This window comes from Companilactobacillus nuruki (genome assembly GCF_002872255.1).
Taxonomy (GTDB): domain Bacteria; phylum Bacillota; class Bacilli; order Lactobacillales; family Lactobacillaceae; genus Companilactobacillus; species Companilactobacillus nuruki.
Map to the genome: position 1 here is coordinate 1 of NZ_NIPR01000064.1, position 57671 is coordinate 57671.

Consider the following 57671-nt stretch of genomic DNA (forward strand, 5'->3'; position numbering starts at 1 on the left):
CCTTAGGGACATTGACCTTCACGATTTCAGGTTGATTTTCCATAAAAAAATACCTCACCAATATGTTTGATGAGATAATCATAATTCGAATTCCGCCTAAATCATAGACGGTCGGTTATTAGGTGCTTACATTTTACCAGAAATATAATCAACTACAAAAAGGTGCCTAGGGCATAAACAAAAAAATAGTCTGTATTGATACCAAACTATGTTCTTTCTCGAACATAATTGATAATCAATGCAGACTATTATTTCAATCAGCTAAAACCATTCTAATTACAGAACATACAACAGTTAACTAGCCTCAAACAAAAATATATTACTAATTTTCTTTTTCTTCATCTTTAATACTTACATTAACGGCTTGTGGACCCTTATAGCCAGGAGCAATTTCAAAAGTAACTTGTAATCCATCTTTAATGAAGTACTCATCACGATTGAGAATTGAATCTGCAAAGAAGAATATATCATCTTCATCATTGTTAATAAATCCAAATCCACGAACCTTATTAAATCTTACAATTTTTCCAGTGAACATTATTCGCCCATCCTATTCATCAAAACCATCTGTCATTGTTTCTGGGTATTCCTCAGTCACAATTTTAGCACATCTTGCACAGAATGTTGGATAATGTGTGTCGCTGCCAACATCAGTCTTAGTCATACGACACCTTTGACAAACATCGCCCTCAGCCTTTTGAACTAATACATTAGCTAATTCATATTTATCACCATCAATTGATTCATCAGTCAATTCAAACTGTGAAACAATCAATAATTGACCAAAATTACTATCAATTTTATCTAGTACAGCCTTTAATTCTGCACTGGGTTGAACTGTTAATTTTGCTTCAAGCGATTTACCGATTAATTTGTCAGCACGAGCAACCTCAAGTGACTTCAAAACGTCATCTCTAAAGTCCATGAAAATCGACCAATCATTTTTGATTTCATTTTCATCAGCTAAATCTTCAACCTTAGGCATTTCTGCTAATTGAACATATTCTTCAGGCTCTTTGAGATATTCCCAAACTTGTTCCATGGTATGTGGCAAAATTGGTGTCAATAACTTAGCTAATTTAACAACTACATCATAGATAACTGTTTGCATTGAGCGACGAGCATGGGAATCTTCAGCATCAATATAGACAACATCTTTGGCAAAGTCCAGATAGAATGTTGACATTTCATTGACAATAAAGCTAACAACCGACTTAGCTACATCAGCAAAATCATATTTATCATAATCAGCTAACACTGATTTTACAAGATCGTTCAATTTAACAGTTACATACTTATCCTCTGGACGAAGATCTGCATAAGCAACTGCATTTGTCTTAGGATCAAAATCGGTAGTGTTTGCCAACATAAATCTGATAGTATTTCTGATCTTACGATATGTTTCTGAGACCTGTTTGAATGAGTCAACAGATACTGAAACATCAGAACTGGAATCAACTGAAGCGACCCATAGACGAATAATTTCAGCACCAAATTGTCTCTCAATATCAGCAGGTGCAATAACATTACCAAGCGATTTACTCATTTTAACGCCATTCTTATCTAGAGTGAAACCTTGTGAAAGAATTGCCTTATAAGGAGCAACACCATATGCTGCAACTGAAGTTACTAACATTGAATTAAACCAACCACGATACTGATCTGAACCTTCGAGAATCAAATCGGCTGGAAATACTAAATTATCGCGTGTTCTAGCAACTCCAGAATGAACTGTTCCTGAGTCAAACCAAACATCTAAGATATCAGTTTCCTTAGTAAATTTACCATTTGGACTACCAGGATAAGTGAATCCTTCAGGTAGAAGATCCTTGGCATCCCTTTCGGCCCAAACATTTGATCCATACTTACCAAACAAATCGGCTACATGATCAATTGTTTCTTTAGTCATAATTGGATCGCCATTTTCAGCATAAAAAATTGGTAATGGAACGCCCCAAGCACGCTGTCTTGAAATTACCCAATCTCCACGATCACGAATCATATTATAAAGACGAGTTTTACCCCAATCTGGTAGAAAATCGATCTTTTCAATTTCATCTAAAATTTGTTGTCTAAACTTATCAATTGAAGCAAACCATTGAGGTGTAGCACGGAAAATAACTGGTTTCTTAGTACGCCAATCGTGTGGATAACTGTGAGTGAAGAAACTTAGTTTTAATAATGAACCGTTCTCCTTCATACGATCAGCAATCAATTTATTGGCATCATCATAGAAAACACCTTCGTATTCAGGCACTTCGTCAGTAAATCTACCTTGAGCATCAATTGGTGAGAATACAGGCAATTTATACTTCATACCAACAACAAAGTCATCGGCACCAAAACCAGGAGCTGTATGCACCAAACCAGTACCATCATCCAAAGTAACGTGATTACCAAGAATAAGTGGTGATTTACGATCATAGAACGGATGTGTTGCTTCAACACCTTCTAGCTCCTTACCTTGGAACGTCTTCAAAATTTCAACATTTTCCCAGCCTAATTGTTCTTGAACATATGAGATTCTTTCCTGAGCAACAACATACTTCTTACCATCAGCATTAACTTCAGCATAGATAAATTTAGGATTTACACAGATGGCCATGTTTGAAGGCATTGTCCAAGGAGTAGTTGTCCAAATAATAAATGAAGCATCAGAATCAACTAATCCTTTACCATCACGAACCTTAAAGGCAACGAAAATTGATGGTGATTTAACATCCTTATATTCAACTTCAGCTTCAGCCAATGTTGACTCTGAAGATGGTGACCAATAAACGGGTTTTTTACCACGATAGATATAACCCTTATCAACCATTTCACCAAAAACTTCAACCTCAGCCTTTTCAAATTCAGGTTGATATGTAATATATGGATGATCCCAATCAGCAGAGATTCCTAGACGCTTGAATCCAGCCATTTGTTTCTTGATTTCACCTTGAGCAAACTCAAGACACAACTTACGATAGTCTGACAAACTCATTTCCTTACGTTTGACACCTTTTTTAGCAAGTTGTTGTTCGATCGGCAAACCGTGAGTATCCCAGCCTGGTACATATGGTGCACGATAACCATCCATTGATTTATAACGTACAATAATATCCTTTGAAATTTTATTCAAAGCATGTCCCATATGAATGTCACCATTAGCAAATGGAGGTCCATCCAAAAGTTCAAAAGTTGGTTTACCCTCATTCAATTTTTGACGTTGTTCATAAAGTTTATTATCTTCCCAAGCCTTTTGCCACTCCGCTTCCTTGTTTGGCAAGTTTCCACGCATTGGAAATTTAGTTTTACCTAAATTTAAAGTATCTTTTACTCGCATTCTTTCACCCTTTCTGAAATTAAAAAGAACCCATCCAATCTAGGACGAGTTCTCGTTATACCACCTATTGGTAATTCAAATAAATTGTTTAAGAGTTGATATACTTGGAGGAATCTTTACTAGCCTCACACCATACGCTAGTTCGCTGAAAAGATTTTACTTTGAGCACTTGTTCTCTTAATTATTTTTAGGATTCTTGTCATCATCTTGAAAATTAAACGTAGGTTCATTTTGTTGATGATTAATCGTATACGATTCGTCTGACTGATCATCCTGAATATTGTTATTATAGTTCATTTGATCCGAATTGAAAACTGTATCTTGATTATTTTCATAATCTTGTGAATTGGATTGATACTTTGCTGATGGAATATCGTCAGTTTGATCGCCAACTTCTTGTTTAAGCTTATCAGTAGATGTACTGTCATTAAGTTTGGACCACTCAGGACTATCCACCATTTCCAATTGTTGTTTTAACATTCCTTGTAAACCTTTACGGAAAGAATTTACACTCCGCTTCAGATTATCTGTTTCAATCGTAACTTGTCTAGCTCGATCCGATGCATCTTGCAAAATTTGATTAGACTTTTCAGTTGATTGATTCAATAAATCTCGTGCCTTTTTCTGCGACTCCTCAACAATGATTTGAGCTTCTTGCTCAGATTCATTCTTAACCTTTTCAGCAGCCTCTTGAGCAACCAAGATTGATTGATTCAAGGCATCTTTCATATCAGTAAAGTATTTCAACTGCTCTGATGTATCCTTGAGTTCTTTTTCTAATTGTGCACTTTTTTGCAATGCTAAATTATAATCCTGGGCTACCTGTTTTAAAAAGCTGTCAACTTGGTCGCGGTCATAGCCTCGAAATTTATTGTCAAATTCTTTATCATGTATTTCTACTGGTGATAATACCATAACGTCACGCCCCTATTATTTCTTAATGATATTAACTGAAAGAAGATACTTCTGATTTCTTGATCGGCCCATTATATCATTAATTCTAATTCGACCAAAACCTCTGACACTAAGCGTATCAGTAATTGTAATAAATGAACTAGCATTTTTATTTACAACCCAGTTAATTTGAACTTTACCGTGATCCACAAGTGCCTTTGCATTTTGTCGAGATAGATCATAGACATCAGCAATAATCGTATCCAATCGTAATGATTGAACACTGATTGTTTCATCAGTTGATTCATCTTTAGGTAAAAGTAAATCCTTAAAATCCTTTTTCATCAAATGAATTTTATAAGGTCCAATTTTTTTAACTTGGCCTTCAACATATTCACTCATTGAATCAAATACGAAGAATTGCCAGCTCTCACCATCAGTTATAATATCTCCAAAACGATCACGTTCAATACCTGATCCTGTTAAAGAACCCAAGATCTGCCCATGATGTAAATTAGCAAATTTTTCTGGATATCGAATTTCATACATTGCTATATCATAATCAGATTCTTTTGGCACAAAATAGTCAGGAGCAATAATTCCCCTGACCCTTTCTGCATTATTGTAACCACCAAAATAGTGAACATACAGATCATCATATTTATTGATCAAGTTATTTAGAATTGTTTGTTCACGCAGATTCAAAAAATCAGTCGCCTGTGGAGTATACATCGATTGTGCTTTTAGTAAAATATCGCTTATTTTATCAATGAATACTTTTTCCTCTGGACGGAAAAAACCTCCACCGATAATCGTCTTTTTATCATCCATAATTAGATTATTAAAAATACCACTCTTTCCAATAATTGAAGTATTATTATGGCAATTATTGGAGAAAAATCAAGCATCCCAATCGTAGTAGGAATTACCCTTCGAATGAGATTTAAGAACGGATCAACCATTGCGACAACAAATCTTCCAATCGGATTATTATACAGACTTGGCACGAAGGACATGAGACAAAAAACAAACAAAATGAACTCATATACATTAAAAGCCGTACTGATCACAAATGGTAATCCACTTAAAATTTGATTCATATCTTTCCTCGACTTTATTCGTTTATATCTGGTATGCTTCCATCAATTTCAAACTTTGGTGGTGTGCAAAGAAAGATCTTTTCTCCAACACGTTTGATTTCACCATTCAAAGCATAGATAGTACCCGTCAAAAAGTCCACGATTCTCTTAGATTGATCATCATTGACATTATTAAAATTAACGATTACAGCTTTGTTATTCAAGAGTTGCTTAGCAATAACTTTTGCATCTGAATAAACCCTTGGTTGATAAATAGCAATCTTACTATTTGCTTTAGTTCTATCACTAGCTGTACTCATTGATACTACCTTTTCATTATTTGAATAATTTGTTTTAGGTTGTTCAGTTTTAGTTGTGACATCTTTTTCTTCAAAATCGTCATCGTCATTAATACCAAAAAAACTTCCTAATTTTTCAAATGCCATAAGAAAATCTCCTTTTATTTATTATTACGACGTTTAAAAATTGGAGGAGTAGAATCATCATCGTCATCACTTAAATCAATTGTTTCGGGTTTCTTATAAATATCAAACTCACCTTTTTCACCAGAAACATTCTTTGACTTAGATGCCTCACGATTGATATCCCAGTCTGCCAATGGATCACTAGCCGATGGTTCTGCAGCTTTTTGCTGTGTATTATCATCAGTCTTATTTTTATTATTATCTAGTGTAGCACGTGGATTATTCAATGGACGTCTTGAAGGTTCTCTCTTCTTATCTTCACTTTCAACGCCTGTCGCAATAACTGTAACCTTAACTTGATCACCAAGCGTGTCATCGATAGATGTACCGAAGATGATATTAACATCTGAGGTAGCCTGTTCTGAAACAATCTGCGCTGCATCTTGTGCTTCAAACAATGATAAGTCTGGGCCACCAGTAATATTAAGAAGAACTTGTTTAGCACCATCAATTGAAACTTCGAGCAATGGTGAATTAATAGCTTTCTTTGTGGCTTCAGTAATTCTATTTTCACCATTAGCTTGGCCAATACCCATTAGAGCGGAACCTTGATCTGACATAACAGTCTTAACATCAGCAAAATCCAAGTTAACAAAACCAGGCGATGTAATAAGATCTGAAATACTTTGAACACCTTGACGCAAAACATCATCAGCAATACTAAAGGCTTCACTCATTGGTGTCTTCTTATCAACAATTTCCAATAACTTACTATTAGAAATTAAAACTAAGGTATCAACATCTTTCTTTAATTCGGTAATTCCATCCGCAGCAAAACGAGAACGCTTTGCACCTTCAAAAGCAAACGGACGGGTTACAACACCGACAGTTAAAGCTCCACTTTCCTTAGCGATATTAGCAACAATAGGTGCAGCACCTGTACCAGTACCGCCACCCATTCCTGCAGTTACGAAAATCATATCTGCGCCTTCAAGGGCCTCTTTAATGGCTTCTTCACTTTCTTGAGCAGCTTTTTGTCCAACCTCAGGATTTGAACCAGCACCTAAACCACGTGTCAATTTAGGTCCTAATTGAATTTTCGTTTCGGCATTTGAATTTTCTAGTGCTTGAACATCAGTATTAGCAGTAATAAACTGCACACCACTGATTCCAGCTTCTACCATGCGATTAACGGCATTTCCACCAGCGCCACCAACGCCAATGACTTTGATTACCGCTCCTTTATTTTGGGTTGAGTCTAAAGTATATTCCATTAAGGAGTTCCTCCTATTAAATCTAATTTTATTTATTTTTTAATCGAAAAACCTACTCCAAAAATCTTTGAATTTTGACATTTTTTTACCCTTTTCAGGTTCAGTAGTCTCTTCTTCATTTGTTTGATCTTCTTGAGTTGGTGTGGTTGGTTCCACTTGTTGAACTTGTGGTTCAGGTGTTACTTGAGGTTGTGGTTTAACGTTATTCCCGCTATTTTGATCCACAGTTGCCCCATTAACGACATTATCAGCAATCACTCCAATGTCATTCAATCTTGAAGCATAAGTAACTAATCCCAATCCTAATGAATATGATGGATAACGCATACCCATTTGAGTTGGAACATAGCTTCTGACCTTAACATCAAAAATCTTTCTAGCTAAATCTTCAACATTTGGAGTTGCAGCTACCCCACCAGTTAAAACAATTCCTCCTGGTAGTGATAGAGCTCCTGCATCTTCAAGTGGTGCTTGTAATCTAGTAAATATTTGATTAAGTCTAGCTTCAATAATCTCAGATAAATATTCTTCTGAAATCATTGTTGGCTCATTCTCACCAACAACTTCAACGCTAATATTCTCATCAGTTTCAGCTTTTTCAGAAGAAGCGTTCCCATAATATAATTTTAATTGATTAGCATTCTCTACCGTCGTATTTAGTACGACTGAGATATCATGAGTAACATAATCGCCACCCTCAAAATCTACTGTAGATAATTTAAGATTATGATCATGCACAACAGATGCCGTCGTTTGACCTGCACCCATATCAATAATTATGGCACCGAAATCACTTTCACCGTCATCTAAAACAACTTGACTCAATGCCATTGGAGAAATTACTTTATGTATAATATTAAGTCCAGCCTTTTGAATGGCTTTCTTTGTGTTATGCACTATTGTCTTAGGTGCAGTATAAATGATTCCTGACATTTCCAAACGTACACCTATCATTCCACGTGGATCACGAATATTAGTGAATCCATCGACAGAAAATTGTTTAGGTAGTAAAGATACTACCTCCCGTTCACTAGGTAAGTTTTGAACCATAGCGGCCAGCATGACCTGTCTTACATCATTTTCATTAATTTCTTTCGATTGTGATCCAACCGCAATCATACCTTGACATTTTTCAATTTGTAACATATTTGCCGAAATTCCGACCACAACGTCACGAATTGAAATATTTGCTTGTGTTTCGGCCTTCTTGATTGCCCGTTTAATAGCGCCTGCAGCCTTATCTATATCGACTATAACGCCACGGCTTACTCCTTCTGAGCGCTCGCTTCCAACGCCAACAATACTTAATCTATCATCCGACGATTCAGCAACCACTACTTTGATTGAATTTGTACCAATATCAAGACCTACAAAAAACTCAGAATTATCCATTAATCGTGGCAGCCTCCCTTACCTAGAAAAATAATCTATTCATTAAAAAATTTTAACACAAAACTGATTATATTAAACCTATTTCTTGTCTTTAAAGGGATAAGAATAGGCTCCAATCTCTAAATCTATAGTACCCTTTTTCTTCATTTGAGCAGCCATACCTGGATAATATTTCAACTTAGACTTGACTGTTCTCATATCAGCAATCACTTTGTTACCATCATTCATATCAATTTTAATCCGATATGGGTTTAATTTAGTTGGCGAATTGTAAATTTCTGAAACATTTGTCTTAACATTACTTGGCAGTTCCGCATAAATATTAGACATTTTTTTCAATCTCTTAGCTCCAAAATTACTATAAATTGGATAATTACCAATTGGAGAACTCATTTTTTTATCAATTACTTGTCCGCCATTAATAATCCGATAATACTCACCATTTTTATAGATAAATCCCAGGGTCGGATGTTCCTTTACATCGATCGTTAAATCTCGAAGATTGCGTGTCCGAAAAGAAATCGACTTAATAGATGGCAAAGCTCGTTCAGTTTTTTTTGAAATGGATTTATGATGTATCAAAATATTTAATAAAGTCGAGTTATCATCAATTTTAGTAGCATCAATAACTTGTTGTGCACCTAAGTCATTAACGCCTTTAACATCGATATTTCTGACTTTACTTAAAGATGAACCAAAATAAGCAATTAATACTATGACAAAAACTATTATAAAAATCAGACTATTTTTACTTATCCTAATTCTTTTCTTTTTCAACACTATCAATCCTCATACACTACTTATTTACTAAGTCGGTTAAAACCTTTATCAAACGATCAGCTGCATCGGGAACACCAATCTTTTTAGATTTCTCTGACATATCCTTTTGTAATTGTGAATCACTCATAATCTCATTGATTTCGTTAAATAACAGTTCAGGAGTTAACTCAGACTCAGGAATGGTCTTCGCTGCACCGACCTTTGATACAGACATAGCATTTTTAGTTTGATGATCATGAGTAACATAAGGACTGGGAACAAAGATCGCTGGAATTCCTAAAGCTGTGATTTCAGCAATACTTGTCGCACCGCTCCGCCCCACAATCAATTTAATGTCAGGCAAAATTTCTGGCATATTATCAATATATGGTAATACCGAAATATTTGCACTATTTAGGTACTTAGAATCAATTAATTTAACAACATTGTCATAATGTACCCGTCCTGTAACAAACAAAATTTGATAATCTTCATCAACAAATTTTTTCATTGTCTCGATAGTAGCTTGATTAATTGGCTTAGCACCTCTTGAACCACCAAATATCATTACAGTATCTTTATCAGCTGACAAATTAAATTCTTTTAAACGATCATTTTTTTGAATATTAACAACTTCTTGAGCACGTGGATTACCAGTAAAAACGATTTTCTTCTTCTCACTAAATTGATCAGTTGCTTCCGTAAAAGCAATCGCAATTTTATCAACAAAATGGGCCAAAAACTTATTAGTTACACCTGCAATTGTATTTTGTTCATGAATAACCGTAGGAATATGTAATGCATGGGCAGCATAGACGATTGCACTAGAAACATAACCACCTGTCCCCACCACTATATCAGGCTTGAATTCCTTAATGATCTTTTTAGATTTGCCAATACTTGAAACAAATAATTGCACTGTTTTTAAATTTTTCATCGACAAACTACGTTTAAACCCTTGAATTTCAATTGTCTTAAAATTCAATCCGGCTTTCTTAACAATTTTGTTTTCCAAGCCTTTTTCCGTGCCGACGTATAAAACATCCTCAATCATATCCCGTTCTTTCAAACGTTTAATCAAGGCCATTGCTGGGTATATATGTCCACCAGTACCACCACCAGAGACAATTATGCGCATTTTCGTCATCTATTTTACTTCTCCCTTTAAAGTTTCAACCTCTTGAATGAATTGGTCTCCACGTTCTTCAAAGGTATGGAATTGATCCCAACTAGCCGCTGCTGGCGACAATAAAATTACATCGCCATTATCACTTTGTTTATAAGCTTCTGGAACCGCTTGTGTCAAATTTTCGACTTTAACAATATTACTTACATTGGCTTTTTCGGCAGACTTAATAACTTTATCTGCTGTCTGTCCATAAACTACTAAATTTTTAACTTTACCTTTTAAAGAAGGAATTAATTCATCAAAACCATTACCACGATCCAAACCACCTGCAATCAAAGTAATTGGTGATTCAAAAGCAGTCAAAGCAACTATTGTTGCTTCAACGTTAGTTGCCTTAGAATCATTATAAAATTTATGCCCACCAAAAGTATCTACATATTGAATTCTATGTTTTACACCTCTAAATGACGACAATACCTCTATAATATCTTCATTTTTAACACCATATAGCTTGGCAACATTGATGGCAGCCAAAGCATTTTGCACGTTGTGCTCTCCAGGTATTTGAATGTCTTTAATATTCATAATAGCTTCATTATTGCAATAGATAATATCGTCTTTAACAAATGCACCATGGTTTAACTCTTGGATATCTGAGAATGGTAGGATTTGTGCTTTAGATTGTTTAGCAAGATTACGCCACTCTTCTGTATTCCAATTAACGACAAAGTAATCATCAGCATTTTGATTCTTAGTAATATGCATTTTAGCCTTAATGTAATTTTCACGAGTTTTATGAAAATCCAAATGAGTTGAATAAATATTGTTCAGTACAGCAACATGTGGATGAAGATCGATCGTTCCTTGTAATTGAAAACTAGACAATTCAGTAACAATCACATCGTCCTTTGTAGCCTTTTGAATGACATCTGAAATAGGAATACCAATGTTACCAGCATAATAAGAGTTTCTAAACTCTGATGAATGCTTTAGCATCAATTGAATCAGGGTTGTCACAGTTGTTTTACCATTAGTCCCAGTAACAGCAATCATAGTCGCATCAGACATACTATAAGCAATCTCTGGTTCAGTAATTACTGGAATATTTAAATTTTGAGCCTGTTGAACTAACTCATTAGAATAATTTATTCCTGGATTTTTTACTAGATAATCAAATGATTCATCAATTAAACTGGCATCATTACTTCCAGTAATAACTTTAAAACCAGCATCAATTAATTCCTGTGCTTCCGTATTTTTTTCCAACGGATTAGAATCAACGACTGTAACGTCTGAACCCATTTTCTTCAATAAATTTGCTACTGCAAATCCACTTTTGGCTAAACCTAATACTAAGAATTTTTTATTTGAATAATTACTTTCTGTTTTCATTGCTATTTCTTACTTCCTATACGAATAAAATTAAATAAATTGCTGAACATATCGCACCAACGATCCAAAAAACAATGTCAATTTTCCACTCAGTCCAACCTAGCATTTCAAAATGATGATGAATTGGTGTCATTTTGAATATACGACGATGGAATACCTTAAATGAGAAGACCTGCAACATAACACTAGCGGTCTCTATTACATAAACTAATCCTATTAATAGTAATGACCAATAACGTCCTAACAAAATTGAAATAGCAGCTAACCCTGCACCTAATGCCAATGAACCAACATCACCCATAAAAATTTTAGCAGGTTTGTGATTAAACATTAAGAAAGCTAACAAAGCACCAACAACTGAGAAGCAAACAATTGCTAAATCAATTCGGTTTTGATTTAAAGAAATTATTCCATACGTGGCATAAGAAATAGCACCTAAACCACCTAATAACCCATCCAAACCATCAGTTAAATTCGTGGCATTGGAAAATCCTACAAGCCAAAAAATTGTAAATAAAATGAAAATAACAGCTGAATTAATCGATAGGATCCCAGGAATAGTGAAATTCATTGGTAATTGATCATCGTTATAAACATATAGAAAAATAATCCCAACTATAACCTGCAACGAAGCTTTTTGCCATGCGCGCAATCCCAAATTTCTTTTCTTAAATACTTTGATAAAATCATCAATAAAACCAATACATCCATACAACACGATAACAAAAGTCGTAATCAATAAAGACCGATTTAACTGACCTTGCCAAAGTCCTACCCAAATATCAGTAACTAATGTTGCAAATATTATCAGTAAGCCACCCATTGTCGGTGTCCCAGATTTTTTTTCATGCCACTTTGGACCTTCTTCACGAATCGATTGTCCTTCTTTATGTGCTACTAAATATCCAATTAAAAACGGCATCAATATAGCGACAATAGCAAATGAACTTACCATGTCGAAAATAATATGACTAAATTCCATGAAAATCCCCTCAATTATTTATTTTTCAATGTAACTATAATTTTACCACTCCCGTTTATCACCTGACCAGCCTTGACCGATTGTTTAACGACATATCCTTCACCTTTTGTGGTAACTTTTTTACCAGTAATTTCAGCAAATTTTAAAACATCGTTTTTTGACCAACCCGAGAGATCTGGCATTGTCATGGCACCATTAGTTAAGAAAACAATTCTTTGTCCAGGCATAACTTTTTCACCACTGGCTGGCAATTGTTGAACTACCTTATTACCAGTTCCAATCACACCTGATTGTAACTTCATATCCTTAATCTCGCTAAGAGCATCATTAGTAGATTTATCAAGTAAACTAGGAATATTGACATACTGACTGCCTGCCTCAACTGAATCAGTCGGAGACTTACCCTGATTAACTAATCTTTTGACCAACGGATTGAAAACTTCAGAAAGAATTTTTTCTGGAGCCTCAGTCATTTTTTGAGGTTGTCTCATTGTAATATACACTATATAATTCGGATCATTATAAGGAACCATACCTGCAACGGAAAAGATATAATTATTTGAACCTGTTAAATATCCACCTTCTGGAGAGGCAATTTGAGCTGTACCGGTTTTAACTCCGACCTTAACGCCAGGGACGTTATAAACCAAACCTGTACCATAGCTCTTAGTGACAACTTGGCGCATAGCCTTTTGAACCTGTTTAGCTGTACTTGCTTTTATAGGTTGACTAACAACTTGCCTTTTAAAAGACTTGGTTGTTTTGCCGGTATTAGGATCGACCACTTTTTTAATGATTTGGGGTTTGATCATCTTACCGCCATTAGCAATAGCCGAAAATGCCTGTAACATTTGAATGGTATTAACATTTACACTCTGTCCAAATGAGGTCATAGCTTGATCACTAGCATGCTCATAAGAAATTCCACCAGCCACTTCACCTGGCAATTCAATACCGGTTTTTTCACCAATATTAAACTTTTTCATATATTTCATCCAGGTCTTGGAACCCATCTGCTCTTCCAATTTGACCATTCCGACATTAGATGATCTCGTAAATGCTTCTGATAAAGGAATGTATCCCCAACCAGCTGTGTTCCAATCGCCAATTGTTCTGCCGCCAACCTCAACAGTACCAGACTTATAAAGCTCATCCGGATTATAGTTACCTGAATCAATTGAAGCGGACAAAGTCAGAATCTTCATAACTGAACCAGGTTCGAACTGATCCTCTACCAATGTATCTCGCCAACTATCACTCAAGCCTTTACCCGTTGTCGGATTAAAAGTTGGACGTTGAGTAGCAGCCTCAATTTCTCCAGTCTTGGCATTCATAACAAGAACTTGTAAATTTTTAGGGGCATATTTCTCATCAACATTTTGAGCCAAAATTTCAGCATATTGTTGAATCTTACTATTTAAAGTTAAATAAATATTAGATCCATCAGCCGAACTTTTTTCAATCACTTGTGAACCAGGTAATTCATTACCACTGTTATCTATTTTTGTAACCTTTTTTCCATTTCGTCCGGCCAATACTTTATTGAAATATTTTTCAATTCCCATAACACCACTAATATTACTATTTTCATCATTAGCATCATCAGCTTTAGTTATTCCAACTAAATTAGTGGCAAATACACCATTAGGATAAGCACGTGATGGCAATTCCATAAAATGAATTCCAGGTAGATTCTGCTTAGCAATCTTACGTTTTATTTCGATCGACAATCCTCGACCTGCTTGTCCGAATTCTACCTGATACTGCCCCTTGCTCTTAGGGGTGAGATATTTACGAATTTCTTTTTGTGAAAGAGGTAAATATTTACTTAAAATCCGAGCAGTTTTTTCTTTATCAACAATATAATCAGCTTTTCCGGTTGTAGTCTTGGATTTTTTATTGACAATCGCGTAAATATTGTAGATAGTGGCATCTCCGGCTATCATATCACCGTCAACATCCAAGATGTCCCCACGTTTAGCATTTACTTTTGCAACGTGCTCATATTTCTGTTTTGTTTTTTGAACTAAGTTGACACCATCATATTGCTTACTTGTTGAAATATAGGCGAATCTTTGGATAAAAAGGATAAAAAAGAAGGCAGTCACAATCAAAATTGCTATACCAACAATATAATGATTGCGTCTTGCCTTATTTTTAAATAATTTTCTGAACTTACTCATTTTGAAATATTCCTTACATTGTTGTCACTCATTTTCAAATTATGCTTTTTTGCAAAAGAAGAAAAACGGTCAAAACTAGTTAACTCAGAAATCTCTTGTCTTAAATTTACATTACTTGTATTAGTTTTAGATATTTGTGTTGTGAGACTGTCTAACTTATTTTGAGAAGATGTCATGGATACTTTAATGCTTACTAAAGTAACCATCAATGCCAACGTCAAAAGTGCGAGACCAACAATTGAAAAAGTCTCAAACTTAGACAGAGCTACGCTGCTTGTTTTAGGAGCTACTTGAACTTTTTGTTCAGGTTGAGCTTCTTGATAGTCTTGTAGATTTCTTGCAGTATTTTCTTCTCTCATATCAATTCTCCATTATATCTTTTCAACAACACGTAATTTTGCACTATGCGCCCGATTATTCTCTGATAATTCTTCTTCATTTGGCAATATAGGTTTCCTAGTTATCTGTTTTAAAACTGGTTTTATATTATCTGGAATAACAGGTAATCCTCTTGGTAAATCAACATGTGAATTGTTTTTAAAAATATGCTTAACAATTCGGTCTTCTTTTGATTGAAAAGTTATAACGCTTATTCTGCCTTGGGGAGCTAACAAATCAATAGCCTGTTCAAGAGATCTCTCCAATGAACCCAACTCATCATTAACGGCAATTCTAATTGCTTGAAAAACTCTTTTAGCTGGATGACCACCAGTACGTCTGGCTGCGGCTGGAATAGCATTTTTAATAATATCTGCCAATTCCAATGTTGACGTAATTCGATGATCATTTCTGGTTCTTTCAATAGCACGCGCTATTTGTTTGGCAAATTTTTCATCACTATATTTATAAAAAATACTTACCAAATCATTATATGACCAATCATTTACTATTTTTTCCGCATCCAAATCCTGTCTTTGATCCATCCGCATATCTAAACGAGCTTGTTTCTTATAACTGAAACCCCTCTGTGCATCATCAAATTGTGGAGAAGAGACGCCAAGATCATAGACAATGCCATCAACCTTATCCACACCTAGATCATTTAAACGTTTTTGCATATTTTCAAAATTATCACGTATTAATGTTAGAGAATTATCGCCAATTACCTCAGCATTATTTTGAATACTCTCACCGACCTCAATAGCGGCTTCATCTCGATCGAATACATAAAGATGACTATTATGAACGCGACTCAACAACTCTTTAGTATGTCCCCCACGTCCAAAGGTAGCGTCTACATAAATTTTATTATCACGTGGATTTACCTCATCAATAGTTTCTTTTAAAAGTACGGTCTTATGTTTATATACATTAGAAGTCAAAGTCTGTCATTTTCTCCGATATTTCTTCAAAATTATCTTCAGCCTCTTGGCTAAATTCATTCCAGCGTTGTTCATCCCATATTTCTATCCGATCAGAGACACCAACGATTACACAATTTTTAGTTAATTTTGCAAAGCTAACAAGTGACGAGGAAAGATTAATTCTTCCCTGCTTGTCAAACTCTACTTCTGCAGCAGCAGAATAAAAGAATCTGGTAAATGCTCGTGCATCTTTTTTGGTTAAAGGCAGTTTATCTAATTGCGCCTCTAACTTATTCCATTGATCTAATGGATATCCAAAAAGGCAACCATCCATGCCTCGAGTAACTACAAAGCTTTCACCAAGCAACTTTCTAAATTTTGCAGGAACAATAATCCTGCCCTTAGTGTCAAGTGTGTGATGAAATTCACCCATAAACATGGACGGCTCACCTCGATTCTTTATTAACACTTTCTAATTTACCACAATTCCCCACTTTTAACCACTTGTTATTATACAATTGAACAATAAATGTGAAAGCAGTTACTAACTATATGCTTCTAGCGGTGGTGGAGCTTCCTAAATTAGTAAAAATCACATCAAAGTTTGCATAAATCACCCCTTTGACGTACCATTTCAATATATAGAATCGGGTGGTGGAATTTTTGGACGATAAAAAACCTAAAAGCACATTAACTAAAATTACACAAATCGTTGTTTGGCTTATGATATTAGTAACCATCGGCGGTGTAATTTTAGGTGCCGTTATGAGTTTCATTTAATCTATTAAAAAATGAAAAATTTGGAACAATTAATTGTTCCGCACAAAAAAGCTCCGAGTCAGTAACTTTAAAGGTTACTAACTCGGAGCTTTTTCATATGATTTTATTTCAAATTTTAATTCTTAGAAAGAATTAACCGTCTAAATACTCGATTCAAAACTACTACTAAAATTAATAACATAATCATATTAGCAACAAAACTTCCACCATTGATCACCAATGAATATACCCAGGGATTCATATTCTTAGGGGCATACAATCCCCAATAGATACCACCAGCTATAAAATGGAAGAAATACTTAGCAAAAAATCCTATTGATGAATAGAACAAAATCAAACCAATAGCATTTTTGCCATGTTCCAGACTCTCTTTAACTTGATTACTACCTAGGCCGATTAAACCAACTGCTCCAAATGCTAAAGGATACTCAACAAATCCTTGTAGGGGATTCAAGAATCCGCCTTTACTGAAACCAAATAATACTAAGTCCAAAATCCCCCATACTAAACCAGCCATAAGACCAGCCTTGACTCCTCTACGCAAAGCAAATATTGCCATTGGTATCAATCCATAACTGAATTCTACTGCTGAAACCCCTGTCGTATGCGGAACAAACGACAAAGCTAACGCCAAAGCGGTAATCAATGCCCCCTCGGTGATAACAATTAATTCACTATTTTTCCCTACATTAGTCACAAAAAAACTCCCTTCTGATTTAGTCATCACAAGAGAGTTCGAGCTTTTGCTTGAACAACACTATCCCTACGCATGTATTAACATAACAGGTTTAAAGGGTCTGAACTACGTTCACTCTCAGCCGAATGGCTCCCCCTGTGTTGACTTATTTAATTATAGAAGAATTGTACCATAGCAGTTATTTTCTTCCAAATACTCTGCCCCAAAATCCGGCTTTTTTTGTATGATCTGATAAATCTAGTGGAATATTCTCGCCGAGCATTCGTTTAGCAATATTGCGATAACTATGACCAGCATCGCTTGTTTCATCCAAAACAACTGTTCTACCAGTATTAGATGCCGTAATTACCTTATCTTCATCAACTACGATCCCTAACAACGGAATTCCCAAATGATTAACAATATTATCAATTTTCATCGAAGTTCCATCATTGACCATATTTCTACGAATACGATTAATAATTAAATGTGGAGTAATAGGCATATTCATGTTTTCAAGAATACCAACTACTCGATCTGCATCACTTATAGAAGCAACCTCGGGATTAATAACAACCAGAGCTCCATCAGCAATTGAAACTGCATTTTGAAAACCATATTCTATTCCGGCCGGACAGTCAATCATCACGAAATCAAATCGTTGCTTTAACTCTTCAATGATTCTACCCACTGATTCTTTATCTAAGACATACTTATCAGCAAATTGTGAAGCCGCTAATAAATAAAGTTTATCCTCAAAGCGTGGATCTCTGACCAAGGCTTGAGAAACTACTACTCGATGTTGAGCCACATCAACAATATCGTAAACTATTCTATTAGTAAGCCCCATTACCGCATCCAAATTACGTAAGCCAATATCCAAATCGACCATACAAACCTTTTTGCCAAGGCTCGCCAAGACAGTACTAACATTTGCAGTAGTAGTAGTTTTTCCGACTCCACCTTTTCCGGAAGTCACAACTATTGATATCCCCATAGTTAACCTGTCCTTTTTTTCAAATCTATCAATCTATTTTTATAATTCGTTAAATCGTCAACACTAATTGAATGTAAATCATCAACAAAGGCAAACTTACCATTCTGAAAATCAGTTTGATTATCATCAGTAACTATTTCAATAACGTCTGCAATTCTCAGTTGATCAATATTCTTTAAATTACCAAAAATAGCAGCATTGGTATTATCTGGATAACCAGCCTGAACAATGCCATTAACCTCTCCCAAAATATAAACTGAACCCGTGGCACAAATCTGTGCTCCTTGATGTAAAGTTCCGAGAAAAATCAAATCGCCTTTATAATCTAATTTTTGACCACTACGAACAATTCCTGATTCAACATTAGTTCTATTTTTATCTAATATTTCATTGACCGTTGCTTTATCTTCAACATTAGATTCAATATCTTGCAATTCTAATTGTGGAAATTTATCAAAAAAATTTATTAATTCATCTTTTTGATGTTTATTTAATAAACGATTACCCGTTTTCACGGTAAATTTTATGACATCATCAGTTTCACTAGATGATTTGACATTTTGTTGCATAATCAATGTTTTTAATTCCTTAAACGCCTGATCATAATTGGCTAACACATCGACAATAACAGAATAGCCATTTTTATCACCCTTTAAAATGATGTCACTCATTTATTATCCCTCCGATATTTCACCAACCATTCGGATATATTTGCTAGGGGAATATATAGAATGAATAAAACAACCACATTCCATAGCAAGGTTGGTCCTAAGGTATAAGTGATGAAATCTAAAACGTCCGTATTTGTTTGTTGCAATAATCTTTCCAGCAGATAAATTCCTGATTGTAAGAATGTTAATGACAAGAAATAAATTGATAATTCGTAACCCATATTATTTTTTACTAACAAGAATTTAAAATGATCAATTCCCACCATCATCAATGGCAACAATATTGTATATAAACCAATAATCCCATAGTAATAAGAATCATACAGAACTCCAAAAACTATTCCATAGATAATTAATTGTCTACGATCATCAATCCTCATAGTTAGCATGACAATAACCATCAACATAAGCTGCGGTAAAATCGATACTACACCATGATTCATATTATTCAAAAAGGCCCATTTCATTAAACCATCAAGGTAAAATGCTAACAAAATGAATAATACTTGACCAAAGATTTTTTGTGCTTTTATATTCATTAATTTTCACCACTAACAGATGACTTAATAACCGTCACAACTGTAAAGTTACGTAATTCGGCAGCTGGGGTAATATAGACTGAATTTGTCATCCCATAATTATCCTTCTTAATTCCATAAACCTTACCAATGTACAATCCTCGAGGTGTTAATCCACCTAAACCTGATGTAATAACGCTTTGGCCTTTTTTGATATTTTTAGTAGAATTGACATTTTCCATAACTAAATCACCGGTTGAACTATCATAACGGCTAACTACCCCGGTAACACTCTTATTGTCTGTCCCAAGAATTTCTGCAGCAAATTTATCATTTAACTCATTATTAGTTGAAATAAGCTCAACTTTAGAACTCATCTTATTGACTTCAACAATTCTACCAATCAATCCCTTTCCAGACATTACTGGCATATTCTTTTTAATGCCACTGGTTTGCCCACGATTAATTGTTAAATAACTCTGCCAACTACTTGGTGAACGTGACAATACTGAAGCATTGGTTGTTGAGTAATCAGTCAAAGTACCATTTAGTTTTAATTCTTGTTTTAATTTTTTATTCTCTTCTTGAACTACTTCTAATTTAGCCTGATTTTGCGCTAATTCGCCAATTCTTGACTTGAGACGTTTATTCTCAGAGTAAGTATTATATAAGTCAGAAAATTCTGAGGTAGCATTTTTAATGGCATTGGTTGGATACGCAAAAACTCCTCCCACCACGCTAACAACATCATTACCAACTTGTTGAACTACTGGTGGTGTGCTCTTCTTATCACGAATATTAACAGTTACCGCCAAAAGACCAAAAGTAACGATAATCAGTATCATTAAAATAATCAATTTTTTATTTGAAAAAAACTTTTGCATTGCTTCCTCCTAGTAGATCAAATAAAAAAAACGGGATTAACCCGCTTATTTTTGGCGACGCATTACATCGATATTTTTAAGTGATTCACCAGTACCGATGGCCACACAATCTAGTGGGTCTTGAGCAATGAACACGGGAACCCCAGTTGCTTCAGATATTACCTCTGGCAAATGATGTAATAACGCACCACCACCGGTAAGAACAATACCATGATCAATAACATCGGCAGCAATTTCAGGAGATGTTTCCTCAAGAGTTTCTTTAATTGTCTCAATGATTTCTTCAACGTTTTCATGAATAGCTGTGGCAATATCTTCACCAGTTAGTTGAACTGTTTTAGGTAAACCTGTAACTAAATCACGACCACGAATCTGCATTGAATCAATTTCTTTCGCCTTTTCAATTGAAGCTGAACCAATCTGAATTTTAACATCTTCAGCTGTTCTTTCACCAATTTGAAGATTAAAGTTTGATTTAATATAAGCAGAAATTGAATCATCAAACTTATCACCAGCAACACGAATTGATCGTGATGAAACAATACCACCCAATGAAATAGTAGCAACATCAGTTGTTCCACCACCAATATCAACAACCATATTACCTGTTGGGTCCATAACTGGAAGTCCAGCACCAATAGCAGCTGCAAATGGTTCTTCAATTACATATGCTTCACGGGCACCAGCATGTTGAGTAGCTTCAATAACAGCTCTCTTTTCAACCTCAGTAACACCACTTGGAACACAAACCATAACTGATGGTTTTGAATTATTAGCTGTTTTTTCGATGAAATATTTCATCATAGCAGCTGTTGTGTCATAGTCAGCGATAACACCGTCACGCATTGGACGAATTGCGGATATACTACCCGGTGTGCGACCAATCATTTCACGTGCATCTGAACCAACTGCAACAATTTCTCCAGTGTTATTATTTTTTGCAACAACTGAAGGTTCATTTAAAACTATACCTTTTCCTTCAGCATAAACTAGAGTATTTGCAGTTCCCAAGTCTATACCGAGCTTCTTTGATCCAATACCAAACAATTTATTTTCTCTCCTTTAAAGTACACACCACATTTTACGCTAAACAAAATTATATCATAGAAAACGCCGAATTAAAGTACGACGAAATCATATCCTAAATTAAATTTAAAGACTTTAAACTAGAATAGTTTTTTTTAGTAATAATTAAGTGATCGATTAAGTTTATTCCTATTAAGTGACAGCATTTTTTCAAACGAATAGTAAATTCCTGATCGTTCTTTGAAAACATTAACGACCCATTAGGATGATTATGTGCTATTACAACCTGTGTTGCTGACATCCCAACTGCTTCTCGTAAAATATCCCGAGGATGAACAGTTGCTTGATCAACTGTACCAATAAAAATAATTTTCTCACATATCACATGATAACTATTATTTAAATAAACTGCTATTAATTTTTCTTGCGGGGCGTTTCCAATTTTATTTATTAAATGCCGTCCTACATCATCTACAGAAACAACTTCTTCAGGCAAAGTTTCAGATTGAATCTTTCTCATTCCTAATTCAATTGATGCTAAAACTTTACAAGCTTGAGCTACTCCAATACCATTAAACGACATTAATTGTTCCAAACTCAAATTTAAACCATCAGAATTACAAAGAATCTTTTGGGATAAATCTAAAACCGAATTTTGTTTTGTTCCATTGCCAATAATAACGGCTAACAATTCTTCATTTTTTAAGGTGCTGACACCATATGCTAAAATCTTTTCTCTTAAATTTATCATTATATTTAAGATTACGAAAAGAATTTTTCTAAATCCGAAATTAAATAAAAAGAACCGGTAATTAATAATATTTGACTCTTAGTCATTGTGTCAATTATTTTCTGTAACTCTTCATAGTAATTTTCAACAAAAGATACATTCGTATAAGTACTAAAATCATAATCACTGGCTTTAGCAGAACGCTCCATATCTAGTTTTGTCACATAGACATGTTTTGTTTTTGCTGCTAATTCATCTAATATTTCATGACGGTCTTTATCTTTCATTCCAGCATATAAAACAATTATATCCTTATTTTCATCGTTAATTGTTAAAGAATTAATTAAATTGTAAATTGCTGAGATATTATGAGCCCCATCCATCAAAATCAAAGGATCTTTTTGAACGATCTGAGCCCTCCCTGGCAGATGCTTCTTATCAAGTGCTCGCTTAATCAAGTTAACATCAATCTGTTGTTGCTGTTGGATTTGATATTTTTCAAAAGCACATATAGCAATCGCAGCATTCATTGCCGTAGTCTTCTCAAAACCCAAACAATTTACATCCTCAATAGTTACATGATTATCTTGATATGTAAATGATAATTTAAATTTATTGCTTTGATAATTACTTATAGAAAAATCCCGTCCAAATTCAAATAATGGACTGTTTTGTTGTTGAGCTTCTTTTTCTACTATTCCTTTAACAGATTCATGTATTAAGCCTGTAATAATTGGTTTATTTTTTTTAATAATACCTGATTTTTCTTTGGCGATATCTTGAATTGTTGGTCCAATTAGTTTTTCATGATCCAAATCAATCGAGGTAATGATAGAAATGTCTGGCAAGATAACATTGGTTTTATCATGTTTGGCACCAATACCAGCTTCAATTACTGCTACATCAACACGTTCTTGAAAATAAAAATAACCCAAGATTGTTACAAATTCAAATTCAGCTAAGGGAATCTCAGCAACTATTTCTTTCACATAGTTAACCAATTTGAGCAAATCGCTATTAGATATATATTCATGATTGATCTGAATTCGTTCATTAAATTCAGTAACAAAGGGTGACGTAAACATACCCACACGTTTTCCAGTTGCTTCTAACAGGTTACTCAAAAAATTAGTTGTTGATCCTTTACCATTAGTTCCGGTAATATGGATTGTTTCATAACTATCTTGGGGATCTCCTAATCGATGCAACGCTTGTTTAATATTTTCTAAACCATTGGTCCGTTGAAACTTGGGTAACGAATGAATATAATTAATTGCCTCTTGATAATCTTTTAGCACTTTTCTCGCTCCAATTTTATTAAACAAAAAGGGCTGACATCCGCCACCCCTTTTTATTATATACTCAAATTACTATTTGTTATCTTTTAATTGTTGAATTCTCTTTTGAATCTTGTCTTGACGTAATTTATAGTCAGCCAATTTTTCTTTTTGTTCATTAAAGACCTTTTCAGGCGCTTTTTCAACAAACCCCTTATTAGAAAGTTTTTTATCTAAACGAGTTATTTCTTTATCTAGTTTAGCGACTTCCTCATTTTGACGAGCTATTTCTTCGTCAAGATTAATCAACTCTGCCAATGGTACATATAATTCAGCACTATTAGTAACGGCAGTCATTGCCAAAGCAGGAGCCTGAGCATCTGTCGCAACGGTCAATTCCTTAGGATGCATGAAACGATCAATATACTCTTTATTACTTAAAATAATATCTTTGACCGTTTCATCCTGTGGTTTGATCATAATATCAACTGCATTAGACATTGGAGCGCTTGCTTCAACACGAATCTTTCTTGATGACTTGATCAAATCAATCAAGATATCCATTTGTTCCATAGCATCACTATTATCTAATTCGGATTGATACTCTGGATACTTGGCATGCATGATCGACTTACCGTTATGTGGCATTGTCAACCAAATCTTTTCAGTTACAAAAGGCATGATTGGATGTAATAATCTCAAAGTTTGATCAAGTACATATGTCAAAATCATTCTCTTTTGTTGCTTAGCTGCCTCGTCATCCCCTGTCAAGGTAGCTTTACTCATTTCAATGTACCAATCACAAAAATCATTCCAGATGAAACTATAAAGACTACGTTCTACCTCACCAAATTCAAATTTATTCATTAATTCATTAATGTTCTTAACCGTACTGTTTAGTTTGGCCAAAATCCACTTATCAGAAAGATCATAACTTGTTACCTTAGAAAGATCATCCATGGCAGGAGTATCATCGTCAAGATTCATGATAACGTAACGTGAAGCATTCCAGATCTTGTTGATGAAGTTCCAAGACGCATCCATTTTATCGTAACTGAATCTTGTATCTTGACCAGGTGTTGTTCCGTTCATTGCAAACCAGCGCAAAGCATCAGCACCATATTTCTTAATGACATCCATTGGATCAATACCATTACCCAATGACTTACTCATCTTACGGCCTTGTGAGTCACGCATCAAACCATGAATAACTACGTTATCAAATGGCTTTTTACCGGTAAACTTCAAACTTTGGAAAATCATTCTAGAAACCCAAAATGGAATAATGTCATAACCAGTAACTAATGTGTCGGTTGGGAAATAACGTTTATAATCTTCTGAATCTTCATCAGGCCAACCCATAGTTGAAAATGGCCATAGTGCACTTGAGAACCATGTGTCAAGCACATCATTATCTTGTTCCCAATTTTCGATATCTTCAGGAGCCGTTTCGCCAACGTAGGTTTCGCCAGTTTGCTTGTTATACCAAGCTGGAATTTGATGTCCCCACCATAATTGTCTTGAAATAACCCAATCATGAATATTTTCCATCCATTGAGTAAAGGTATCTTCAAAACGATCAGGAACAAAATTAACTTTATTGTCACTCTTTTGATTCTTCAAAACCATTTCAGCGAGTGGTTTCATCTTAACAAACCATTGAGTTGATAGTCTTGGTTCAACTTGTACTCCGGAACGTTCTGAATGACCAACACTGTGAACGTAAGGCTCGATCTTAATCATATCGTCATCATCTTGTAAGTCTTTTACAATAGCCTTGCGAGCTTCAAAACGATCCATGCCGTCATACTTACCAGCATTTTCATTCATTGTTCCATCAGCATTCATTGTATTAATACGTTCTAGATCATGTCTATTACCAACAGCAAAATCATTAGGATCATGGGCCGGTGTGATTTTTACCATACCAGTACCAAAGTCTTTATCAACATAATGATCAGTAATAATTGGAATTTTACGGTTTACTAATGGTACAACAACTTCCTTACCGACAATATCCTTGTAACGCTCATCGTCAGGAGCAACAGCAACGGCAACATCACCAAACATTGTTTCCGGACGCGTTGTAGCAATTTCGATAAAACCTGATCCATCAGCATAAGGGTACTTAACATGATAGAAAGCACCTTGATCATCTTGGTGAATAACCTCAATATCTGACAAGGCAGTTTGTAATTGTGGATCCCAGTTGATAATATATTCGCCACGATAAATTAGGCCTTCATTATATAACTTAACAAAGACTTTACGAACAGCTTTAGATAAGCCCTCATCAAGGGTGAATCTTTCACGTGAGTAATCAAGTGATAGGCCTAATTTACCCCATTGAGATTTAATAATTGAAGCGAATTCATCCTTCCACTTCCAAACCTCATCAACAAATTTTTCACGTCCAAGATCATAACGAGTGATTCCTTGTTCACGTAATTTAGCTTCGACCTTTGCTTGAGTAGCAATTCCAGCATGATCCATACCTGGTAAATACAATGTATCGTAACCTTGCATACGCTTGTAACGAATCAAAGTATCTTGAATAGTTGTGTCCCAAGCATGTCCCATATGTAATTTTCCAGTAACATTGGGTGGTGGAATAACAATTGAATAAGGCTTGGCTTTTTTATCTCCTGAAGGTTTAAAATCATCATCATCTAACCATGTTTGATAACGACCTTCTTCAACCTCTTGAGGGTTATACTTTGTGTCCATATTGATTTCTCTCATATTTTTCTCCCAAATAATTTTTCTAAAATCAAAAAAAGAGCCTCCATCCCAATAGGACGAAGACTCGCGGTACCACCTAAATTAAGAGTCAATCTGACTCTTCACTCAACAGATAACGGTGGCCCGATCATTTAAAATGATAGCTCACAGGTAACAATTAATTAACTTGATTAGGCAATTCTCAACAACATGCCTTCTCTGAAATCTTACTAACCAACACTCCTGCTCAAAGCTGATATTTTGATAATAAATCATAAATCATTAAACGTCAATCAGTTTTATAGCAAACTACTAATGTTTTCCTGATCGTTTTCCATAAACTTATCGCCATGCTCAATTGTTGTAATCTTAATTCCATCCATTGATCTTTGAATCAACCCATCAATATCAAGTGAACTTTCAAATTTACGAGTTTTTTCAATATTGGGACGAGTTTTTGGTGATGGTGGAGCAAAAACTGTACAGCAATCTTCGAATGGTTGAATTGATAAATTAAAGGTATCAATTTTTTCTGCTAAACGAATAATTTCAGTTTTATCCATGGTTGCAACTGGACGTAAAATTGGCGTCGTTGTTACGTCATTAATTGCGGCCATACTTTCCAAAGTTTGTGATGCAACTTGACCGACAGCCTCACCATTAAAAATAGCCAAACCATGTTCTTTTTCACGAATTAAATCTGTCAACCGCAACATAAAACGACGTTGAATAGTCATCAAGTATCCTTCAGGTACACTTGATTTGATAGTTTCTTGAATTTCAGCAAAAGGAACTTCGATGAATTTGATATTACCACCAAAAGCAGTCAATTTAGATGTTAATTCCTTAGCCTTGTTCAGCGCTTGTTCTGAGGTATATGGAGGACTAAAGAAATGAACCATTTCAATATCTACTCCACGTTTCATAGCCAAATATCCGGCAACAGGTGAATCAATTCCACCTGAAAGCATCAACATTGCCTTTCCAGCAGTACCAACAGGCAAACCACCAGCACCCTTGACAGTCAGATATGAGAGATATATTCCATCTTGTCTAACTTCAACGGAAATTTTAATATCGGGCTTTTTCATTTCAACATCAATTCCAGGAAATTCATCACAGATGGCATCCCCTAGTTGCATGTTTACCTGATTAGTATCAAGTGGATAATTGTGATCAGAACGTTTGGTTCCTACCTTAAAACTCATACCAGGTTTATAGGCTTCATGCATCATTTCGATAGCCTTTTTCTTAACATCTTCAAAATCGCGAGAAACCTTTACACTCAAAGAAAAAGTTTGAATTCCAAACACATTTTTCAGTTTCTCCATAACTGGCTTTGCATCAACTCCATTAAGGTTAATGTGTAAACGATCGCGATGTGGTTGTAATCTAAGCTCAGGAAAATCCTTTAAAACTTTAGCAACATTACCGTGAAGACGGTCGATGAAGCTCTTGCGATTCTTACCCTTAGTTGAAAGTTCGCCATAACGAACCATAATTTCAGTATATTCCATTTAATTCTCCTAATTCAAAATTTGGAAATGATCATGAATTTCATCCAAGTTTTTAATAAACTCATCCATTTCAGCCTCTGTGTTGTTTTCATCTAAACTTACACGAACGGCACTTGTAGCAATTTTTTCTGGAGTGTTCATAGCCTTAAGCGTACCTGACTCTAACCCCTTTTTAGATGAACAAGCACTAGTTGTTGAGATATAAATATCTCTATCTTCAAAAGTATGGACAACTGTTTCGCCACGAACTCCATCAATGGTAAAGCAAATAATGTGTGGTGCAAAGTTATTGCCAATTTGTGAAAAGACATGGACATTATCCATAGTCTTCAAATGGTTAACTAATTTTTCTTTCAAATGTTCCATCTTATCAGCTTTATTCTTTTCGCCATCTTTTAAAAGACGAATGGCTTTAGCCATTCCGGCAATTGCTGGAGTATTTTCAGTCCCACTACGTAGCCCAGATTCTTGACCTCCACCGGCCATCAATGGTTCCAGTTGTTTACCTTCCTTCATATAAATAAAACCTATTCCACGTGGAGCATGGAATTTATGACCAGAGAACGTATAGAAATCGACTCTAGGATCAATAAATTCAGATTGTAAGTTCTTTCCAATTGCTTGAACAGCATCAACGTGATAACTGATACTTGGATAATCTTTTAAAACTTTAGCAATCTCGTGAATCGGCTGAATAGCACCAATCTCATTATTAACAGCCATAGTTGAAACCAAAATTGTATCATCACGAATGGCATCTTTTAAATCTTTAGCACTGATATGACCAGTTTTATCAACTGGTAAATAAGTCACATCAAAACCTAATTCCTCTAATTGATGCATTGTATTCATAATTGAAGGGTGTTCAATCGAGGTTGTAATAATATGTTTACCAAATTCACGCTTCTTAAAAGCCGTACCCTTAATAATCCAATTATTTCCTTCTGTACCACCACTTGTAAATACAACTTCATCCTGTTTAAAGCCCATTAAACTTGCTATTTGTTTACGGGATGTTTCTAATAATTCATACGCCTTCAATCCTAACTTATGCAAACTAGAAGGATTACCGAAGTATTCTTGACTAGCAGCATTGTAAGTTTGAAGAACTGAATCATTAACTTTAGTTGTTGCACTATTATCAAAATATATCATTTTTGCCTCACCAAAATAAAAAGGCCTCAAAGGCCCGAAATTTTACCTATTATAATTTAACACACTTTACAAAAAATTAAGAGTTTATTGTTTCTTTTATACGATCAACTGAGCCAGTTTCAACTTCCTCCAAAGCCTTAGAGATAACTTCTACTGCCTCATTATAATCATAATCATCATCAAATAAGGATCTTGCCCTTGTTAATTGATCGCTGAATTCAGGATTCTTGGTTGCATAACGATTGGCATATTGTAGCAATTTTTCAGCTAATTCCACGTTATATTTTAGTTTAGAAGTTTTTTCAATTAAATTATTCAAATCCTCTTGAGTCACAATAACCTGTTTAGAAATATCTTCCATATTAATTTGATCAGCATCTAATTCATCATACAATTTGTTTATCTCATCATAGACCATGTAAAAATAATCCAAGTAATCATCAGGCAATCCATTTAGTCTTAATTGCTCCATCATTTTCTTTTGGATTTCTAAACGTTTTGCATATTCATCAACACTATTACGAGCAATTTGTTCGCTTGATAACATCTGATTCAAATCATCATTGATTGTCTTTTCACTGGCCTCAATGTCATCTAATTTTTTAACAATATCTTTAAAATTATTCTTAACTTGTGAAAAAACAACCTGCTTATCAGCAATACTCTGCACATCCGAATCATATTCACGACGAATGTCATTCAAGGTATCAAAATTAGTTTTAAAATTATCTAACAAACTATCAGTTAAAATATAGCCTTCTTGAAGTTTTTGAATTCTTGTATCTAATCTATTGTGCTGGAAAACAGCGTGATTTAAATAATCAAGTACAGGTTTTTGTTCTTTAAGAACCTCTCTCTTACCATCAATCTCCAAAGTTAAAGTTTCATATAAGTCATCGATCCGTTGTTTAATATCTTCGTTATTAGTATTAACCGCATCAAAGTTCAATTCACCCAGCTTAGTTATTGATTCATTAATTTCTTGTTGAACGACAGAAATTAATTCAACCAGGTCATCATTGAATTTAAAGTGTTGCTTATCCAATTTTTGATAAACAAATTTAATTTCATCAATCTGTCCAGGAAATACTTCATTTAAGTCATGATATAAAGGTTCAATAATCTTAACTTGATCAGTAATTAAGCCCAACTTCAATTTAACATCGTCTAAGCACTGACTGGCTTCAATATGATCACCTTTCGTCGTCAATTCTTTTTCTTTATCCAAAAGACCAGCTATTTCAGATAATTCATCTTCTAATTTATCAGTTGCTGGACCATAGCTAAATGATTGCGTCAATATTTGTTTACGTAATGTCTGATATTGCTGTTGCAGTTTCTCACTATTTGTCGCATTCAATTCATTACTAGTCAATAATTCTTCAAATCCATTGGAAAGTTCAGAAATCTTATTTGAAAAATCATCCATTGCTGTATTAAGTTTTTTTAAATCGTTAGCAGAACCAAAAACTTTAAATTCTGTATTCTTGTATTCTGCCGCTCTTATTTGTTTTAAAATATCGGAAAGAATGTCATCAGTCTGTTTATGATATTCAACTTTAAGTTGACTAAACCTGCTTTCGCTGGCACCAGCTAATTTCATTTTTTCCAACTTCTCAATTTTGTCATCCAATTGAGATTCTTTTAATTTATCAGTTCGTTCCTTATATCTGTTAAGCGTAGTTGCATTTCTTTTTTGTAAGAACCACATGTACCATAGAAAGAACAAAACTATTAAAATTATTCCAATAATAATTACAAACACATTTACACCCCTAATGACGATTCAGTCTTATCTTTATGAAATTATAACAAATATTACTCATATTATTGATGTTATCCCATTTTCATAATAAAGTTTTAAACTATTGTTTTTAACAATAACTTTGACAATCAACATATATCACGGTATACTAGCCTTCGTGTAAAATATGCAGCAAAGAACGGCAAGAACGTCAACAGTTATCGACGATTTAGTTCAACTAGTAACATGTGGCTGCACAAGGTGAAAATTGTAACGACAACTGCACGAATGCTAAGTTCTAGTTAATTATTTTACTCCAGACAAACATTTTGGAGGAATTTATTTATGTCAAGATATACAGGCCCACGCTGGAAATTATCACGTCGTTTAGGTATCTCACTTTCAGGTACTGGTAAGGAAATCGCTCGTAGAAACTATGCTCCTGGTCAACATGGTCCTAATGGTGGCCGTCGTAAGGTTTCTGAATACGGTCAACAATTAGCTGAAAAGCAAAAGTTACGTTTCATGTATGATGTTAACGAACGTCAATTCCGTAACTTATTCAACCGTGCTGGTAAGATGGAAGGAATTCATGGTATTAACTTGATGATTCTTCTTGAAACAAGACTAGATAACATGGTTTATCGTTTAGGTCTTGCAAGTTCACGTCCACAAGCTCGTCAACTTGTAAACCACGGTCACATCACAGTTGATGGCAAACGTGTTGATATCCCTTCATACGAAGTTAAGATTGGTCAAAAGATCAGCCTTCGTGAAAAGTCAAAGGACTTGGCTATTGTTAAAGATAACCTTGAAAACGTTGTTGGTCGTCCTGGTTTCGTTACCTTCGACGATAACACATTGACAGGTTCACTAGTACGTAACCCAGAACGTGACGAACTAGAACCAAATGTTGATGAATCATTGATTGTTGAATACTACAACCAAATTCTTTAATATTTTGTCAAAAATACATTCACTTATTGGTGGATGTATTTTTTTGTCTTAAAGTAAAAGAAAGTCGATTTAGCAACTGCCTATACAGTTACCAAATCGACTTTCTTTTATTATTTAAACTTTCAATTTTCCAATTACATTAAAAATCAAAAGCATTCCGATTATACTAGAAAAGATCCCCGTCCACCACATAAATCCAAAAGTCTCTGTAAAAAAGAGTTGGAAAAATGCCATAGTAATTAATATTCCGATCCAAAATTCAACTGACTTATAGTACCATTTCATCTTGATCATCCCTTTTTAGTTAATCCTATTAATCACCCTTATTATAATTTATCTAAGGCATAAAACAATACCATTTAAAGGTTTAATTCTTGATTGAAGGTTACCATATATTGACAAATGTTCATGAATTTCTCATTCAATAATTTATCGTAATTACCAATCCTAACCTTCGGGTCACTTGCCTTCAATTCGTATCCAACAACCAAATCGCTAGACTTAACTCTTTCATAGTGATCAATTACTTTTTCAAAATTATCGGCTGATTTTAATAGGCTTGAGGTATGATCGTTTGACACTCCCCAACCTTCTGTTATGATTTTATTTTGATACTTTTTTAAAATCGGATAGTAAGCTGATCGATTTCTAATATCAGCCAGTAAACTAAAAGTAATAAAATAACGATCTGGCCACAGTCCTAATTCAACATGCGGAGTCTTTTTATATCCTTTTTTATCTTGATTGATTGCCAACCAAGTATCAGGTGGTGGATTTTTAGTTCGTCGCTGATGTTTAGCAATCTTCATAAAGAATTTTTGTTGGTACTCAGCCTCCAACTGTTTCAAAAGTTCTGAACCAAAAACTTCAAATTTGGGGTCTAAATTAGTCCTGATTAAATCTAGACGACCAGTTAGAGTATCATCCTCAAAAACTTTAAAATCATTTTTATCAAACATGTTATCAACCCTTTGTTGTAAAATATACATATTAATTATATAGGAGGAGCTATGCAAAAACCATTAGCATATCGAATGCGTCCAACTAATATCGATGAAGTCGTTGGCCAGCAACATTTAATTGGTCCTCATAAAATTATTCATCGAATGGTAGATGCTAAAATGTTATCTTCAATGATACTTTACGGTCCTCCGGGGATTGGCAAAACAAGTATCGCTAGTGCTATTGCGGGAAGTACTAAATACGCTTTTAGAATGTTAAATGCCGCAACTGATACCAAAAAGGATCTACAAATTGTAGCTGAAGAAGCAAAAATGAGTGGGACAGTTGTTTTATTACTTGACGAAATTCATCGTTTAGATAAAACTAAACAAGATTTTCTTTTACCATTACTGGAAAGTGGTTCAATTATTTTAATCGGCGCAACAACTGAAAACCCGTATATCAATATTAGTCCCGCAATTCGCTCTAGAGTTCAAATATTCGAATTGAAGCCTCTTAATAGCGATGATCTAAAAAAAGCCGTGAAGAGAGCCTTAAATGACGATAAGAACGGATTAGGGAAGTATAAGGTTAAGTTAGATGATGATGCTCTCAGTTTATTAGTAAGTTCCACTAATGGCGATCTCAGAAGTATTTTGAATGGTTTAGAATTATCTGTCCTATCAACCCAAAAAGATCAAGATGATTTAATACATATTGATTTAAAATCAATTGAAGAATCCGTTCAAAAAAAGACCATTTCCTCTGACAAAGATGGTGATAGTCATTATGACGTAATGTCAGCCTTTCAAAAATCAATTCGTGGTAGTGATCCTAATGCTGCGCTTCTATATTTGGCTAGATTATTAGAAGCTGGAGATTTAACTTCTGCCATCAGGCGTTTAATCGTTTGCGCCTATGAGGATGTTGGTCTTGCTAATCCTCAAGCATGTGCTAGAGCCGTTCAAGCAGCTCAAGTAGCTCAGATGGTCGGCTTACCTGAAGCAAGGATTCCTTTAGCAGATGCTGTAATTGACTTGTGTTTATGCCCTAAATCCAATTCAGGGATGGTAGCTATTGACTCTGCGCTGTCAGATGTTAGAGATGGGAAGGCAAATTCTATTCCAGATGATTTGAAAGATGCACACTACTCTGGAGCCAAAAAATTAGGTCATGGTGTTGGTTATAAGTATCCTCATGATTATCCTAATTCTTGGGTTGAACAACAATACTTACCTAATAATTTGATTGATCAAAAATATTATCAGCCAAATAATACTGGAAAGTATGAGCAAGCACTAAATCTACGAATAAAACAAATACACGAATGGAAAATGAATTCAAAACGGAGTCCAAATAATTATGATAATTAAAGTTCTAATGATATTCTTCATTATATTTTTGTTAGCCTTAGCCTATATACTATGGTCCCACAGTAATGGAAAATTTTTAATCTATTCGCCAGATGAAAATTTAACTTTAAAAAATGTGATGCGATTTACAGCTGTTATGTTAATCTTGGTAGCTATAATGGGAATCATTATTGCATTCATTGGTAATAAAGAAGCAAACTTTATTACTTTACTTTTAGGTAGCTTAATTGCAGCGGCTTTTTCAATCTATTTAGCAAATATTCGCTAAATATTAGCTGATGACTGTATTTATTGAGCCAAATCAACTAAAATAAAAATATAAAAGCAGTAATATTACATTAACGGGGTGATACTTATGTTACAACAATATAAAAACATTCTCGTACCAATTGATGGTTCATTTGAGGCAGAATTAGCATTTAAAAAAGCTGTCGAAGTAGCTAAAAGAAACAACGCTGCTATTCATTTGGTTCATGTTATTGATACTAGAGCTTTCCAAAATGTTTCTAGTTTTGATTCAACAATGGTCGAACAAATAACAGAAAAAGCTAAGGAAACAGTAAAAAGCTATGTCAAAACAGCTAAAGATGCCGGTCTTAATGAAATAGATTATAGTATTGAATACGGTGCACCTAAGGCAATCATTGCTACTGATTTTCCTAAAAAATTAGGTATCGATTTAATTATGATCGGCGCCACTGGTTTGAATGCCATGGAAAGATTACTTATTGGATCTGTTACAGAATACGTAACTAGAACTGCCGCTTGTGATGTTTTAGTTGTTAGAACTGATCTAGACAATAAAACAATTACTAAACAGAAAAAATAATAAAAAAGAGGGTCGATTCTTACGAATCGACCCTCTTTTTTTTGGAATTTAATAAATTGTTTTTTATTAAAAAATATTCAAGTGCATATCTTTTACTTTAGATCTTAATTTTTCAAAAATTGTTTTATTCTCACTGATGCTAGAAATCACGTATGCTTTAATATAATCTTCATCAGTCTTTTGACCTTCACGAGTGCCAGCATCTGCCAAGTAACAATACATCTCATCAAGTTTGAACAATGTTTGCTCACGTCTTGCTATAAAGATTCCTTCGTTTGCATAATCCATTGCTCTTTGATTATCATCTAACTTCAATGACAAATCAGCCATATTAGCATAAATTAAAATGCTATCATGGTAATTTTCATCACCAATCTTATCAAGACTAGATTTAATCAAATCCTTAGCTTGATTATAATAAACTCTTGCTTCATCGATAGATTTTTTATTGATGTATGCCTTAGCTGTAAAGATATCAATTAAGATATCATACATATCAACATTAGCAATGTTAACATTCATGGCACGATTAAAATCGAAAATGGCCTTGTCATAATTTTGACTAGTAACATATTCAATCAAACCATTAAAGAAATGAATCAATTTGATTTCTTGTTTATTATTGACATTAATATTCTTCAACTTACCCAGTTTGTCATTAATACCATCGAAATCATCCTGATAAAACGATTTTTTTATATCACTAATGATCGAATAAATCTGACTATCATCATTAACGATTACAAGGTTCATTGTGATACCCAGTCTTTCACAAATGCGAACCAATATTTCCATACTTGGAATCTTGTCTTTTTTTTCAATCAGGCTGACAGTTGCCTGTGTACAGATGCCATCGGCTAACTCAGATTGAGAAATACCTCTGAGTTTTCTGTAATGGCGTATTTTTTCACCTAAGATTTTCATTCTAAACTATCCCCATTCATTTATTAATTCCAAGGATAATTTAAACAGTTATTAAAAAATGTTGCAAGAAATAAGCAGTAATAAAAAGATAAATTTTAAAAATTTAATTATTTACTTCAAAGAACCATGCATCTTTTTCGCTACTATTTAATAATTCAGGATTATCATTTAATTTATCATTTACCTTAACTATTTTCCCACTTACAGGCGATTCCAGCTCAACCACAGCCTTTTGAGCTTCAATTTCACCACTAGCGTCACCCTTTTTTATTTCAGTATTTAAATCAGGTAATTCAACATATTTGACATCACCTAAAGCTTCTTGAGCCTCTTTTGTGAGACCTATACGTGTTGTCTGTTGACCCTTTTTAACCCAAAAATAATTTTCTTTATTATTCATATAACTGCTCCTTATCTTTGATCAAAAGTTCCATTTTCAAACATATAACTCTTATGATGGAATCGCATCGACATTACTAAACCAATTCCAATCATATTAGCAAGTAATGACGATCCACCTTGAGAAATAAACGGTAGAGGGATACCAGTTAACGGTAATAGACCAACGCTCATACCAATATTTTCAAAAACATGGAATAAAATCATCATAATAACACCGGTTGATACATATGCATAAAATTCATTTTTAGTATCAAAGGTTACTTGAATCATTTGATAAATCAACAAGAAATACAACAAGATTAAAACGCATGATCCAATAAATCCAAAGTTTTCACCAATAACGGAAAAAATCATATCAGATTCACGAACCGGAACATATACGTTAGACACATTGAATCCCTTACCAAACAATTGACCTGAACCTATGGCTTTCATATTCTGCCATATTTGATAACCATTCTCCGATGTATCGGCTGACGGGTCACGCCAGCTATCAATACGAGCAAACTGATACGATCTAAATCCAAAACGCCCTAAAATCTCTCGGCCCCAATCGGTAGTAGCAAACAATAAAGCTGTTCCACCAATAACAGCAACAATTAAAAATCCAATTAATAATATTCGCCAATCGATCCCAGAAACTAAAATCATTCCTCCAAGAATCGCGATAAAAACCAAAATAGTACCGAAATCATTTTGTAACTTCATGAGAATCACAATTGGTAAAGTACATAATATTAATTTTCCAATCAACATAAAGTCAGTCTTAATTGTATGTACTTGAAATTGACTATTATGATTCGTAATAATTTTCCCCAGCATTAATATAAAGGCTGGCTTCATAACCTCAGATGGCTGAAAAGTAAACGAACCTATAGCAAACCAATTTTTAGCACCAGTACTAGCAGCGTAACTTCTACTGTAAAAAATTAGAACTAAAAACAGAAGTACTAATCCAGCATAATAAGCATAATTAGCCACTTGCCATAACTGTTCAGCATCAAATTGCATAATTACGGCTACTATAATGGCTCCCAAAGCATACCAAGCCACCTGTGATACTACATTTTTTAATGGATTTTGTGAGTCCTGAATCGTCGCAACATAAATTGACATTAAGCCAATTATTGCTAGCATCATTACAGAAAAAATGATACCGTAATCAATTCGTGAATCCACATCATTCTTTTTTCTATTTTCTCTTATTTGCATGTTTACACCTGCTAATGATTATGTAGATTATATTGCATTAGCAACTCATTGATTGCATCGTCCAATTTTACTGATTTGAATGGTGTTTCATTACTTTCAACAAATGAAAGATATCGTTCGCTATCCTTTTTGATAGTACCAATATACTTTTTGCCATCCCAAAGCTCGTATGTTTCAGGATCACTACTAATATCTTTCAAGCTAATTTCAACTGATTTTTTTCTACTAGACATTAAATCTTTCCTATTCTTTATTATGAAATTTATTTGCTATAATTTCATCTTCGTATTTTTCTGGATGAGGATTTCTAAATATAGTGAAATTATCTGGCACAGGGTCAACTCCACCACGAACAAAGGGATTACAGCGTAATATTCTTGCAATTCCCATAATTGTACCTAAAATTCCTCCATGCTTTTTAACAGCATCGATAAAATAAGTCGAACATGTTGGATAATAACGACAACTCGGTGGTAAAACAGGAGATATGAATTTTTGATAGCCTCTAACGATTCCGATTAATATTTTTTTCAGCATCGAACTACCTTAGAAAATCAAACATATGCATCCAAGTTCCCGGCCATAGAACGGCTAATGGATTAGAGCCACCTAAAGCCGAACCAACTAACATTCCAACCACTAAGAAAATTAGCATCAATAATAATATCCAACCAATCTTTTTAAAAATATCTCGACGATATTCTTTACCAAAATCTCTTTTCATTTTTCATCCTAGTATTTCTTATGTTTTTCGATATGATCTAACAACACACCTGTACCCAATGCTACTGAATCTAGTGGACTATCCGTCAAAAGAACGGGCACTTGCAATTTCTCAGATAATAATTTATCAAGATTCTTCAATAGTGCTCCACCACCTGTGAGCATGATACCACGATCGATAATGTCTCCTGATAGTTCTGGAGGCGTTTGCTCTAAAACGTTTTTAGCAGCACTGACAATTTGATCTACACCATCTGCTAACGCTTCTTGAATCTCAACTTCATTAGTTGTAATTTCTTTTGGCAAACCTGACACAATATCAATACCACTGGCAGAGAAAGTTTTACTTTCATCGGCATCCATAACACAGCCGATTTCTATCTTAATCTGTTCAGCAGTTCTTTCACCAATTATCAAATTATGATGTTGTTTGATATATGCTTGAATGGCACCTGTCATCTTATCACCAGCAAAACGTAATGATTGACTAGTTACAATGTCACCCATTGAAATAACTGCAATATCACTTGTACCACCACCGATATCAATAACCATATTACCTTGTGGCTTAAAAATATCCAAACCAGCACCAACAGCAGCCACTTTAGGTTCTAACTGTAAATAAACCTTTCCGCCACCAGCTTGTTCAGCTGCTTCAATAATAGATTTTTGTTCAACTGGTGTAACGTTTGTTGGAGCACAAATCATTATTGTAGGCTTTGAAAAACGACTCCCAACATTTAATTTTTCGATAAAATATTGAAGCATTTTTTCAGTAATATCAAAGTCAGCGATAACACCATCCTTTAAGGGACGGATAGCCTTAATGTTAGCTGGAGTTCTACCAACCATCATATAGGCATCCTTACCAACTGCTACGACATCGTTATTATTTGTATTAATTGCTACAACGGAAGGTTCATTCAAAACAATTCCATCGCCTTTTACATCAATAAGTACATTTGCTGTACCCAAATCAATTCCTAGATATTTTGACATACTATATCCTCCAAAATCTAAACACAAAAAGTATATCATAATCAGCCTAATCATTAAATTGTCAATAAAAAAAAGAAAGTGATAAATCCACTTTCTTAAGACAATTCTAAGCCAATTTGGTAATACTTGGTATTGTATTAAAGACTAAACTTTCTCTACCAGTTTCATCAATTGAAACTCGTCTAATTTTAGCACCTAAATCTCTTAGTTTTTCAGTGAAATGATAATATCCTCGATCCAAATATTGAAGGTTGGAAACTCTTGTTTCACCTTCAGCAACTAACCCTGCTAATACAAGTGCTGCAGCAGCACGCAAATCAGTAGCAGAAACGTTAGCACCACTTAGTTGGGCAGGACCGAACATAATTACAGAATTACCTTCGATCTTATAATCAGCTTGCATCTTTCCAAATTCAGGAAAATGCATAAATCTATTTTCAAAAACAGTTTCTGTCATAACAGTTGTTCCCACACTCAATAATTGAGCTAAAGTCATCTGAGCCTGCATATCAGTTGGGAAACCAGGATGTGGCAATGTTTTTACATCAACAGGCTTTAATTGATTAGTACCAATAATACGTATTCCTTCATCATTTTCTTTAACAGAAACACCCATCTCCATTAATTTAGAAATCAAAGGACGGTTATGAGCTGCTACGGCATCCTTAATGAAAATATCACCATTAGTTACAGCAGCCGCAACCATAAAAGTTCCAGCTTCTATACGATCTTGCATAATTGAATGCTCACAACCGTGTAAACTAGAAACACCAGTAATGCGGACCGTATTAGTTCCAGCGCCAGTGACATTAGCACCCATTTTGCTCAATATATTAGCTAAATCAACAATTTCAGGTTCTCTAGCCGCATTATCAATGATTGTTTCTCCATTGGCTAAAGTGGCAGCCATCATAATATTTTGTGTGGCACCAACACTTGGGAAATCTAAATAAATATTAGCTCCATGCAAACCATCAGTTGTGGCATCAATATAACCACCATTTTGACTAAATTTTGCACCCATGGCTTCAAGACCTTTGATATGTAAATCAATTGGTCTTGAACCAATAGCACAACCACCAGGCATAGCAACGTGTGCTTCTTTATTTCTAGCCAATAGCGGACCTAAAACAACGATTGAGGCACGCATTTTATCTACTAGATCTTCAGGAGCAGTAGTACCTGTTCCTTTGCTAGTATCAACTGTTAATACTTCATCAACTTCATCATATGAAACATCAGCTTTTAAGGCCTTCAAAACTTTGGACATTGTAATTACATCCGATAACGGAGGAATATTAGTTAACAAGGTCTTACCCTTAGATGCTAAAATAGTCGCCGCTAATATTGGTAAGGCGGCATTCTTAGCACCCTCAATTCTGACAGTTCCCTTTAATTGCGTAGGTCCATTTACGATTATTTGTTGCACAATATTCTCCTCCAAAAATCTGGAATCATTTAAAAAGCAAGGCTATATTTTGAGATAGACTAAAAATACTCATAAAAAAAGAGCTTACTGTATAACCAAGAGCGATTGCAATAAACGCTACAAGTAATTGTAACATTTTAGGATTGGTTTTGTTATATATCTTTTTCCAATCTACAACTTGTAAAGCATTAAAACTAATCCAAATAAATATAACATGACTTATAAGCGTTATTATGGCATTTATCCCTATGTTTGTCATTTTATAAACCTCACTTTTTTTAATAATAACATTTTTTTCTTCACATGTAGTCATTGCAACAAATACTTTAGATTAATTTAAGACACAAAAAAAGACTGAGTTTTTTTTCTCAGTCTTCTTAATTAACTATTTCTGTGTCCACTTACGTTAATTCTGTTAACAGCTTTACGCAAGGATACTTGAGCACGAGCCAATTCATCAATGTTGTGCTTTTCTTCAGCAACTTTGATTGTTTTCTCAGCTCTTTGCTTAGCATACTCGGCACGTCTTAAATCAATGTCTCTAGCTCTTTCGGCACTATTGGCGACGATTGAGACTAGATCATTGCTAAACTCCAAGAACCCGCCATTTACAGCAATTGAGTCTTCATGATGAGGCTTGTCCACACGACGGACACGGACTTCATCAATAACTAAAGGAGCAATAATTGGAGCATGATGAGCCATGACACCAATTTCACCATCAATAGTACTCAAAACAACGAGTTTTGCATGATGATCATAAACAACACCATCGGGAGTAACAATATTGACCGTCATTATGTTTTCAGCCATATTATCTCCTCCTATCGTTAATTGGCAACGGCTTGTGCAGCATCATCTGCATCAGCTGGTTTCCAACCCATCTGCTTAGCTTTGTCTAGAACATCTTCAATTCCACCGACACCGTTGAAGGCATCTTCAGGAACATCATCATATTTACCATCTAAGATAGCATGGAAATCTTTTACTGTTTCAGCAACAGGAACGTATGAACCAGGCTTACCAGTAAATTGTTCAGCAACACTGAAGTTTTGTGATAAGAAGAATTGAATACGTCTTGCACGGGCAACAACAGTTTTCTCTTCATCAGATAATTCATCCATACCTAAAATAGAAATAATATCTTGAAGTTCATGGTATCTTTGAAGAACCTCTTGAACCTGTGTAGCAACATCATAATGTTCTTGTCCAACTATATCAGGAGATAAAGCTGATGATGTTGATGCCAAAGGATCAACGGCTGGATAGATACCTTGTTGTGTCAATTTACGTTCCAAGTTGGTTGTAGCATCCAAATGGGCGAAAGTTGTGGCTGGAGCTGGATCAGTATAATCATCGGCAGGAACATAAACGGCTTGAATTGATGTGATTGAACCCTTCTTTGTAGAAGTGATTCTTTCTTGCAATTGACCCATTTCTGTAGCCAATGTTGGTTGATAACCAACGGCTGAAGGCATACGACCAAGCAAAGCTGAAACCTCAGAACCAGCTTGGGTAAATCTAAAGATGTTATCGATAAACAATAATACATCTTGTCCTTCAACGTCACGGAAGTACTCAGCAATTGTCAAACCTGTTAAGGCAACACGCATACGAGCACCAGGTGATTCATTCATTTGACCATAAACCATGGCTGTTTTAGCAAGAACACCAGATTCCTTCATTTCATAATAAAGGTCATTACCTTCACGTGTTCTTTCACCAACACCAGTAAATACAGAAATACCACCGTGTTCTTCGGCAATATTATGAATTAATTCTTGAATTAAAACAGTCTTACCAACACCGGCACCACCGAACAAACCAACTTTACCACCACGAATGTATGGTTCTAGAAGATCAATAACTTTGATACCTGTTTCAAGAATTTCTGTTGATGTATTTAATTGATCATAAGCAGGTGCTTGACGGTGAATGCTCTTTCTTGGGAAGTCAGCATCAAATGGCTTGCCTCCATCGATTGCATCACCTAAAACGTTAAACACACGACCCAAAGTTTCTTTACCAACTGGCACAGAAATTGGACCTTCAGTATTAACTACTTCAGCACCTCTTTGAAGTCCATCGGTAGAACTCATGGAAATAGCACGCAAGGCGCCATCACCTAATTCTAGGGCAACTTCAAGGGTAATTTCAGATCCGTTGTTTGTGTTAACTTTTAGTGCATCGTTAATTTCTGGTAAATCCCCATCTAATGGAAATTCAACATCGACAACTGGTCCGATTACCTGAATAACTTTACCTTTACTCATTAATTTGGCTCCTTTCTAAACTATTCAAGTGCAGCAGCACCACCGATAATTTCAGTGATCTCTGTAGTAATTTGAGATTGACGGGCACGGTTATAATGCAATGATAATTCAGAAATCAAATCATCAGCATTATCAGTCGCACTCTTCATAGCAGTAACAGAAGCAGCATGCTCTGCTGTCTTTGCATCCATCATTGCTCCTAAAACCAAACACTCAATATATTGAGGCACAATTGCAGACAAAACTGCTTTAGGATTAGGTTCTGTGATATATTCACTGGCAACTTGTTGTTCTTCAGCGGTAACATCATCAGGTTCAGTTAATGGCAATAATTTGTCAGTTGTAAACTTAGAAACCAATGAATTAACGTGATGATTATGGCAAATATCGATTTCATCAAACACTTCAGCCTGATACATATTCAAAATTGCTTTCATAATCGGTGTGATATCTTCAACTGTAGGAATATCAGGTAAACCTGTATATTCATAAGATACATCAAAACCACGTGCCTTGAAGAATTCCGTTCCAGTAGCTCCAAGTGAAATAATAGTAAATTTACTCTTATCGCCTTTGTATTTCTTTTGGAATAAATCCATCATGGCCTTTAAGATATTACTATTATATCCACCAACAAGTCCACGGTCACTTGTAATGACAACATAGGCTGTTTTTTGAACTTCACGAACCTTTAAAAGACTATTCAAACTCAACGGATCAGTGGAATCATCGGCAATTGATAACTCTTTAAACACATCAGCCGCCGTCAAATGTCTAACAATGTCTTCAACTTTTTTTGCGTACAATTGATAAGCAATAGATTTCTTTTCAATACGAGAGAGTTTAGCACCAGAAACCATTTGCATGGCTCTTGTTATTTGACCGGTTTTCTTAGTAGAAGAAATTCTTCTTTTAATATCCATAAGGGACTCAGCCATAATTTAAACCTCCTGTATTAGTTTTCTTTCTTGCTATCAGAACTATCTGATTTTGATGCTAAAAAGTTTTCTGTAAATTCCTTTACAGCTGCTTTGAAAGTATCTTCATCAGGTAACGTACCTTTTTCTTTGATTGTTTGTAAGAGATCTGAGTGGTTTGCCTCGAAATATTCAGAAAGTGAAGCTTCATATTCTTTAATATCTTCAACTTGAACTTTATCCAAGAATCCTCTTGTCAAAGCAAACAAAATCAAAACTTGTTTTTCAACTGCGACTGGTGAATGTACAGGTTGCTTTAGAACCTCTTCAGTACGACGGCCACGATCTAGTTTTGCCTTTGTTGCCTCATCAAGATCAGAACCAAATTGAGCAAATGATTCCAATTCATGATATGAAGAAAGGTCTAGACGTAAGGTACCAGCAACTTTCTTCATAGCTTTGATTTGAGCATCCCCACCAACACGAGATACAGATGTACCAGCATCAATAGCTGGACGTGAACCTGAGTGGAACATATCACTACTCAAGAAAATCTGTCCATCAGTGATAGAAATAACGTTAGTTGGGATATAAGCAGACACATCACCAGCTTGTGTTTCAACGATAGGTAAGGCAGTCATTGAACCACCACCTAATTCGTCACTCAACTTAGCTGCACGTTCTAGCAAACGTGAATGTAAGTAGAAAACATCACCAGGATATGCTTCACGCCCAGGTGGTCTACGAAGCAATAGTGATATTTCACGATAAGCATTAGCTTGTTTACTTAAATCATCATAGATAATAAGAACATGCTTGCCGTTATACATGAAATACTCACCCATTGCAGCACCAGCATATGGTGCAAAATAAAGCATTGGGGCTGGTTGACTAGGACCAGCTTCGACAACGATTGTATAATCCATTGCGCCATGTTTTCTTAAAGTTTCAACTTGTGATCTGATAGTTGATTCTTTTTGTCCAATGGCAACATAAATACAAATCATGTCTTGATCTTTTTGATTTAGAATTGTATCAATAGCGATTGATGTTTTACCAGTTTTACGGTCACCAATGATCAACTCACGTTGACCACGACCAATAGGAACAAGTGAGTCAACGGCCTTCAAACCTGTTTGCAAAGGTTCAAAAACTGACTTACGTTGCATAACACCGGGTGCAGGTGATTCAATAGGTCTCGTTTTGTCAGTCTTGATTTCTCCAAGACCGTCAACTGGTTGACCCAAAGAGTTTACGACACGTCCAACCATTGATTCACCAACGGGAACTTCCATAATACGACCTGTTCTCTTAACAGTATCGCCTTCACGGATTTTATCGTAATTACCTAAAATAATGATACCAACATCATCACTTTCAAGGTTTTGAGCCACACCAAAAGTACCGTCTTGGAATTCTAGCAATTCACTTGCCATAGCATTTTCAAGGCCATTAGCACGAGCAATACCATCACCGACGTATGTAACTGTACCTACTTCATCAACTGAGAGTTCATTTTTATAGTTCTTTAACTGTTCTTTGATCAGCGAACTAATCTCTTCAGTTTTGATGCTCATTCTTTTCACCTCGACTTAATTATTAACCAATAGTGTCTTCTTAATATCGTTAAATCTCTTCACGACACTACCATCAACGACTTGATCGCCTACACGAATTATAACGCCGCCAATGATTTTTGAATCAACTATTTTCGTTAAATTTACTTTATTTACTGAAAATCTATCTTTAATTACGGATTCAAGGTTCTTTGATTGAGCTTCGTCCAAATCAATAGTAGTAGTAACTGTTGCTTCAACGATACCGTTTACTTCATCATACTTTTCGATAAAAGCATCGGCAATTTCCACAATACAATCCATACGATTATTGTCAAAAACTAAACCTAAAAAGTCTTGCATTAATTCGCCAAATTGACTCTTTAATGTATCCAAAATTGTAAGTTTTTCAGTGCGAGAAATAGAACGTCCTGCCAAAGCAAAGCTCAGACTAGGATTCTTTTCATAGACAGTTTTCAAAGATTTTAAATCTTCAAGCATTTCTTCTATGGAATTTTGTTCTTCAGCTACTTCATAAAGTGCCTTACTATAACGCTTTCCCACTTGATTTTTACTTAGTTTCATTTACCGTCAACTCCTTAATATAAGAGTCGATTAGTGACTTTTGATCGTCTGCATTAAGCTCTTTAGAAATAACTTTTGAAGCAATTTCCAAAGATAAATTTGCTATGTCATTTTGAGCGCCTGCCATAGCATCTTCTCTAGCTTTAGCTGCATCAGATTTTGCTCTTTGTCTTAATTCTTCAGCTTCGCTATGAGCTGCGGATACGATGGACTTCTCTTGAGTCTCACCGCTTTCCTTAGCTTTATTAACAATTTCCACTGCTTCAGCACGTGAATTTTTAAGAGCATCTTCACGTTCTTTTGCCAACTTTTCAGCACGTGAGCGTTCCTGATCCGCATAATCAAGATCACCAGTAATCTTTTCAGATCTAGCATCCATCATCTTTGTAACAGGACCCCAAGCAAAATGCTTAACTAACAGTGCTAAAACGATGAAAGAAATAAGAATGAAAAGCATGTCACCCAAAGCTACTTGATTAGCTCCGAGAACTAATAAACCTGCCAATATTCTTCACTCCTTCCCTTCTAATAAGTACATAACATAAAAAGGCGACTATATTATAGCGCCATAGTTGTATGTATTAAACGAAAAGAATAACGAACGCAATAGCAATGGCAATGATAGGAACAGCTTCGATAAGACCAACACCAATGAACATTGTTCCTCTTAACTTATCAGCTACTTCTGGTTGACGGGCCATACCTTCAAGAGTTTTTGAAATAACAAGTCCGTTACCGATTGATGCTCCAAGAGCAGCGATACCAGCTGCAAGAGCTGCCGCAATATCCTTCATAATTTAAAATCCTCCAATAAATGTTATTCTTGTTCCATTTTACGTGAAATATAAACCATTGATAAGGTGGTAAATACGTACGCTTGGATGGCTCCAATAAATACAGAAAAGCCTTGCCATACCATAGCTAATGGCATGGCTGCAACAAATGTCACAGCGCCAAGACTCTTTGCAACAGTTCCAATAAGTGCAAGAAGTACTTCGCCGGCAAAAATATTACCGTAAAGACGTAGTGATAATGTTAGGAAATTAGTAAATTCTTCCAGAAGGTTAATTGGTAGTAAAAACTTGACCGGTCTCGCATAATTGGCTAAGTAACCACCGAATCCAAACTTCTTCACAGCATAGTAGTGTGATATTAACAATGAAACCGTCGCAAGTCCCATTGTAATTAAAGGATTAGATGTTGGTGACTTAACATATGTAAAACCGCCAACCTTTAATTGAAAGAACAATCCTAATTGGTTAGAAACAAAGATAAATAGGAATAGTACAAACGCATAAAGATTGAATTGTTTACCCGAACCGTCTGGTATTGCCGATTTTACAATTCCATTTGTAAAATCAATCATCCATTCAAGTACATTCTGTGCTTTACCTGGTCTCATGGTGACTTTACGAGATAATGCAAACACCAAAATGAAAACAAGGACAGCAGAGACAAGAACTGACAAGTCATTTGCAACATTGAATCTTAAGCCTAAAAATTCAACAAACTTATACTTATCATCCAATAATAACCCTCCTTTCTTCGCTTATTGAAAACAATTGATACCTCAAAATAATAACACTAAATTTTATATATTCAAACAATGAAATAGTTATTTTGTCCCAAATAATCTGTCCCCTGCATCGCCTAATCCTGGGAAGATATATCCATCGTCTGTAATCTTTTCATCAAGTGAAGCAGCATAGATATCAACATCTGGATGTGCTTCCTGAACAGCCTTGACACCTTCTGGAGCAGCTACCAAAACAACTAAACGCATATGTTTAGCACCACGCTTTTTAAGTGCTTCAATAGCCATGTTAGCTGAACCACCAGTTGCGAGCATTGGATCAACAATAAACAATTCACGTTGATCAATATCACTAGGGAGCTTTACAAAGTATTCGTGTGGCTTCAAAGTCTTTTCATCACGATACATACCAATATGTCCTACTTTAGCTGCAGGAATCAACTCCAAAACACCATCGACCATACCAAGACCAGCACGTAAGATAGGAATAACAGCCAATTTCTTACCGGCAAGAACCTTTTGAGTTGATTTACCCATTGGTGTTTCAACTACAACATCCTTCAATGGTAAATCACGAGTAATTTCGTAAACCATCAGTTCACCAATTTCATTGGCCACCTCACGGAATACCTTTGTTCCTGTGTGCTTGTTACGGATAATTGTAAGTTTATGTTGAATCAATGGGTGATTTAATACTGTAAATTTAGACATTTTTAGTCTCCTTAGTTTTTATAATGTGCATTGCCGGCTGATTTATTCAAACGATTACTATAAGCTGCCCCATGCCCCTCATCAGAGAAACCTTGAGCCAGAATGTACTTTACATGATCATTATCTAGTTGACGAAGACCTGCAAATAATTCACGAGATGCACTGAGAACATCCTTTCCCAGAGAGAAAGTTTCGATATCAGTTGGCACGTTTTGCAAAACTTCATCTGTTGCCATAATACCCATTGGTACATCTTTAGCAGCATATTCACTAATAGCTCTTCCAAAGTCATTAACATCATCAACAATAATAACCTGTGCACTTGGTGCATAATGCTTATACTTCATTCCCGGTGCCTTTGGAACCTCTGTTGCTGTAACTTTATGATGATCAGAATTAACGTTATCAATTACTTTTAATAAGTCCTCCGAATCAATCATCCCTGGTCTCAATATTGTTGGTATATCTACTGACAAATCAATTACAGTAGACTCTACGCCCAATTTAGTTGGACCATCATCCAAAATGGCAGAAATTTTGCCATGTAGATCATGATAAACGTGCTTGGCTAATGTTGGACTAGGTTTTCCACTAGTATTGGCTGAAGGCCCTACAATAGGTTTTCCAAAAATTTTAATGAGATTTAAGGTAACCTCATTATTTGGCATCCGAAAAGCAGCAGTTGTAAGTCCCCCCGTAACTGCCTTAGAAAGTTTACCAGGTTGAATAGGCATAATGATCGTCAATGGACCTGGCCAAAATTCATCCATTAACTTAGTTGCCAATGTTTTATAGTCATTATCGGCATATTCCCAAACCATATCTGGTCCTGAAACATGTACAATCAATGGATTATCACTGGGACGTCCCTTAGCAGCATAGACATCCTTAACTACATCAGGTCTAGTAGCATCAGCCCCTAGACCATAAACGGTCTCTGTTGGAAAAGCAACAAGTTTTCCTTGAGCCAAATAATTCGCAGCTGCTTGAATCTGTGTATTTGTGAGTATCTCAGTTTCCAATACTACATCTCCTTTTTAGCTTTTAGATATCGATAATTCCCACTCATATCTTTATGAAATTCTACAACATAATTAGGTAAATTATCACAAAAAATTTGTTTTATTGCATCTTTTTGTCGAAAACCAAACTCCATGTACAAAATTCCCTCATCAGAAAGAAAATTATCAACTGTCTCACTAATATTCTCATAAAATTCTAAACCATTATCATTCCCATATAAAGCCAAATCAGGTTCATATTTTATTACACTGAGATCCATGTCCCTTTTTTCATCTTTTGCAATGTAGGGTGGATTGGAAACAATCACATCAAATTTTTGAGGTTCAATCTTTGCAAAAAGATCACTCTGTTTAAAAAATACGTTATTAGTCTGATAATTTTCAGAATTAAGTTCTGCAACCTCAAGTGCATCTGAAGAAATATCGGTTGCTAGAATCTCATCATCTGGAAATTCCAATCCCAAAGTAACTGCAATGATTCCTGAACCAGTACCGATATCACAGATACTTTTTTTATTATTACCATGATCATCAATAATCCTTTGGACCATGTCTTCAGTATCCTGTCTTGGAATCAGTACATGCTCGTTTACTGAAAATGTTCGTCCCATAAAATACGCATACCCTAAGATATATTGAACCGGCTCATCCATTCCTAGCCTAGCAAGTCCATCACGAAATTTTCGCATAATATCATTCGGAACATAATCATTTCGATGAAGTTGTAATTGTGTATAATTGAATCCGCTTAATTCTTCCATTAAGTACTCTGCATCTTCAGGAAATTTATTTAGATCCTTTAACACAGAAAAAGCCCTTTTCAGGGCATTAGAATAGCTTAGCTTCTCCACTTTGAATTTGCTCCAGCTTCTTAGTTTGATCGTCAACGATTAAAGCATCAATAACTTCCTCAAGTTCACCATTCATAATTCTATCAAGTTTATTTAAAGATAGACCAATTCTGTGATCAGTAACACGGTTTTGAGGATAATTATATGTTCTAATACGCTCTGAACGGTCACCAGTACCAACAGCAGATTTACGTTGTTCATCATATTCACTTTGGTTTTGTGATTCATAATAATCATAGACACGTGATTTTAAAATTTGCATAGCCTTTTGACGGTTTTGTTGTTGTGAACGTTGATCTTGCATAGCAACAACAATTCCTGTTGGAAGATGGGTCATACGAACAGCTGATGAGGTCTTATTGATATGTTGACCACCAGCACCAGATGAACGATAAACATCTGTTCTAATATCTTTTGGATCAAGATCAATATCAACCTCATCATATTCAGGCATAACGGCAACAGTTGCTGTTGATGTATGAACACGTCCTTGGGATTCAGTTGAAGGAATACGTTGAACACGGTGAGCACCATTTTCGTACTTAAGTTTGGAATAAACACTATTACCAGTGATCATTACGGCAACATCTTTATAACCACCAACCTCCGTATCAGTTTCATCGATGATATCAAAACTCCATCCTTGTTTTTCAGCGTATTTACTATACATACTCAACAAATCCGCTGCAAACAAGCTAGCCTCATCCCCACCAGCGGCTCCACGAATTTCCATGATAATGTTCTTATCATCATTAGGATCTTTAGGAAGCATTAAAAGCGTGATTTTATGTTCGATTTCATCTAACTCTTTTTTTGATGATTCCATTTCATCTTTGGCCATTGCCTGCATATCAGAATCATCAGTTTCACGCAAAATCTCATCACTATCACTGATACTTTGTTTTAATTCTTTATAACGTTTAAAAGCAGCAACAACATCGCGCATATCGGCTTCTTCCTTAGAATAAGCCATATAACGTTTAGTATCGTTGATAACTTCAGGATCACTCATCAACTCTTGTAATTCACTATATCTTTCGAGTAATGTTTCAAGTTGTTCAAATACTTTATCCAATTTAACTATCCTTTCTTCTATTTAGTCTTTATCTAGCATTGGAGGATGGTTATAGTGCCGACGGCAGACTGGATAATACATTTCATTACCACCAATAACAACCTGGTCACCGTCATAAACTGGTTTACCATTAGCCATACGCATATTCATTGTAGCTTTTTTTGTACAGAACCAGCAAATTGTCTTCATTTCTTCCAATTTATCCGCATACAATAAGAGATATTTTGTTCCTTCAAACAATTCATTTCTAAAATCATTCTTCAAACCAAATGCCATAACTGGTATTCCCAAATCATCAACCACTTGAGTTGCCTGTAAAACTTGAGCTTTTGTCATGAATTCACATTCATCAATCAATACACAAGCTGCACTAGGATTCTTACTTTTAACAATTTCAAAAACATTTGAATCATCTTTTAGAGCAATCGCCTCACGATTCAACCCCATTCGACTCTCTATTTTTCCAGTGCCGGAACGAGTATCCAAAATGCTAGTCATTAAAATAACTGACTTACCTTGTTCTTCATAATTATGTGCTACTTTTAAAATCTCAATCGATTTTCCACTGTTCATAGCGCCATATTTAAAAAATAATTGAGCCAAATTTACGCCTCCAAAAATATGTCCTTAGAGATTATAACGAAAAAATTGGCTCTTGAACATATCAAAGATTACCCAATTTCAGACAAAATCAAGTAAAATGTAGTTTAGATGTGATAATATTATTTTAATTAATTTAATTTGGGGTTCTTATTAATGACATTCAAATCAGGTATAGCAACAATAGCAGGTAAATCTTCATATTTTATTTTAAGTAAATTCTTTAACGGTGGTTCTTCCTATCCAGGAAAAATTGCTTATAAAATTGATCCTGAAATTTTAAAAAGTCTTGGAAAAGATTACGATCTCATTATCGTTACTGGTACTAATGGTAAAACTTTGACGACATCTTTGATCAATAAGATGTTAATTCAAAAATATGATGACGTATTAACTAATCCAACCGGCTCCAATATGATTCAAGGTATCGTGACCAGTTTCGTTACCCATCACAAGAAAACTAAGAAGCCATTAGCCGTTTTAGAAGTTGACGAGGCTAATGTTCCAATTATTTGTAGTTACATTACACCAAAATATTTTGTTCTAACAAATATTTTCCGTGATCAGATGGATCGTTATGGTGAAATCTACACTACTTACAAAAAAATTCTCGATGGTATCAAAATGGCGCCGAATGCAACAATTATTGCCAATGGTGATGCCGCAATTTTTTCATCCAAGAAATTACCTAATAAGGTAGTATATTATGGCTTCTCAGATAAGGGACATGAAAGTGAGAATTTTAAGGCTCCAACTAATACTGATGGTGTTTTATGTCCTAACTGCAATCACATTATGCATTACCACATGATTTCGTATGCCAACTTGGGCAGTTACTTCTGTCCTAATTGTGGATTCAAACGTAACGAGTTAAAATACCAAGTTACTGATATTTCTACTCTCTTACCCAATAAAACTGAATTTGAAATTGACGGAAACAAATTCACCATGAACATTGGTGGTAAGTACAATGTTTATAATGCTTTAGCAGCTTATGCAATTGCCTCCGAAATGGGAATCAGCGTCACACAGATGCAAAAGGCCTTTGCTTACGACGAAAAAGTCTTTGGTCGTCAGGAAACGATTAATGTTGATGGTAAAAATGTCAATATTATTTTGGTTAAAAATCCTGTTGGTTTAAATCAAGTTATTGAAACTGTTCTAAGTGACGAAGACCCTTATTCATTAGCTTTTCTACTAAATGCTAACTATGCTGATGGGATAGATACTAGTTGGATCTGGGATGCTAATTTTGAAGATTTCAATTATAACAAAATACCATTAGTTATCACTGGTGGTAAACGTTTCAAGGATGTTACTTATCGATTTAAAATAGCCGGTTTAGATATGAAGAAAAATATTGAAACGGTTGAAATAGAAGACTTCGTTAAACAAATTCCTAAGGTTCCTACTGGAAAAATTTATGTTTTAGCAACTTATACTGCTATGCTAGGGTTACGTAAAGCTTTAGCAGACCAAGGGTATATTAAGTAAAATATAATTAATTCTATATAATATGAAATACACTTTTATACAAAAATACCTGTCTAATAACTATTTAATTTAGTTGTTAGGCAGGTATTTTTTATTATTTAAATAAAAATTCATCTCATTTTTTAATCAAGTTCATGATCCTTCTCTCGCTGAATCCATAAGATCGGCACTCGAATCATAACTAATGTTCCAATGACTAATCCGGAATATGGCAACGGAAAAATTAAAAATAATATAAATAACACATTGGTCCACCAGTTACTAATATGTAAACGATCCTTAATTTGGGGATTATCTTTTTCTATTGAATGAATCAATAGATCAATGAAAATGAACCATCCTAACTGTACTAGAATAAAAAATCTTTCTGGTAAAGCCTTTTGGGGAAAATCGGCAACCCAACTAGTAGATATCGGTACCATAGTGACCCAAAATAATAAGCACATATTAGCAAATACTGAACGATAGCTAATATATTTTACATTTTTAAAAAGATGATGATGTGCAATCCAAAGATTGGTAAGACCAAAAAAACTAACAAAATAAGCAAATAATGGTATTAAAACTGTACCAAAAGCTTTATAAGTTGGTGCAGATGGAGTATGAATTTCCAAAGCCATAATTGTCATAATAATAGCTAAAATAGCATCAGTAAAGGATTCCAGTCTTCCTTTTGTCATGTTCTCTCCTTACCTACTTTCCTTTAAAAAAGATTCCAAAATTGTTTCACGCCGCTCTAAAAATATTTGATTATATTGATTAGGATGAACTCGATTAGTCATCACAACCATTGCATTCTGGTGCTGATAATCTGTAGCAATAAATTCTCCAGTATAACCAGTATGAAATAATACATGACCTGTTCCATCAGGTTTAATATCCCAACCTAATGAACGGCCAGGGTTTAAATCAGTATAATTATGATACAAAAATTTTTTATTTGGTTTTAACATGTCACTAGCAAATTTCAAAACATCATCTAGTGTGGCAAACATCCCAGCCGAACCGCATCTTTTTCCTAATTGACGTGCTTTAGGATCATTAGCTACACCTAACAACATTCTTCCATTAACTGAATATGTTGGCACACAAAGATCGGGATCAGGCTCAAATGTAGCATTCATCAATCCTTCTGGCTCTATCACATATTTCATAATTGCATCCTGTACTGGCATATTATAAAAATGTTCAACTATTAACCCCAAAAGAATCAATCCCGTGTCAGTATAAACGACTTTTTTTTCAAAAGTATCTGTGACCGGCAAATTTTCTAGAGCCTTTATTAATTCATCGCTGCTTAAAATATCTCGATTAGGGATATAGCCATGTATGCCTGACGTATGGGTAATCAAATGAATCAATTGTACTCGTGAATCTGAAAAATTTGGTAAATATTTTTGTACTGGATCATGCAAATTAATCATTTTTTTATTTAGCATCTTAATAATTAGAGGAACTGTTCCCATTACCTTGGTTAAAGATGCCAAATCGTGCAGTTCGTTACCTATGAGAGGTTCTTTCTCTGGTACCCATGACTTATTGCCATAAATAAATCTACTTGTCATACCTGAATTTATAAAGCCAAAACTGACCCCTGGCACAACTTGTTTATTTGCTAGATCAATAATCTGTGCTTTAGTTTCTTCAAACATCTTTTTGCCTCACATTATTTAATGGTAAAAAAAAGAACGTGTCTTAAAACACGTTCCATTATAGCCTATTTTATAAACTAACGTTTCCTGCAAATTGTGAATTATAAAGATCTGCATAAAAGCCATTTTTAGCCATAAGTTCTTCATGATTACCAGTTTCAACAATTGAACCGTGATTCATAACGATGATCTTATCGGCATCTTGAATCGTTGACAATCTATGTGCAACAACAAAACTAGTTCTATTTTTAAGAAGCCTTTCCATCGCATGTTGAATATGTAATTCGGTTCTTGTATCAACAGAAGATGTTGCTTCATCAAGAATCAAGATCTCAGGATCAGCTACAAACGCACGAGCAATTGTAATCAATTGTCTTTGTCCTTGAGAAATATTTGAAGCCTCTTCGTTTAAGACTGTATCGTATCCATTTGGCAACTGACGAACAAAATTATCCACATGCGCCGCTTTAGAAGCTTCAATAATCTCATCACGAGTAGCATCCTCACGTGAATACTTCAAATTATCGTAAATTGTACCTGTGAAGAGCCAAGTATCTTGTAGAACCATTGCATAGTGGCTCCTAACGTCCTCACGTGACATATTACGAATGTCCTTACCGCCTATTTTAATAGACCCACCATTAACTTCATAGAAACGTTCCAATAGATTAATGATAGTAGTTTTACCGGCACCAGTTGGACCAACAATAGCTATCATTTGACCTGGTTTAACATTTAAATTGTAATCTTCAAGCAAAGTAGGTTTACCTTCATAACCAAACTTAACATGATCCAAGGTAACCTTGTCATCGGTTTGAATATCAGGCACATTAACCTTTTTGTTTTCCATCTCAGGTTCATCTAAGATTTCAAAAACACGTTCAGCTGAAGCAACTGTAGCTTGAATAGTATTAGTCAAGTTAGCTAATTGAGCAATTGGTTGAGAAAATTGGTTCATATATTGCAAAAATGCTTGAATATCACCCAAAGCAATTCCACCATTAGCAACTTGAATACCACCATACATAGCTACAAAGACATAGCCTAAGTTATTGATAAAATTCATCATTGGCATAACGATACCTGAAATCAATTGAGCTTTCCATGAAGCTTTGTAAAGTTTTGAATTTTCTTTTTCAAATTCATCAATTGATTCTTGTTCATGATTAAAACTTTTAACAATCACGTGTCCAGAATAATTTTCTTCAACTTGATTATTTAAAAGTCCTAATGATGCTTGCTGACGTTTAAAGAACTTTTGTGATTGTGGTGCAATAATTCCGACAACAATCAAACTTAATGGAACTGTTGCCAAAGCAATCAGTGTTAATTTCCAACTGATTGTTAACATCATCCAGATGATTCCAACAAATGTAACCGAACTAGTTACCAATTGCGTCAAACTTTGTTGCAATGTACCAGCTATATTATCCATATCATTGATAGCACGCGACATAATATCACCGTTTGAATGTGAATCATAATAGCCAATTGGCAGCCTTTGCATCTTTGATTTTAAATCTCGTCTCAGTTTATAAACGGTTCTTTGTGATATACGTGTCATTACAAATTGTTGAATAAAACTAAATGCAGCCGAAGCTAAATACATCAAAATAACAATAAAGATTATATGTTCAATCTTCGTAAAGTTGATTGGTAGCTCATTAACCTTTAAACCGGCCTTTTGTTGAGCAATACCAGTCATTAGTCCTTTATAAATCTCGGTAGTAGCTTGTCCCAAGATTTTAGGAGTTTTAATTTGAAAAATAGCTGAAGCAATTGCCAAAGCTAAAACAACTATAATTCCAACGATATAGGTTGACATATACTTAGCTAAACGACCACTTGTTTTCCAGAAATTCTTTGGTTTCACTACAACAGCGGGTCCATGATTACCAGGACCATGACCTACTGATGGTGAAGATTGAGGTTTTTTCTCAGCCATTACTTAACCTCCTTTAATTGAGACTCAATTATTTCTTGGTAAGTCTTATTATTTTCTTTTAATTCTTGATGTGTTCCTAGTCCTACCATCTTACCGTCATCAAGCACAACAATTTGATCAGCATCAGCAACAGTTGAAATACGTTGACCTACAATAACAACTACTGCTTGACTAATTTTTTCATCATTCTTTAAAGCTGTTCTCAAATTCAAATCTGTCTTAAAATCAAGCGCAGAGAAGGAATCATCAAAGACATAAATTGAAGCATCTTTAACTAAGGCACGAGCAATAGCCAAACGTTGCTTTTGACCACCAGAGAAATTATCTCCACCTTGTTCAACCTCTCCATCCAATTGTCCGTCTAATTCCTTAACAAAATCATCAGCTTGAGCAATTTCCAAAGCATGCCAAATTTCATCGTCAGTGGCATCTTTTTTACCATATGCCATGTTATCTCGAATTGTTCCTTTAAATAAAATAGCTTTTTGAGGAACCATCGAAACTCGATCATTGATATCTTCAGTACTCAAAGCTTTAACATCAGTTCCATTTAAACTCACAACACCAGTTTCAGCGTCATAAAATCTTGGTATTAAGTTAATCAACGTACTTTTACCTGAACCAGTACCACCAATAATGGCTAAAGTTTGACCCTTAGTAACTTTAAAATTCAAATTAGCTAAGGCCAAATTTTCAGCACCAGTATAACGGAAATTAACATCATTAAAACTTAATGCCGGTTCTTCTGCTATTTTGGCTGGTTTTGCAACAACATCAATTTTGCTTTCAGTTTCAAATACTTCTTGGATACGCGCAGCGGAAGCGGAAGCAC

The 57671-nt window shown here is 34.9% G+C and carries 62 protein-coding genes, 1 riboswitch and 1 other annotated feature (1 of these 64 running past the window's edge); of the genes, 6 read left to right on the forward strand and 56 right to left on the reverse strand.

The window, feature by feature from the left end:
* Positions 1–322 precede the first annotated feature (322 nt).
* The 16 genes from CBP76_RS12395 to mraZ form a co-directional block, all read right to left on the reverse strand.
* Entirely contained in the window at positions 323–538 is a 216-nt protein-coding gene (locus CBP76_RS12395; protein WP_102197174.1) for a cold-shock protein, read from the reverse strand.
* 12 nt (positions 539–550) lie between these two features.
* Complete coding sequence (gene ileS / locus CBP76_RS12400; RefSeq protein WP_102197175.1) at positions 551–3325, reverse strand: isoleucine--tRNA ligase; 2775 nt, start codon at positions 3323–3325, stop codon at positions 551–553.
* 177 nt (positions 3326–3502) lie between these two features.
* Complete coding sequence (locus CBP76_RS12405; protein WP_102197176.1) at positions 3503–4240, reverse strand: DivIVA domain-containing protein; 738 nt, start codon at positions 4238–4240, stop codon at positions 3503–3505.
* Positions 4241–4255: 15 nt separating this feature from the next.
* Positions 4256–5050: a YlmH family RNA-binding protein gene (locus tag CBP76_RS12410; RefSeq protein WP_102197177.1), complete on the reverse strand. Its 795-nt coding sequence runs from the start codon at positions 5048–5050 to the stop codon at positions 4256–4258.
* 2 nt (positions 5051–5052) lie between these two features.
* Positions 5053–5319 carry a YggT family protein gene (locus CBP76_RS12415; RefSeq protein WP_102197178.1) on the reverse strand — a complete coding sequence of 89 codons (267 nt, stop codon included), beginning with the start codon at positions 5317–5319 and terminating at the stop codon, positions 5053–5055.
* A 14-nt stretch (positions 5320–5333) separates the two neighbouring features.
* Positions 5334–5744 (reverse strand): cell division protein SepF, encoded by a 411-nt coding sequence (locus CBP76_RS12420; protein WP_102197179.1) that lies wholly within the window; start codon positions 5742–5744, stop codon positions 5334–5336.
* Between the two features lie 14 nt (positions 5745–5758).
* A complete protein-coding gene (ftsZ, locus tag CBP76_RS12425; RefSeq protein WP_102197180.1) occupies positions 5759–6997 on the reverse strand; it encodes a cell division protein FtsZ in 1239 nt (412 codons plus the stop codon).
* A 39-nt stretch (positions 6998–7036) separates the two neighbouring features.
* Positions 7037–8389 (reverse strand): cell division protein FtsA, encoded by a 1353-nt coding sequence (gene ftsA / locus CBP76_RS12430; protein ID WP_102197181.1) that lies wholly within the window; start codon positions 8387–8389, stop codon positions 7037–7039.
* A gap of 78 nt (positions 8390–8467) precedes the next feature.
* Positions 8468–9169: a cell division protein FtsQ/DivIB gene (locus tag CBP76_RS12435; protein WP_166667277.1), complete on the reverse strand. Its 702-nt coding sequence runs from the start codon at positions 9167–9169 to the stop codon at positions 8468–8470.
* Positions 9170–9185: 16 nt separating this feature from the next.
* Entirely contained in the window at positions 9186–10286 is a 1101-nt protein-coding gene (murG, locus tag CBP76_RS12440) for an undecaprenyldiphospho-muramoylpentapeptide beta-N-acetylglucosaminyltransferase (protein ID WP_102197281.1), read from the reverse strand.
* A gap of 9 nt (positions 10287–10295) precedes the next feature.
* Positions 10296–11669, reverse strand: coding sequence for a UDP-N-acetylmuramoyl-L-alanine--D-glutamate ligase (gene murD, locus CBP76_RS12445; RefSeq protein ID WP_102197183.1), 1374 nt, complete (start codon positions 11667–11669; stop codon positions 10296–10298).
* Between the two features lie 16 nt (positions 11670–11685).
* A complete protein-coding gene (mraY, locus tag CBP76_RS12450; RefSeq protein WP_102197184.1) occupies positions 11686–12651 on the reverse strand; it encodes a phospho-N-acetylmuramoyl-pentapeptide-transferase in 966 nt (321 codons plus the stop codon).
* 14 nt (positions 12652–12665) lie between these two features.
* Positions 12666–14834 (reverse strand): penicillin-binding transpeptidase domain-containing protein, encoded by a 2169-nt coding sequence (locus tag CBP76_RS12455; protein ID WP_102197185.1) that lies wholly within the window; start codon positions 14832–14834, stop codon positions 12666–12668.
* Positions 14831–15193, reverse strand: a complete 363-nt coding sequence (ftsL, locus tag CBP76_RS12460; protein WP_102197186.1) for a cell division protein FtsL — start codon at positions 15191–15193, stop codon at positions 14831–14833. Before ftsL ends, CBP76_RS12455 begins: the two co-directional genes overlap by 4 nt.
* Before the next feature lie 12 nt (positions 15194–15205).
* Positions 15206–16156, reverse strand: coding sequence for a 16S rRNA (cytosine(1402)-N(4))-methyltransferase RsmH (gene rsmH / locus CBP76_RS12465; protein WP_102197187.1), 951 nt, complete (start codon positions 16154–16156; stop codon positions 15206–15208).
* A complete protein-coding gene (gene mraZ / locus CBP76_RS12470; RefSeq protein ID WP_102197188.1) occupies positions 16146–16577 on the reverse strand; it encodes a division/cell wall cluster transcriptional repressor MraZ in 432 nt (143 codons plus the stop codon). Before mraZ ends, rsmH begins: the two co-directional genes overlap by 11 nt.
* A gap of 215 nt (positions 16578–16792) precedes the next feature.
* Between mraZ and CBP76_RS12475 the strand changes: the two genes are divergently transcribed.
* Entirely contained in the window at positions 16793–16918 is a 126-nt protein-coding gene (locus CBP76_RS12475; protein WP_425430310.1) for a DUF4044 domain-containing protein, read from the forward strand.
* A gap of 115 nt (positions 16919–17033) precedes the next feature.
* Here the strand turns inward: CBP76_RS12475 and thiT are convergent, their stop codons facing one another.
* The 12 genes from thiT to CBP76_RS12535 all read right to left on the reverse strand — a co-directional run bounded on the left by thiT (position 17034) and on the right by CBP76_RS12535 (position 30855).
* Complete coding sequence (gene thiT, locus CBP76_RS12480; protein WP_245865797.1) at positions 17034–17615, reverse strand: energy-coupled thiamine transporter ThiT; 582 nt, start codon at positions 17613–17615, stop codon at positions 17034–17036.
* Positions 17616–17660: 45 nt separating this feature from the next.
* A riboswitch (TPP riboswitch) is annotated at positions 17661–17761 on the reverse strand.
* Positions 17762–17793: 32 nt separating this feature from the next.
* The gene (gene minD / locus CBP76_RS12485) at positions 17794–18591 is read right to left on the reverse strand and encodes a septum site-determining protein MinD (RefSeq protein ID WP_102197191.1); all 798 of its coding nucleotides are present in this window, start codon (positions 18589–18591) and stop codon (positions 17794–17796) included.
* A 2-nt stretch (positions 18592–18593) separates the two neighbouring features.
* On the reverse strand, positions 18594–19262 hold the full coding sequence (locus CBP76_RS12490) for a septum site-determining protein MinC (RefSeq protein WP_102197192.1): 669 nt from the start codon (positions 19260–19262) through the stop codon (positions 18594–18596).
* A complete protein-coding gene (gene mreD, locus CBP76_RS12495) occupies positions 19259–19801 on the reverse strand; it encodes a rod shape-determining protein MreD (protein WP_102197193.1) in 543 nt (180 codons plus the stop codon). Before mreD ends, CBP76_RS12490 begins: the two co-directional genes overlap by 4 nt.
* Positions 19801–20664 carry a rod shape-determining protein MreC gene (gene mreC / locus CBP76_RS12500; RefSeq protein WP_102197194.1) on the reverse strand — a complete coding sequence of 288 codons (864 nt, stop codon included), beginning with the start codon at positions 20662–20664 and terminating at the stop codon, positions 19801–19803. Before mreC ends, mreD begins: the two co-directional genes overlap by 1 nt.
* 45 nt (positions 20665–20709) lie before the next feature.
* Positions 20710–21711, reverse strand: coding sequence for a rod shape-determining protein (locus CBP76_RS12505; RefSeq protein WP_102197195.1), 1002 nt, complete (start codon positions 21709–21711; stop codon positions 20710–20712).
* A 94-nt stretch (positions 21712–21805) separates the two neighbouring features.
* Complete coding sequence (gene radC, locus CBP76_RS12510) at positions 21806–22441, reverse strand: RadC family protein (protein ID WP_245865798.1); 636 nt, start codon at positions 22439–22441, stop codon at positions 21806–21808.
* An 11-nt stretch (positions 22442–22452) separates the two neighbouring features.
* Complete coding sequence (locus CBP76_RS12515) at positions 22453–23718, reverse strand: bifunctional folylpolyglutamate synthase/dihydrofolate synthase (RefSeq protein WP_102197197.1); 1266 nt, start codon at positions 23716–23718, stop codon at positions 22453–22455.
* A 72-nt stretch (positions 23719–23790) separates the two neighbouring features.
* Positions 23791–26439 carry a valine--tRNA ligase gene (locus CBP76_RS12520; RefSeq protein WP_102197198.1) on the reverse strand — a complete coding sequence of 883 codons (2649 nt, stop codon included), beginning with the start codon at positions 26437–26439 and terminating at the stop codon, positions 23791–23793.
* 49 nt (positions 26440–26488) lie between these two features.
* Positions 26489–26678 (reverse strand) — a binding site (T-box leader).
* Positions 26679–26717: 39 nt separating this feature from the next.
* Positions 26718–27935, reverse strand: coding sequence for a tRNA uracil 4-sulfurtransferase ThiI (gene thiI, locus CBP76_RS12525; protein ID WP_102197199.1), 1218 nt, complete (start codon positions 27933–27935; stop codon positions 26718–26720).
* Positions 27936–27944: 9 nt separating this feature from the next.
* Positions 27945–29090, reverse strand: coding sequence for a cysteine desulfurase family protein (locus tag CBP76_RS12530; RefSeq protein WP_102197200.1), 1146 nt, complete (start codon positions 29088–29090; stop codon positions 27945–27947).
* Positions 29091–29166: 76 nt separating this feature from the next.
* The gene (locus tag CBP76_RS12535; protein ID WP_102197201.1) at positions 29167–30855 is read right to left on the reverse strand and encodes a septation ring formation regulator EzrA; all 1689 of its coding nucleotides are present in this window, start codon (positions 30853–30855) and stop codon (positions 29167–29169) included.
* A 324-nt stretch (positions 30856–31179) separates the two neighbouring features.
* Between CBP76_RS12535 and rpsD the strand changes: the two genes are divergently transcribed.
* Positions 31180–31791: a 30S ribosomal protein S4 gene (gene rpsD / locus CBP76_RS12540; protein WP_102197202.1), complete on the forward strand. Its 612-nt coding sequence runs from the start codon at positions 31180–31182 to the stop codon at positions 31789–31791.
* A gap of 114 nt (positions 31792–31905) precedes the next feature.
* Here rpsD and CBP76_RS13270 read toward each other — a convergent pair whose 3' ends face one another.
* Complete coding sequence (locus CBP76_RS13270) at positions 31906–32076, reverse strand: hypothetical protein (RefSeq protein WP_166667278.1); 171 nt, start codon at positions 32074–32076, stop codon at positions 31906–31908.
* 74 nt (positions 32077–32150) lie between these two features.
* Positions 32151–32750, reverse strand: coding sequence for a DUF1054 family protein (locus tag CBP76_RS12545; protein WP_102197203.1), 600 nt, complete (start codon positions 32748–32750; stop codon positions 32151–32153).
* Positions 32751–32801: 51 nt separating this feature from the next.
* Here CBP76_RS12545 and CBP76_RS12550 point away from each other — a divergent pair, with 51 nt between their 5' ends.
* From CBP76_RS12550 to CBP76_RS12560, 3 genes are all read left to right on the forward strand, one after another.
* Positions 32802–34106 (forward strand): replication-associated recombination protein A, encoded by a 1305-nt coding sequence (locus CBP76_RS12550; RefSeq protein WP_102197204.1) that lies wholly within the window; start codon positions 32802–32804, stop codon positions 34104–34106.
* Positions 34096–34374, forward strand: coding sequence for a hypothetical protein (locus tag CBP76_RS12555; protein ID WP_102197205.1), 279 nt, complete (start codon positions 34096–34098; stop codon positions 34372–34374). The genes CBP76_RS12550 and CBP76_RS12555 overlap by 11 nt, the downstream gene beginning before the upstream one ends.
* A gap of 87 nt (positions 34375–34461) precedes the next feature.
* Positions 34462–34935 (forward strand): universal stress protein, encoded by a 474-nt coding sequence (locus tag CBP76_RS12560; protein ID WP_102197206.1) that lies wholly within the window; start codon positions 34462–34464, stop codon positions 34933–34935.
* 66 nt (positions 34936–35001) lie between these two features.
* Here CBP76_RS12560 and CBP76_RS12565 read toward each other — a convergent pair whose 3' ends face one another.
* The 22 genes from CBP76_RS12565 to CBP76_RS12670 all read right to left on the reverse strand — a co-directional run bounded on the left by CBP76_RS12565 (position 35002) and on the right by CBP76_RS12670 (position 51751).
* Positions 35002–35859, reverse strand: coding sequence for a helix-turn-helix domain-containing protein (locus CBP76_RS12565; protein WP_102197207.1), 858 nt, complete (start codon positions 35857–35859; stop codon positions 35002–35004).
* 103 nt (positions 35860–35962) lie between these two features.
* Positions 35963–36259: a glycine cleavage system H family protein gene (locus tag CBP76_RS12570; RefSeq protein ID WP_102197208.1), complete on the reverse strand. Its 297-nt coding sequence runs from the start codon at positions 36257–36259 to the stop codon at positions 35963–35965.
* 11 nt (positions 36260–36270) lie between these two features.
* Positions 36271–37473 carry an FtsW/RodA/SpoVE family cell cycle protein gene (locus CBP76_RS12575; RefSeq protein WP_102197209.1) on the reverse strand — a complete coding sequence of 401 codons (1203 nt, stop codon included), beginning with the start codon at positions 37471–37473 and terminating at the stop codon, positions 36271–36273.
* 11 nt (positions 37474–37484) lie between these two features.
* Positions 37485–37706 (reverse strand): DUF2969 family protein, encoded by a 222-nt coding sequence (locus tag CBP76_RS12580; RefSeq protein WP_102197210.1) that lies wholly within the window; start codon positions 37704–37706, stop codon positions 37485–37487.
* A gap of 10 nt (positions 37707–37716) precedes the next feature.
* The gene (yidD, locus tag CBP76_RS12585; RefSeq protein WP_102197282.1) at positions 37717–38007 is read right to left on the reverse strand and encodes a membrane protein insertion efficiency factor YidD; all 291 of its coding nucleotides are present in this window, start codon (positions 38005–38007) and stop codon (positions 37717–37719) included.
* A 7-nt stretch (positions 38008–38014) separates the two neighbouring features.
* Positions 38015–38197 carry a DNA-directed RNA polymerase subunit beta gene (locus tag CBP76_RS12590; protein WP_102197211.1) on the reverse strand — a complete coding sequence of 61 codons (183 nt, stop codon included), beginning with the start codon at positions 38195–38197 and terminating at the stop codon, positions 38015–38017.
* A gap of 8 nt (positions 38198–38205) precedes the next feature.
* A complete protein-coding gene (gene mreB / locus CBP76_RS12595; RefSeq protein ID WP_102197212.1) occupies positions 38206–39195 on the reverse strand; it encodes a rod shape-determining protein in 990 nt (329 codons plus the stop codon).
* Between the two features lie 106 nt (positions 39196–39301).
* Entirely contained in the window at positions 39302–40624 is a 1323-nt protein-coding gene (gene murA, locus CBP76_RS12600; RefSeq protein ID WP_102197213.1) for a UDP-N-acetylglucosamine 1-carboxyvinyltransferase, read from the reverse strand.
* A 25-nt stretch (positions 40625–40649) separates the two neighbouring features.
* Positions 40650–40883, reverse strand: a complete 234-nt coding sequence (locus tag CBP76_RS12605; RefSeq protein WP_102197214.1) for a DUF1146 family protein — start codon at positions 40881–40883, stop codon at positions 40650–40652.
* 122 nt (positions 40884–41005) lie between these two features.
* Entirely contained in the window at positions 41006–41437 is a 432-nt protein-coding gene (locus tag CBP76_RS12610) for a F0F1 ATP synthase subunit epsilon (protein ID WP_102197215.1), read from the reverse strand.
* Between the two features lie 17 nt (positions 41438–41454).
* Positions 41455–42897, reverse strand: a complete 1443-nt coding sequence (gene atpD / locus CBP76_RS12615; RefSeq protein WP_102197216.1) for a F0F1 ATP synthase subunit beta — start codon at positions 42895–42897, stop codon at positions 41455–41457.
* 20 nt (positions 42898–42917) lie between these two features.
* On the reverse strand, positions 42918–43835 hold the full coding sequence (locus CBP76_RS12620) for a F0F1 ATP synthase subunit gamma (RefSeq protein WP_102197217.1): 918 nt from the start codon (positions 43833–43835) through the stop codon (positions 42918–42920).
* A gap of 17 nt (positions 43836–43852) precedes the next feature.
* On the reverse strand, positions 43853–45391 hold the full coding sequence (gene atpA, locus CBP76_RS12625; protein WP_102197218.1) for a F0F1 ATP synthase subunit alpha: 1539 nt from the start codon (positions 45389–45391) through the stop codon (positions 43853–43855).
* A gap of 15 nt (positions 45392–45406) precedes the next feature.
* Positions 45407–45955, reverse strand: coding sequence for an ATP synthase F1 subunit delta (gene atpH / locus CBP76_RS12630; protein WP_102197219.1), 549 nt, complete (start codon positions 45953–45955; stop codon positions 45407–45409).
* Positions 45942–46463: a F0F1 ATP synthase subunit B gene (atpF, locus tag CBP76_RS12635; protein ID WP_425430311.1), complete on the reverse strand. Its 522-nt coding sequence runs from the start codon at positions 46461–46463 to the stop codon at positions 45942–45944. Before atpF ends, atpH begins: the two co-directional genes overlap by 14 nt.
* Positions 46464–46536: 73 nt before the next feature.
* Positions 46537–46749 carry a F0F1 ATP synthase subunit C gene (gene atpE / locus CBP76_RS12640; RefSeq protein WP_010020175.1) on the reverse strand — a complete coding sequence of 71 codons (213 nt, stop codon included), beginning with the start codon at positions 46747–46749 and terminating at the stop codon, positions 46537–46539.
* Positions 46750–46772: 23 nt separating this feature from the next.
* The gene (atpB, locus tag CBP76_RS12645; protein WP_102197220.1) at positions 46773–47483 is read right to left on the reverse strand and encodes a F0F1 ATP synthase subunit A; all 711 of its coding nucleotides are present in this window, start codon (positions 47481–47483) and stop codon (positions 46773–46775) included.
* A gap of 87 nt (positions 47484–47570) precedes the next feature.
* Positions 47571–48200 (reverse strand): uracil phosphoribosyltransferase, encoded by a 630-nt coding sequence (upp, locus tag CBP76_RS12650; protein WP_102197221.1) that lies wholly within the window; start codon positions 48198–48200, stop codon positions 47571–47573.
* Positions 48201–48211: 11 nt separating this feature from the next.
* Positions 48212–49222, reverse strand: coding sequence for an L-threonylcarbamoyladenylate synthase (locus tag CBP76_RS12655; RefSeq protein ID WP_102197222.1), 1011 nt, complete (start codon positions 49220–49222; stop codon positions 48212–48214).
* Positions 49223–49224: 2 nt separating this feature from the next.
* On the reverse strand, positions 49225–50073 hold the full coding sequence (gene prmC, locus CBP76_RS12660; protein ID WP_102197223.1) for a peptide chain release factor N(5)-glutamine methyltransferase: 849 nt from the start codon (positions 50071–50073) through the stop codon (positions 49225–49227).
* Positions 50051–51148, reverse strand: coding sequence for a peptide chain release factor 1 (gene prfA, locus CBP76_RS12665; RefSeq protein ID WP_102197224.1), 1098 nt, complete (start codon positions 51146–51148; stop codon positions 50051–50053). Before prfA ends, prmC begins: the two co-directional genes overlap by 23 nt.
* A 21-nt stretch (positions 51149–51169) precedes the next feature.
* Positions 51170–51751, reverse strand: coding sequence for a thymidine kinase (locus tag CBP76_RS12670; protein ID WP_102197225.1), 582 nt, complete (start codon positions 51749–51751; stop codon positions 51170–51172).
* Between the two features lie 153 nt (positions 51752–51904).
* Here CBP76_RS12670 and CBP76_RS12675 point away from each other — a divergent pair, with 153 nt between their 5' ends.
* Positions 51905–53242: a Mur ligase family protein gene (locus CBP76_RS12675; RefSeq protein ID WP_102197226.1), complete on the forward strand. Its 1338-nt coding sequence runs from the start codon at positions 51905–51907 to the stop codon at positions 53240–53242.
* A gap of 122 nt (positions 53243–53364) precedes the next feature.
* On the opposite strand, the gene CBP76_RS12680 is transcribed toward CBP76_RS12675, so the two are convergent.
* The 4 genes from CBP76_RS12680 to CBP76_RS12695 all read right to left on the reverse strand — a co-directional run.
* Positions 53365–53922: a TMEM175 family protein gene (locus CBP76_RS12680; protein ID WP_102197227.1), complete on the reverse strand. Its 558-nt coding sequence runs from the start codon at positions 53920–53922 to the stop codon at positions 53365–53367.
* 9 nt (positions 53923–53931) lie between these two features.
* Entirely contained in the window at positions 53932–54894 is a 963-nt protein-coding gene (locus CBP76_RS12685) for a serine hydrolase domain-containing protein (RefSeq protein ID WP_102197228.1), read from the reverse strand.
* 70 nt (positions 54895–54964) lie between these two features.
* Positions 54965–56839 (reverse strand): ABC transporter ATP-binding protein, encoded by a 1875-nt coding sequence (locus tag CBP76_RS12690; RefSeq protein WP_102197229.1) that lies wholly within the window; start codon positions 56837–56839, stop codon positions 54965–54967.
* Positions 56839–57671, reverse strand: the end of a protein-coding gene (locus tag CBP76_RS12695; protein ID WP_102197230.1) for an ABC transporter ATP-binding protein. It continues 889 nt past the right edge of the window; only the last 833 of its 1722 coding nucleotides appear in the window; its start codon lies off the right edge, out of view — the gene reads right to left on this strand; the stop codon is at positions 56839–56841. Before CBP76_RS12695 ends, CBP76_RS12690 begins: the two co-directional genes overlap by 1 nt.

Excerpts from the sequence above, each read along its gene's own strand:
- CBP76_RS12545 (WP_102197203.1), bottom strand. The coding sequence starts at position 32,750 with ATGTTTGATAAAAATGATTTTAAAGTTTTTGAGGATGATACTCTAACT.
- CBP76_RS12395 (WP_102197174.1), bottom strand. The coding sequence starts at position 538 with ATGTTCACTGGAAAAATTGTAAGATTTAATAAGGTTCGTGGATTTGGA.
- mreC (WP_102197194.1), bottom strand. The coding sequence starts at position 20,664 with ATGCAAAAGTTTTTTTCAAATAAAAAATTGATTATTTTAATGATACTG.
- CBP76_RS12685 (WP_102197228.1), bottom strand. The coding sequence starts at position 54,894 with ATGTTTGAAGAAACTAAAGCACAGATTATTGATCTAGCAAATAAACAA.
- CBP76_RS12530 (WP_102197200.1), bottom strand. The coding sequence starts at position 29,090 with ATGATATATTTTGATAATAGTGCAACAACTAAAGTTAATGATTCAGTT.
- CBP76_RS12520 (WP_102197198.1), bottom strand. The coding sequence starts at position 26,439 with ATGAGAGAAATCAATATGGACACAAAGTATAACCCTCAAGAGGTTGAA.
- CBP76_RS12560 (WP_102197206.1), top strand. The coding sequence starts at position 34,462 with ATGTTACAACAATATAAAAACATTCTCGTACCAATTGATGGTTCATTT.
- atpE (WP_010020175.1), bottom strand. The coding sequence starts at position 46,749 with ATGAAGGATATTGCGGCAGCTCTTGCAGCTGGTATCGCTGCTCTTGGA.
- CBP76_RS12410 (WP_102197177.1), bottom strand. The coding sequence starts at position 5,050 with ATGGATGATAAAAAGACGATTATCGGTGGAGGTTTTTTCCGTCCAGAG.
- CBP76_RS12555 (WP_102197205.1), top strand. The coding sequence starts at position 34,096 with ATGATAATTAAAGTTCTAATGATATTCTTCATTATATTTTTGTTAGCC.
- mreB (WP_102197212.1), bottom strand. The coding sequence starts at position 39,195 with ATGTCAAAATATCTAGGAATTGATTTGGGTACAGCAAATGTACTTATT.
- CBP76_RS12590 (WP_102197211.1), bottom strand. The coding sequence starts at position 38,197 with ATGAAAAGAGATTTTGGTAAAGAATATCGTCGAGATATTTTTAAAAAG.
- mraZ (WP_102197188.1), bottom strand. The coding sequence starts at position 16,577 with ATGTTTATGGGTGAATTTCATCACACACTTGACACTAAGGGCAGGATT.
- minD (WP_102197191.1), bottom strand. The coding sequence starts at position 18,591 with ATGGGGATATCAATAGTTGTGACTTCCGGAAAAGGTGGAGTCGGAAAA.
- CBP76_RS12550 (WP_102197204.1), top strand. The coding sequence starts at position 32,802 with ATGCAAAAACCATTAGCATATCGAATGCGTCCAACTAATATCGATGAA.
- mreD (WP_102197193.1), bottom strand. The coding sequence starts at position 19,801 with ATGAATATAAAAGCACAAAAAATCTTTGGTCAAGTATTATTCATTTTG.
- ileS (WP_102197175.1), bottom strand. The coding sequence starts at position 3,325 with ATGCGAGTAAAAGATACTTTAAATTTAGGTAAAACTAAATTTCCAATG.
- CBP76_RS12575 (WP_102197209.1), bottom strand. The coding sequence starts at position 37,473 with ATGCAAATAAGAGAAAATAGAAAAAAGAATGATGTGGATTCACGAATT.
- CBP76_RS12580 (WP_102197210.1), bottom strand. The coding sequence starts at position 37,706 with ATGTCTAGTAGAAAAAAATCAGTTGAAATTAGCTTGAAAGATATTAGT.
- CBP76_RS12570 (WP_102197208.1), bottom strand. The coding sequence starts at position 36,259 with ATGAATAATAAAGAAAATTATTTTTGGGTTAAAAAGGGTCAACAGACA.
- rpsD (WP_102197202.1), top strand. The coding sequence starts at position 31,180 with ATGTCAAGATATACAGGCCCACGCTGGAAATTATCACGTCGTTTAGGT.
- atpA (WP_102197218.1), bottom strand. The coding sequence starts at position 45,391 with ATGAGCATCAAAACTGAAGAGATTAGTTCGCTGATCAAAGAACAGTTA.
- ftsZ (WP_102197180.1), bottom strand. The coding sequence starts at position 6,997 with ATGGAATATACTTTAGACTCAACCCAAAATAAAGGAGCGGTAATCAAA.
- thiI (WP_102197199.1), bottom strand. The coding sequence starts at position 27,935 with ATGGAATATACTGAAATTATGGTTCGTTATGGCGAACTTTCAACTAAG.
- ftsL (WP_102197186.1), bottom strand. The coding sequence starts at position 15,193 with ATGAGAGAAGAAAATACTGCAAGAAATCTACAAGACTATCAAGAAGCT.
- CBP76_RS13270 (WP_166667278.1), bottom strand. The coding sequence starts at position 32,076 with ATGAAATGGTACTATAAGTCAGTTGAATTTTGGATCGGAATATTAATT.
- CBP76_RS12610 (WP_102197215.1), bottom strand. The coding sequence starts at position 41,437 with ATGGCTGAAAACATAATGACGGTCAATATTGTTACTCCCGATGGTGTT.
- murG (WP_102197281.1), bottom strand. The coding sequence starts at position 10,286 with ATGCGCATAATTGTCTCTGGTGGTGGTACTGGTGGACATATATACCCA.
- CBP76_RS12620 (WP_102197217.1), bottom strand. The coding sequence starts at position 43,835 with ATGGCTGAGTCCCTTATGGATATTAAAAGAAGAATTTCTTCTACTAAG.
- ftsA (WP_102197181.1), bottom strand. The coding sequence starts at position 8,389 with ATGGATAATTCTGAGTTTTTTGTAGGTCTTGATATTGGTACAAATTCA.
- CBP76_RS12675 (WP_102197226.1), top strand. The coding sequence starts at position 51,905 with ATGACATTCAAATCAGGTATAGCAACAATAGCAGGTAAATCTTCATAT.
- CBP76_RS12455 (WP_102197185.1), bottom strand. The coding sequence starts at position 14,834 with ATGAGTAAGTTCAGAAAATTATTTAAAAATAAGGCAAGACGCAATCAT.
- CBP76_RS12680 (WP_102197227.1), bottom strand. The coding sequence starts at position 53,922 with ATGACAAAAGGAAGACTGGAATCCTTTACTGATGCTATTTTAGCTATT.
- CBP76_RS12415 (WP_102197178.1), bottom strand. The coding sequence starts at position 5,319 with ATGAATCAAATTTTAAGTGGATTACCATTTGTGATCAGTACGGCTTTT.
- CBP76_RS12565 (WP_102197207.1), bottom strand. The coding sequence starts at position 35,859 with ATGAAAATCTTAGGTGAAAAAATACGCCATTACAGAAAACTCAGAGGT.
- CBP76_RS12690 (WP_102197229.1), bottom strand. The coding sequence starts at position 56,839 with ATGGCTGAGAAAAAACCTCAATCTTCACCATCAGTAGGTCATGGTCCT.
- CBP76_RS12420 (WP_102197179.1), bottom strand. The coding sequence starts at position 5,744 with ATGGCATTTGAAAAATTAGGAAGTTTTTTTGGTATTAATGACGATGAC.
- upp (WP_102197221.1), bottom strand. The coding sequence starts at position 48,200 with ATGTCTAAATTTACAGTATTAAATCACCCATTGATTCAACATAAACTT.
- murD (WP_102197183.1), bottom strand. The coding sequence starts at position 11,669 with ATGAAAACAGAAAGTAATTATTCAAATAAAAAATTCTTAGTATTAGGT.
- atpH (WP_102197219.1), bottom strand. The coding sequence starts at position 45,955 with ATGAAACTAAGTAAAAATCAAGTGGGAAAGCGTTATAGTAAGGCACTT.
- radC (WP_245865798.1), bottom strand. The coding sequence starts at position 22,441 with ATGATAAATTTAAGAGAAAAGATTTTAGCATATGGTGTCAGCACCTTA.
- atpD (WP_102197216.1), bottom strand. The coding sequence starts at position 42,897 with ATGAGTAAAGGTAAAGTTATTCAGGTAATCGGACCAGTTGTCGATGTT.
- mraY (WP_102197184.1), bottom strand. The coding sequence starts at position 12,651 with ATGGAATTTAGTCATATTATTTTCGACATGGTAAGTTCATTTGCTATT.
- CBP76_RS12490 (WP_102197192.1), bottom strand. The coding sequence starts at position 19,262 with ATGAGTGACATCATTTTAAAGGGTGATAAAAATGGCTATTCTGTTATT.
- CBP76_RS12605 (WP_102197214.1), bottom strand. The coding sequence starts at position 40,883 with ATGACAAACATAGGGATAAATGCCATAATAACGCTTATAAGTCATGTT.
- CBP76_RS12405 (WP_102197176.1), bottom strand. The coding sequence starts at position 4,240 with ATGGTATTATCACCAGTAGAAATACATGATAAAGAATTTGACAATAAA.